The organism is Zobellella sp. An-6, from assembly GCF_052487945.1.
Window position 1 is genome coordinate 4,009,217 of sequence record NZ_CP199259.1, and the last position, 55,048, is coordinate 4,064,264.

General features: G+C 65.4%; 56 protein-coding genes (2 of these 56 cut by a window edge). 24 read left to right on the forward strand and 32 right to left on the reverse strand.

Annotated elements, in window-relative coordinates; genetic code table 11:
• Positions 1-691: the 3' portion of a ribose-phosphate diphosphokinase gene (locus ACT7DK_RS18795; RefSeq protein ID WP_445401838.1), read on the forward strand. 200 nt of this gene lie to the left of the window's left edge; only the last 691 of its 891 coding nucleotides appear in the window; its start codon lies off the left edge, out of view; the stop codon is at positions 689-691.
• On the opposite strand, the gene ACT7DK_RS18800 is transcribed toward ACT7DK_RS18795, so the two are convergent.
• Positions 688-2,043, reverse strand: coding sequence for an MBL fold metallo-hydrolase (locus ACT7DK_RS18800; RefSeq protein WP_445401840.1), 1,356 nt, complete (start codon positions 2,041-2,043; stop codon positions 688-690). The genes ACT7DK_RS18795 and ACT7DK_RS18800 overlap by 4 nt on opposite strands.
• Before the next feature lie 312 nt (positions 2,044-2,355).
• Here ACT7DK_RS18800 and ACT7DK_RS18805 point away from each other — a divergent pair, with 312 nt between their 5' ends.
• From ACT7DK_RS18805 to ACT7DK_RS18835, 7 genes are all read left to right on the forward strand, one after another.
• Positions 2,356-2,703 carry a hypothetical protein gene (locus ACT7DK_RS18805; protein ID WP_445401842.1) on the forward strand — a complete coding sequence of 116 codons (348 nt, stop codon included), beginning with the start codon at positions 2,356-2,358 and terminating at the stop codon, positions 2,701-2,703.
• A gap of 110 nt (positions 2,704-2,813) precedes the next feature.
• Positions 2,814-3,605 (forward strand): universal stress protein, encoded by a 792-nt coding sequence (locus ACT7DK_RS18810; RefSeq protein WP_445401844.1) that lies wholly within the window; start codon positions 2,814-2,816, stop codon positions 3,603-3,605.
• Positions 3,606-3,742: 137 nt separating this feature from the next.
• Positions 3,743-4,333: an NADPH-dependent FMN reductase gene (locus tag ACT7DK_RS18815; protein ID WP_445401846.1), complete on the forward strand. Its 591-nt coding sequence runs from the start codon at positions 3,743-3,745 to the stop codon at positions 4,331-4,333.
• 79 nt (positions 4,334-4,412) lie between these two features.
• Positions 4,413-4,802 carry a VOC family protein gene (locus ACT7DK_RS18820; RefSeq protein WP_445401848.1) on the forward strand — a complete coding sequence of 130 codons (390 nt, stop codon included), beginning with the start codon at positions 4,413-4,415 and terminating at the stop codon, positions 4,800-4,802.
• Between the two features lie 107 nt (positions 4,803-4,909).
• Positions 4,910-5,629, forward strand: coding sequence for an META domain-containing protein (locus tag ACT7DK_RS18825; RefSeq protein ID WP_445401850.1), 720 nt, complete (start codon positions 4,910-4,912; stop codon positions 5,627-5,629).
• Between the two features lie 46 nt (positions 5,630-5,675).
• Positions 5,676-6,089: a nucleotidyltransferase substrate binding protein gene (locus tag ACT7DK_RS18830; RefSeq protein ID WP_445401852.1), complete on the forward strand. Its 414-nt coding sequence runs from the start codon at positions 5,676-5,678 to the stop codon at positions 6,087-6,089.
• Positions 6,082-6,330 carry a nucleotidyltransferase domain-containing protein gene (locus ACT7DK_RS18835; RefSeq protein WP_445401854.1) on the forward strand — a complete coding sequence of 83 codons (249 nt, stop codon included), beginning with the start codon at positions 6,082-6,084 and terminating at the stop codon, positions 6,328-6,330. The genes ACT7DK_RS18830 and ACT7DK_RS18835 overlap by 8 nt, the downstream gene beginning before the upstream one ends.
• A 129-nt stretch (positions 6,331-6,459) precedes the next feature.
• Here the strand turns inward: ACT7DK_RS18835 and ACT7DK_RS18840 are convergent, their stop codons facing one another.
• Together ACT7DK_RS18840 and ACT7DK_RS18845 are read right to left on the reverse strand one after the other, a co-directional pair.
• Positions 6,460-8,223: an ATP-binding response regulator gene (locus ACT7DK_RS18840; protein WP_445401856.1), complete on the reverse strand. Its 1,764-nt coding sequence runs from the start codon at positions 8,221-8,223 to the stop codon at positions 6,460-6,462.
• A 14-nt stretch (positions 8,224-8,237) separates the two neighbouring features.
• On the reverse strand, positions 8,238-8,840 hold the full coding sequence (locus tag ACT7DK_RS18845; protein WP_445401858.1) for a response regulator: 603 nt from the start codon (positions 8,838-8,840) through the stop codon (positions 8,238-8,240).
• A 245-nt stretch (positions 8,841-9,085) separates the two neighbouring features.
• On the opposite strand from ACT7DK_RS18845, the gene ACT7DK_RS18850 reads away from it, so the two are divergent.
• The 3 genes from ACT7DK_RS18850 (at position 9,086) to ACT7DK_RS18860 (ending at position 13,018) form a co-directional block, all read left to right on the forward strand.
• Complete coding sequence (locus ACT7DK_RS18850; RefSeq protein ID WP_445401860.1) at positions 9,086-9,475, forward strand: hypothetical protein; 390 nt, start codon at positions 9,086-9,088, stop codon at positions 9,473-9,475.
• A gap of 27 nt (positions 9,476-9,502) precedes the next feature.
• Positions 9,503-11,356 (forward strand): ankyrin repeat domain-containing protein, encoded by a 1,854-nt coding sequence (locus ACT7DK_RS18855; protein ID WP_445401862.1) that lies wholly within the window; start codon positions 9,503-9,505, stop codon positions 11,354-11,356.
• Positions 11,357-11,434: 78 nt separating this feature from the next.
• Positions 11,435-13,018: an ankyrin repeat domain-containing protein gene (locus tag ACT7DK_RS18860; RefSeq protein ID WP_445401864.1), complete on the forward strand. Its 1,584-nt coding sequence runs from the start codon at positions 11,435-11,437 to the stop codon at positions 13,016-13,018.
• Positions 13,019-13,203: 185 nt separating this feature from the next.
• Here the strand turns inward: ACT7DK_RS18860 and ACT7DK_RS18865 are convergent, their stop codons facing one another.
• From ACT7DK_RS18865 to ACT7DK_RS18875, 3 genes are all read right to left on the reverse strand, one after another.
• Positions 13,204-13,830 carry a LysE family translocator gene (locus tag ACT7DK_RS18865; protein WP_445401866.1) on the reverse strand — a complete coding sequence of 209 codons (627 nt, stop codon included), beginning with the start codon at positions 13,828-13,830 and terminating at the stop codon, positions 13,204-13,206.
• Positions 13,830-14,438, reverse strand: coding sequence for a LysE family translocator (locus tag ACT7DK_RS18870; protein WP_445401868.1), 609 nt, complete (start codon positions 14,436-14,438; stop codon positions 13,830-13,832). Before ACT7DK_RS18870 ends, ACT7DK_RS18865 begins: the two co-directional genes overlap by 1 nt.
• 97 nt (positions 14,439-14,535) lie before the next feature.
• Positions 14,536-15,462, reverse strand: coding sequence for a LysR family transcriptional regulator (locus tag ACT7DK_RS18875; protein ID WP_445401870.1), 927 nt, complete (start codon positions 15,460-15,462; stop codon positions 14,536-14,538).
• A gap of 195 nt (positions 15,463-15,657) precedes the next feature.
• Here ACT7DK_RS18875 and yjjG point away from each other — a divergent pair, with 195 nt between their 5' ends.
• Positions 15,658-16,332 (forward strand): pyrimidine 5'-nucleotidase, encoded by a 675-nt coding sequence (yjjG, locus tag ACT7DK_RS18880; protein WP_445401872.1) that lies wholly within the window; start codon positions 15,658-15,660, stop codon positions 16,330-16,332.
• 494 nt (positions 16,333-16,826) lie between these two features.
• On the opposite strand, the gene ACT7DK_RS18885 is transcribed toward yjjG, so the two are convergent.
• Positions 16,827-17,678, reverse strand: coding sequence for a bifunctional allantoicase/(S)-ureidoglycine aminohydrolase (locus ACT7DK_RS18885; protein WP_445401874.1), 852 nt, complete (start codon positions 17,676-17,678; stop codon positions 16,827-16,829).
• A gap of 172 nt (positions 17,679-17,850) precedes the next feature.
• Here ACT7DK_RS18885 and ACT7DK_RS18890 point away from each other — a divergent pair, with 172 nt between their 5' ends.
• Entirely contained in the window at positions 17,851-18,732 is an 882-nt protein-coding gene (locus ACT7DK_RS18890; protein ID WP_445401876.1) for a LysR substrate-binding domain-containing protein, read from the forward strand.
• A gap of 34 nt (positions 18,733-18,766) precedes the next feature.
• Here the strand turns inward: ACT7DK_RS18890 and ACT7DK_RS18895 are convergent, their stop codons facing one another.
• The 3 genes from ACT7DK_RS18895 to ACT7DK_RS18905 are packed head-to-tail and all read right to left on the reverse strand — an operon-like array spanning position 18,767 to position 24,554.
• Positions 18,767-20,146 (reverse strand): efflux transporter outer membrane subunit, encoded by a 1,380-nt coding sequence (locus tag ACT7DK_RS18895; RefSeq protein WP_445401878.1) that lies wholly within the window; start codon positions 20,144-20,146, stop codon positions 18,767-18,769.
• The gene (locus tag ACT7DK_RS18900; RefSeq protein ID WP_445401880.1) at positions 20,139-23,306 is read right to left on the reverse strand and encodes an efflux RND transporter permease subunit; all 3,168 of its coding nucleotides are present in this window, start codon (positions 23,304-23,306) and stop codon (positions 20,139-20,141) included. Before ACT7DK_RS18900 ends, ACT7DK_RS18895 begins: the two co-directional genes overlap by 8 nt.
• 12 nt (positions 23,307-23,318) lie before the next feature.
• A complete protein-coding gene (locus ACT7DK_RS18905; RefSeq protein WP_445401882.1) occupies positions 23,319-24,554 on the reverse strand; it encodes an efflux RND transporter periplasmic adaptor subunit in 1,236 nt (411 codons plus the stop codon).
• A 296-nt stretch (positions 24,555-24,850) separates the two neighbouring features.
• Between ACT7DK_RS18905 and ACT7DK_RS18910 the strand changes: the two genes are divergently transcribed.
• Positions 24,851-25,411 carry a TetR/AcrR family transcriptional regulator gene (locus tag ACT7DK_RS18910; RefSeq protein ID WP_445401884.1) on the forward strand — a complete coding sequence of 187 codons (561 nt, stop codon included), beginning with the start codon at positions 24,851-24,853 and terminating at the stop codon, positions 25,409-25,411.
• A gap of 215 nt (positions 25,412-25,626) precedes the next feature.
• Here the strand turns inward: ACT7DK_RS18910 and ACT7DK_RS18915 are convergent, their stop codons facing one another.
• From ACT7DK_RS18915 to ACT7DK_RS18970, 12 genes are all read right to left on the reverse strand, one after another.
• Positions 25,627-26,466 carry a MurR/RpiR family transcriptional regulator gene (locus tag ACT7DK_RS18915; RefSeq protein ID WP_445401886.1) on the reverse strand — a complete coding sequence of 280 codons (840 nt, stop codon included), beginning with the start codon at positions 26,464-26,466 and terminating at the stop codon, positions 25,627-25,629.
• A gap of 30 nt (positions 26,467-26,496) precedes the next feature.
• The gene (locus ACT7DK_RS18920) at positions 26,497-27,225 is read right to left on the reverse strand and encodes an amino acid ABC transporter ATP-binding protein (RefSeq protein WP_445401888.1); all 729 of its coding nucleotides are present in this window, start codon (positions 27,223-27,225) and stop codon (positions 26,497-26,499) included.
• Positions 27,212-27,862 carry an amino acid ABC transporter permease gene (locus ACT7DK_RS18925; protein WP_445401890.1) on the reverse strand — a complete coding sequence of 217 codons (651 nt, stop codon included), beginning with the start codon at positions 27,860-27,862 and terminating at the stop codon, positions 27,212-27,214. Before ACT7DK_RS18925 ends, ACT7DK_RS18920 begins: the two co-directional genes overlap by 14 nt.
• Positions 27,859-28,524, reverse strand: a complete 666-nt coding sequence (locus ACT7DK_RS18930) for an amino acid ABC transporter permease (RefSeq protein ID WP_445401892.1) — start codon at positions 28,522-28,524, stop codon at positions 27,859-27,861. Before ACT7DK_RS18930 ends, ACT7DK_RS18925 begins: the two co-directional genes overlap by 4 nt.
• Positions 28,525-28,534: 10 nt before the next feature.
• The gene (locus ACT7DK_RS18935) at positions 28,535-29,344 is read right to left on the reverse strand and encodes a transporter substrate-binding domain-containing protein (RefSeq protein WP_445401894.1); all 810 of its coding nucleotides are present in this window, start codon (positions 29,342-29,344) and stop codon (positions 28,535-28,537) included.
• Between the two features lie 273 nt (positions 29,345-29,617).
• Positions 29,618-30,319 (reverse strand): GntR family transcriptional regulator, encoded by a 702-nt coding sequence (locus tag ACT7DK_RS18940; protein WP_445401896.1) that lies wholly within the window; start codon positions 30,317-30,319, stop codon positions 29,618-29,620.
• A gap of 205 nt (positions 30,320-30,524) precedes the next feature.
• On the reverse strand, positions 30,525-31,991 hold the full coding sequence (locus ACT7DK_RS18945; RefSeq protein WP_445401898.1) for an NCS1 family nucleobase:cation symporter-1: 1,467 nt from the start codon (positions 31,989-31,991) through the stop codon (positions 30,525-30,527).
• 57 nt (positions 31,992-32,048) lie between these two features.
• The gene (locus ACT7DK_RS18950) at positions 32,049-33,440 is read right to left on the reverse strand and encodes an NCS1 family transporter (protein WP_445401900.1); all 1,392 of its coding nucleotides are present in this window, start codon (positions 33,438-33,440) and stop codon (positions 32,049-32,051) included.
• A gap of 128 nt (positions 33,441-33,568) precedes the next feature.
• Positions 33,569-34,303 carry an aspartate/glutamate racemase family protein gene (locus ACT7DK_RS18955; protein WP_445401902.1) on the reverse strand — a complete coding sequence of 245 codons (735 nt, stop codon included), beginning with the start codon at positions 34,301-34,303 and terminating at the stop codon, positions 33,569-33,571.
• A 381-nt stretch (positions 34,304-34,684) separates the two neighbouring features.
• Positions 34,685-35,401, reverse strand: coding sequence for a YebC/PmpR family DNA-binding transcriptional regulator (locus ACT7DK_RS18960; protein ID WP_445401904.1), 717 nt, complete (start codon positions 35,399-35,401; stop codon positions 34,685-34,687).
• Between the two features lie 104 nt (positions 35,402-35,505).
• Complete coding sequence (locus tag ACT7DK_RS18965; RefSeq protein ID WP_445401906.1) at positions 35,506-36,228, reverse strand: ferredoxin--NADP reductase; 723 nt, start codon at positions 36,226-36,228, stop codon at positions 35,506-35,508.
• A 19-nt stretch (positions 36,229-36,247) separates the two neighbouring features.
• Positions 36,248-36,565, reverse strand: coding sequence for a hypothetical protein (locus ACT7DK_RS18970; protein ID WP_445401908.1), 318 nt, complete (start codon positions 36,563-36,565; stop codon positions 36,248-36,250).
• 125 nt (positions 36,566-36,690) lie between these two features.
• Here ACT7DK_RS18970 and ACT7DK_RS18975 point away from each other — a divergent pair, with 125 nt between their 5' ends.
• Positions 36,691-37,143, forward strand: coding sequence for a GFA family protein (locus ACT7DK_RS18975; protein WP_445401910.1), 453 nt, complete (start codon positions 36,691-36,693; stop codon positions 37,141-37,143).
• Positions 37,144-37,148: 5 nt separating this feature from the next.
• Here the strand turns inward: ACT7DK_RS18975 and bioH are convergent, their stop codons facing one another.
• Positions 37,149-37,928: a pimeloyl-ACP methyl ester esterase BioH gene (gene bioH, locus ACT7DK_RS18980; RefSeq protein ID WP_445401912.1), complete on the reverse strand. Its 780-nt coding sequence runs from the start codon at positions 37,926-37,928 to the stop codon at positions 37,149-37,151.
• 28 nt (positions 37,929-37,956) lie between these two features.
• Between bioH and ACT7DK_RS18985 the strand changes: the two genes are divergently transcribed.
• Both ACT7DK_RS18985 and nfuA read left to right on the forward strand, forming a co-directional pair.
• Positions 37,957-38,652, forward strand: coding sequence for a phosphoribosyltransferase family protein (locus tag ACT7DK_RS18985; protein ID WP_445401914.1), 696 nt, complete (start codon positions 37,957-37,959; stop codon positions 38,650-38,652).
• 71 nt (positions 38,653-38,723) lie between these two features.
• Entirely contained in the window at positions 38,724-39,302 is a 579-nt protein-coding gene (nfuA, locus tag ACT7DK_RS18990) for an NfuA family Fe-S biogenesis protein (RefSeq protein WP_445401916.1), read from the forward strand.
• A 244-nt stretch (positions 39,303-39,546) separates the two neighbouring features.
• Here the strand turns inward: nfuA and gpsA are convergent, their stop codons facing one another.
• The 3 genes from gpsA to ACT7DK_RS19005 are packed head-to-tail and all read right to left on the reverse strand — an operon-like array spanning position 39,547 to position 41,492.
• A complete protein-coding gene (gene gpsA, locus ACT7DK_RS18995) occupies positions 39,547-40,551 on the reverse strand; it encodes an NAD(P)H-dependent glycerol-3-phosphate dehydrogenase (protein ID WP_445401918.1) in 1,005 nt (334 codons plus the stop codon).
• Positions 40,551-41,030, reverse strand: coding sequence for a protein-export chaperone SecB (gene secB / locus ACT7DK_RS19000; protein WP_445401920.1), 480 nt, complete (start codon positions 41,028-41,030; stop codon positions 40,551-40,553). The genes gpsA and secB overlap by 1 nt, the downstream gene beginning before the upstream one ends.
• A gap of 33 nt (positions 41,031-41,063) precedes the next feature.
• On the reverse strand, positions 41,064-41,492 hold the full coding sequence (locus ACT7DK_RS19005) for a rhodanese-like domain-containing protein (RefSeq protein WP_445401922.1): 429 nt from the start codon (positions 41,490-41,492) through the stop codon (positions 41,064-41,066).
• Positions 41,493-41,720: 228 nt separating this feature from the next.
• Here ACT7DK_RS19005 and gpmM point away from each other — a divergent pair, with 228 nt between their 5' ends.
• The gene (gene gpmM / locus ACT7DK_RS19010; RefSeq protein WP_445401924.1) at positions 41,721-43,253 is read left to right on the forward strand and encodes a 2,3-bisphosphoglycerate-independent phosphoglycerate mutase; all 1,533 of its coding nucleotides are present in this window, start codon (positions 41,721-41,723) and stop codon (positions 43,251-43,253) included.
• A gap of 37 nt (positions 43,254-43,290) precedes the next feature.
• Positions 43,291-44,520 (forward strand): murein hydrolase activator EnvC, encoded by a 1,230-nt coding sequence (envC, locus tag ACT7DK_RS19015; RefSeq protein ID WP_445401926.1) that lies wholly within the window; start codon positions 43,291-43,293, stop codon positions 44,518-44,520.
• On the opposite strand, the gene ACT7DK_RS19020 is transcribed toward envC, so the two are convergent.
• Together ACT7DK_RS19020 and ACT7DK_RS19025 are read right to left on the reverse strand one after the other, a co-directional pair.
• On the reverse strand, positions 44,506-44,757 hold the full coding sequence (locus tag ACT7DK_RS19020) for a YkgJ family cysteine cluster protein (RefSeq protein ID WP_445401928.1): 252 nt from the start codon (positions 44,755-44,757) through the stop codon (positions 44,506-44,508). The two genes, envC and ACT7DK_RS19020, sit on opposite strands and share 15 nt — an antisense overlap.
• 51 nt (positions 44,758-44,808) lie before the next feature.
• Positions 44,809-45,372, reverse strand: coding sequence for a gamma-glutamylcyclotransferase (locus ACT7DK_RS19025; RefSeq protein ID WP_445401930.1), 564 nt, complete (start codon positions 45,370-45,372; stop codon positions 44,809-44,811).
• A 126-nt stretch (positions 45,373-45,498) separates the two neighbouring features.
• Between ACT7DK_RS19025 and ACT7DK_RS19030 the strand changes: the two genes are divergently transcribed.
• The gene (locus ACT7DK_RS19030; protein ID WP_445401932.1) at positions 45,499-45,876 is read left to right on the forward strand and encodes an acetyl-CoA sensor PanZ family protein; all 378 of its coding nucleotides are present in this window, start codon (positions 45,499-45,501) and stop codon (positions 45,874-45,876) included.
• Positions 45,877-46,208: 332 nt separating this feature from the next.
• Entirely contained in the window at positions 46,209-47,585 is a 1,377-nt protein-coding gene (locus ACT7DK_RS19035) for a class II fumarate hydratase (protein WP_445401934.1), read from the forward strand.
• Between the two features lie 66 nt (positions 47,586-47,651).
• Here ACT7DK_RS19035 and ACT7DK_RS19040 read toward each other — a convergent pair whose 3' ends face one another.
• The 4 genes from ACT7DK_RS19040 to phnW all read right to left on the reverse strand — a co-directional run bounded on the left by ACT7DK_RS19040 (position 47,652) and on the right by phnW (position 51,700).
• A complete protein-coding gene (locus tag ACT7DK_RS19040; RefSeq protein ID WP_445401936.1) occupies positions 47,652-48,662 on the reverse strand; it encodes a putative 2-aminoethylphosphonate ABC transporter substrate-binding protein in 1,011 nt (336 codons plus the stop codon).
• A gap of 178 nt (positions 48,663-48,840) precedes the next feature.
• On the reverse strand, positions 48,841-49,737 hold the full coding sequence (locus tag ACT7DK_RS19045) for a hypothetical protein (protein WP_445401938.1): 897 nt from the start codon (positions 49,735-49,737) through the stop codon (positions 48,841-48,843).
• Positions 49,737-50,567 (reverse strand): phosphonoacetaldehyde hydrolase, encoded by an 831-nt coding sequence (gene phnX / locus ACT7DK_RS19050; protein WP_445401940.1) that lies wholly within the window; start codon positions 50,565-50,567, stop codon positions 49,737-49,739. Before phnX ends, ACT7DK_RS19045 begins: the two co-directional genes overlap by 1 nt.
• Positions 50,568-50,581: 14 nt before the next feature.
• A complete protein-coding gene (gene phnW / locus ACT7DK_RS19055; protein WP_445402410.1) occupies positions 50,582-51,700 on the reverse strand; it encodes a 2-aminoethylphosphonate--pyruvate transaminase in 1,119 nt (372 codons plus the stop codon).
• 191 nt (positions 51,701-51,891) lie between these two features.
• On the opposite strand from phnW, the gene ACT7DK_RS19060 reads away from it, so the two are divergent.
• The 3 genes from ACT7DK_RS19060 to ACT7DK_RS19070 all read left to right on the forward strand — a co-directional run.
• A complete protein-coding gene (locus ACT7DK_RS19060; protein ID WP_106730321.1) occupies positions 51,892-52,593 on the forward strand; it encodes a UTRA domain-containing protein in 702 nt (233 codons plus the stop codon).
• A gap of 96 nt (positions 52,594-52,689) precedes the next feature.
• Positions 52,690-53,745 carry a putative 2-aminoethylphosphonate ABC transporter ATP-binding protein gene (locus ACT7DK_RS19065; protein WP_445401942.1) on the forward strand — a complete coding sequence of 352 codons (1,056 nt, stop codon included), beginning with the start codon at positions 52,690-52,692 and terminating at the stop codon, positions 53,743-53,745.
• On the forward strand, positions 53,742-55,048 hold the 5' portion of the coding sequence (locus ACT7DK_RS19070; RefSeq protein ID WP_445401944.1) for a putative 2-aminoethylphosphonate ABC transporter permease subunit. Its footprint extends 370 nt past the window's final position; only the first 1,307 of its 1,677 coding nucleotides appear in the window; its start codon is at positions 53,742-53,744; the stop codon falls past the right edge of the window. Before ACT7DK_RS19065 ends, ACT7DK_RS19070 begins: the two co-directional genes overlap by 4 nt.

Here is a 55,048-nt window from a genome sequence, read left to right on the forward strand (position 1 = left end):
CCTATGCTTTTTGTGCGACACCCTGCGGGAGCTGGGTGCCACCCGGGTCGGCCTGCTGGCCCCCTACCTCTGCTACCTGCGCCAGGACGCCCGCTTCCGGCCCGGCGAGGCGCTCAGCTCCCACAGCTTCGCCCGCCTGCTCTCCCCCCGTATCGACTGGCTGATCACCGTGGATCCGCACCTGCACCGCATCCACCGCCTGGACGACATCTATTCGGTGCCGAGCACAGTGGTGCACGCCGCCCCCCTGCTGGCGGACTGGCTGCGCGGCCGGCCGGAGCCGGTGCTGCTGGTGGGGCCGGACGCGGAAAGCGAACAATGGGTGGCGGCGCTGGCCGGGGCCTGCGGCCGGCCCCATGTGGTGGGCGAGAAGGTGCGCAGGGGCGACCGGGAGGTGGACGTGCGCCTGCCGGATCTGGGGGCTTACCGGAGCCATGCCGCCCTGATCCTGGACGACGTCATCGCCAGCGGCCGGACCGTGCTGAGCTGCCTGCGGGCCCTGCGCGCCCAGGGGATGGGGCCGGTGGACTGCGCCGCCGTGCACGGCCTGTTCGCCGACGACATAGAGGATGAGCTGGCCCGGGCCGGGCTGCGCCGGCTGCTCACCGGCAACGGCGTCGCCCATTCCAGCAATGCCATCGACCTCTCCCCGGCGCTGCTGCCCGCCATCCGCCGCTGGCTGGCGGGCTAGAAGGTCAGTATCCGCTGGTATTCCCCTATCTCCACCCGGTAGGGGCTGGTGCGGCGCAGGTGGTCGCGCATGGCCTCCAGGGCATCGGGCTCGCCGTGCACCAGCTGGATGCGGGTGTCGGCGGTCAGCGCCGAGGCCGCCAGCCACTGCCGCAGCTCCACGTAATCGGCGTGGCCCGACAGCCCGTGCAGCATCTCGATGCGGGCGCGGTTGGGCACCCAGTCGCCGTGAATGCGCACGCTCTCGGCTCCCTGCTGCAGCTTGGCACCCCGGCCGCCCCCCGCCTGGTAGCCGGTGAGCACCAGGGTGGTACGGTGATCCGGCAGCAACCGTTTCATATGGTGGAGGATGCGGCCGCCGGTCACCATGCCGCTGCCGGCGATGATGACATGGGGGTAGACCTCGTCGGCCAGCGCCTTGGAGTCCTCCACGCTGCGCACCAGGGTGATGGCACGGCTCATCCGCCGGCAGTCGGCCCGGCTCAGCTTGTGCTGGTCGGCAAAACGCTCGTAGATCTCGCCCACTTCGATGGCCATGGGGCTGTCGAGAAACACCTTGAGCCTGGGAATACGCCCCTGTTCCATCAGGGTCGTCAGCAAATACTGCACGGCCTGGGCGCGGCCCACGGCGAAACTGGGGATCAGCATGATGCCGCCGCCGGCCACCGTGGTGTTGACCAGCTCCTCCATCTGCTGGAAGGGATCCGTCGTTTCATGGCGGCGATCGCCGTAGGTGGACTCCAGCAACAGCAGATCCAGTTCCGGCAAGGGTTGGGGTGGATACATGAAGAGATCGTTCGGCCGGCCCACGTCGCCGGAAAAACCCACCCGCTTGCCTTCGGCCTCGAGGATCAGGCTGCCGGCCCCGAGGATGTGGCCGGCAGCCTGCAGGTGCAGGCGCATCCCGCCGAGCTCCAGCACCCGGCCAAATTCAAGCGGCTGGAACAGGGTCAGGCTCTGCTCCGCCGTAGCCCTGTCGTAAAGCGGCTCGGGCTCGGCATGCTTGCTCAGCTGGTGACGGGAGAAAAAACGGGCGTCCTCCTCCTGCAGGTGGCCGCTGTCCGCCAGCAGGATTTCACAGAGTGCGCGGGTGGCGGGATGGCAATACACCGGTCCCCGGTAACCCTGGCGGTACAGCACCGGCAGATAGCCCGAGTGATCCAGGTGGGCATGGGTGAGCACTATGGCATCGAGCCGGTCGATATCCAGCGGCAGCGGTTGCCAGTTGCGCTCCCGCAGCCACTTGTAGCCCTGGTAGAGGCCACAATCCACCAGGATCCGGGTGTCGCCGCTGTGTACCAGAAACTTGGAGCCCGTGACCGTCTGGGTGGCACCGAGAAACGTAATCTTCATCTTGGCTCTCCTGTGATCGATGGCCGGCGATGCGCCACTGTTATCAGTATCCGTCAGCCCGGCACCTTTTGCCGGGTCAATGACATGCCGTAGATCCGATGGAAGCTGACTATAGTTAACCCTGAGCCATAGCAAGGAGCACGGAGATAACGCATCACCTTGTCGTCGGGCTCAAGGATCATGTGGCGCCACGGGCAGTGGGCCGGGCGATGCGACCTCAACCGGGACCCAGGGGAGGGTCGGCACGCCATGAGTTGTGTACGGTGTTCCTGCCGTTGAGCGAGGCGACGGGGCGCCCGACAGGAGCCTTGTATGTCATGCTTTTCCCGCTTCCCCTGGCGTGCTCGTCTGCTGGGCCTGACCCTGGTATTGGCCACCGGCGTCCACGCCAACATCCCCCGCTGGTTCGAGCTAGCCCCCGGCGAGCCCGGCATGCATATTAGCGGCGTCATTCGCTACCTCAACCTGGAAGGGGGCCTCTATGTGATCCGCGATGCCCGCGGTACCCATTACCACCCGATCAACCTGCCTCCCGCCTTTGAGCAGGACGGCCTGCCGATAGAGGCCCTGGCGCGGCTGCGAGACACCGAGCTGTCCGCCGGCATGGTGGGCCCCCGCATAGAACTGCTGTACATCCGCCGGGCGAGCCGCTTCGAGTAGTGCCCGGGGGCGCTCAGGATCGGGATCAAAGGCGGCTCCCGGGGGGCTGGGCTATCCTTGAGTGAGGTGACAACTCATGTCAGGTCGGCCCCAAAGCCAGGAGGCGCCTTATGTTCAGGCATTGCGTTGCAGGTATCGATTTTTCGGCGGGCTGGGACAGGGTGCAGACCCGGTTCGGGCAGATGGCAGCCCTGCTCGGCATCCGGGAACTGACCCTGGTGTATGCGGACGAGCCCCACCGCCGGACCCACAAGGACACCACCGCCCGCACCAACCGCAAGCTCCACCTGGAGCAGGTGGCGGCGGACATGGGCCGTGAGCTGGCGATCACGGTGCACACCCAGTTCGTTTCGGGCTTTGCGGTGTCCTCCATCCTCGACAGCGCCAAGAGGAAACAGGCCGACCTGATAGTGGTGGCCAACCGCAGCCATTCCCGCAGCCGGGAATTCTTTATGGGCAACGTGGCGCTGAACCTGGCGCGCCTGAGCAGGTTGCCGCTGCTGATAGTGCCTTCGGATCTGGGCACCGTGGCGGACGACGCCCCCCTGCTGCTGGCCACCGACAACTCGCCGGCCTCGGCCAGGGCCAGGGCCTGTTTCACCGAGCTGCTGGGCGCCGAACGCCAGGGCATGGTGATGATAGTCCGCAGCCCCGAGCACCAGGTGGCCTTCGAGGAAGTGCAGGCCGGCGAGAGCTTTGCCACCGACAACCCCAACCTGGAGGTCCGCACCGTGGTCGGCGATCCGGTGGAGGAGATCTGCGAAGCCGCCAGCGAGGTCAACACGCCCCTGATCGTCCTCGGCAAGCGCGGCACCAACCCCATCGCCGAGCTGCCCCTCGGCAGCACCGCCGAAGGCATCTGCCGGCACGCCACCAACCCGGTGCTGCTGGTGCCCTCCTGATCCGCCGTGCGACCGGGCCGTCATTCCGGCCCGGTCCGCAACCACCGGGCAGGCGCCCGGCCGCTCTCCTTTCTATACTCGTATCCAGCCCCGGGCCCGGAGAAGCCCAATTGCCTTACCCACAGGAGAACACGCCCATGTCCATCAAGATAGTGACCCTCTGCGGCAGCGTACGCCCCGGCAACTACACCGCCATGGCCCTGGAACTGGTCCATGACGAATTCCGGCAGATGCCCGGGGTGGAGCTGATCCCCCTCCGCCTGGACGGCCTGGAGCTGCCCCTGCCGGGCTTGCCGGCAAAAAACCCGGACGCCATCGCCCGCTTTCAGGAAACGGTCGCTTCGGCCACCGGGGTGCTGCTGGCCTCGCCGGAATACCACGGCGGCATCAGCAGCCCGATGAAGCTGGCCATCGACAACCTGGGCTTTCCCAGCAAGCTGGCCGGCAAGCCCGTCTCCCTGCTGGGAGTGGCGGCGGGCACCATCGGCGCCATCAAGTCCACCGAGCAGTTGCGCGCCATCTGCGCCCATATCGGGGCGGTGCCGCTGCCCCTGGCGGTGTCGGTGGCCAATGTGCAGCAGGTGTTCGACGCCGAGGGCCACTGCCTCGATGCCGGCGCGGAAAAATACATCCGCCGGGCGGCACGCAATCTCATCGACTACATCAACGACGCGGTCTGCCCCAAGGTCAGCCTCGAGGCCATACTGCGCGGCCAGGCGGAGGACTGAGCCCGGCCGCCATCCCGGCCAGAGCCGACTATAGTTATTGCCTTGACCATAACGCTTGACCATAACAAGGAGCAGGGTGATGAACATGAATCCGGTCGTCTGGTTCGAGATCTATGTGGCGGACATGCCCCGGGCCAGGGCCTTTTACGAAGCCATGCTGGCGGTGCGGCTGGAGCCGCTGGCCGACCCCACCGCCGACGACGGCACCAACCTGGAGATGTGGGCCTTTCCGGGCCAGCCGGAGGGCGCCGGGGCCTGCGGCACCCTGGCGCGGATGGAGGGCTGCACCCCCGGCGGCAACGGTACCCTGGTGTATTTCGGCTGTGACGACTGCGCCGTGGAGGCCGCCCGGGCGGTGGCCAGCGGTGGACGCCTGGTGCGCGACAAGTTCGCCATCGGCCCCCACGGCTTTATCGCCCTGGTGGAGGACACCGAGGGCAATGTAGTCGGCCTGCACTCCATGAAATAACTGCCCTTTTGCCGGCCGCAACGCCATGGTCACGGCCGGCAAAAGGGCTCCCTTCCCTGTCCTTCTTCCGCTAAGCTTGCCCAGAATACGTTCCATGGGGGTCCGCCATGAAATCCTCGCTTTATTCCGCTCTGCTGCTGCCCCTGGCGTTGCTGCTGTCGGCCTGCTCCTCTCCCGGCCAGGGCGGCTGGCAGCGGCTGGCTCCGGGCGAGCCCGATTTGAGGTTCAGCGGCCTGGTGCATTACCTGGAGCTGGAAGGCGGCCTTTTTCTTATCCGCGACGCCGGCGGCACCAACTACAACCCGGTCAACCTGCCCGACGCCTTCCGCCGGGACGGCCTGGCGGTGGAGGTGGAGGCCCGGCGGCGGGACGACCTGCTGTCCATCGGCATGGTCGGCCCCATGGTGGAGCTTGTCCGCATCCGCCGGGCCGAGCCGGAGCCCGCCGAGCCCCTGCCGGGCAGCCGGTGGCGGCTGGAAGATCTGGGCGGCCGGGGCGTGCTGGACCGGGTGCCGGTTACCCTGGCCTTCCCCGAGCCGGGCCGGGTCGCCGGCTTCGCCTCCTGTAACGCATTCGGCGGTGACGCCGATATCGACGGCGAGCGGATCCGGATAGGCGGCCTCAACACCACGCAAAAAAGCTGCACCGAGGCGGTCGACCATCAGGAAACCCTGTACCTGACGGCGCTGGAAAACACCGCCCGCTTCACCACCCAGGGGCCCTTTCTCTATCTGTATGGCCCGAACCATACCCAACCGATGAAGTTTATCCGCATCGAGACAACGGATGCCGCCGAGGCCGATGGCGGTTCCCGCCCATGGCCGTAAAGAGGTAAGGTAGCCCCACCACCTTCACCTGATCGCGGGGGATCCCATGTCCGAGGATATCCGCTGGCAACGGCGCTTCCAGAACTACCAGCTGGCCTTGCAACAGCTCACCGATGCCGTCACGCTCGGCACTACCCGTCCCCTGTCGGACCTGGAGAAGCTGGGGCTGATCCAGGCCTTTGAATACACCCACGAGCTGGCCTGGAACTGCCTGAAGGACTTTCTGCGTTACCAGGGCACCCAGGACATCTTCGGCTCCCGCGATGCGACCCGCAAAGCCTTTGAAGTGGGCCTGATCGAACAGGGTGAACTGTGGATGGCGATGATCGCCAGCCGCAACCGCACTTCCCATACCTACAACAAGGCGACCGCCGAAGCCATTGTCGAGGCGGTCTGCACCCAGTACCTGCCGCTGTTCCAGCAGCTCAGGGCCAGGCTCTCGGGGCTGATGGATGACTGAGGCTTCGTACGGACTCGGCCATGAGGCCATAGGGCGCATCAGATCGGTGCTGGCGGGCTTCCCGCAGATAGAGCGCGCCATCCTGTGCGGCTCCCGCGCCATGGGCCGGGAGCGCCCCGGCTCCGATATCGACCTGACCCTGGTGGGCGAGGATATCGACCAGCGGCTGCTGGATAACCTGGGCAACCGGCTGGACGATCTGCTGCTGCCCTGGCAGTTCGACCTCAGCGCCTACCGGTAGATAGAGAATCCCGCCCTGCTGGACCATATCCGGCGGGCGGGCAAGGTGTTCTACCAGCGGCGCTGAGCCGCCTACAGCCGGTCAGCCCCGGCTCAGCGCGATGCGCGCGCCCAGGCCCAGCAGCAAACATTAACCGGCGGCCAGGGCCTGCTGCATGGCCTGGTAGAGTTTATCCGCCGCGACCGGCTTGTGCAGCAGCAGGGCACCGGTCGCCTGGGCCTCGCGCAGGCGATCCGGCGCGGTATCGCCGGTGATGATGATGGCCGGCGAGCCACCGCCGAATTTTTCCGCCAGGGCGGCGATCACCTGGCCACCGTTGCGCCCTTGCCGCAGCCGGTAATCGACGATCAGCAGCTGTGGCCGCTCGGTACCAAGGGCCAGCGCCTGTTGCTCGTCGCCGGCCAGCCGGCAGTCACAACCCCAGCCTTCGAGCAGCGCCGCCATCGCCAGGCGCACCGGAGCATCGTCGTCCACCACCAGCACCTTGAGGCCATCAAAGCTACGGCTCGGCAGCGGCACCGCCCCGGGTTCCTCGACAACGACCGTTTTCGCCAGGGGCAGGCTCAGGCGAAAACGGCTGCCAAAGCCCGGCCGGGAGTCCAGCAGCAGCTCGCAACCCAGGGTATGACACAGGCCCCGGACAATGGCGAGCCCCAGGCCCAGGCCCTTGCTGCGATCCCGCTCCGGATTGTTCAACTGGTAGAACTCGCGAAACACCTGTTGCTGCTCGGCCGGCGCTATGCCGATGCCGGTATCCCACACTTCCAGCCACAATCGCGATCCCCGCGGCCGCGCGGCCACCAGCACCCCGCCGCTTTGGGTATAACGAATGGCATTGGTGAGCAGGTTGCGCAGCACCTGCTCCACCAGGGCCGGATCGCTGAACAGGGCCCAGTGACAATCCCGGGTCCGATACACCAGCCCCTTGGCCTCCGCCAGGGGCGCCATCTCCACTTCCAGCTTGCACAGCAGGGGCTGCAGGCGGAAAGGCCGGGGGTGAACGCCCACCACACCCGCGTCCAGACGGGAGAATTCCAGCAGTGAATCGAGCATGTCCCGGGTGGAGCCGGCAACCGTGATGGCGTTGTCCAGCATATCCGCTTGCCGGCCGGCGAGCGGCATGCGGCTGAGCGCATCCAGGAACAGGCCCAGGGCGTGCAGGGGCTGGCGCAGGTCATGGCTGGCGGCGGCGAGGAAGCGGGACTTGTCCTGGTTGGCCTGTTCGGCCTCGGCCTTGGCCTGCTCCAGGCGCTGGGATTCGAGTCGCAACCGCTCGGCCAGGGCCTCGGACTCGAATCGCAGCAGCACCGCCTGGCGGGCCTGCTGCTGAGCCTGGGCCGCGAATACCGTCATGCACAGCAGGTAGACCACGCAGACCAGCCCCATGCTGAGAAAGAGGGGATCTTCCTGCAGGAAATAGAGGGTGACCAGGGGCAACATGGCCGGATACATGTAGCTGCAACTCAGTCCCATGCTGGAGGTGGTGAGGCCGAAGGTGCCGACGCAATGCACCGTGATGACGGTGGTGGCGAACAGCAGCGGGATGGGGGAGCTCCCGCCGGTGACGAACAGCGGCAGCAAGCCCCAGCCGATACCGGCGCTGGCGAAGACGGCCAGCAGCAGCCGGTGCTTGCCCAGGCTGTCCAGCCGCCAGCGGGGCTCCGCCAGCAGAGCCCAGTAGGTGAGCAGGTTGAGCAGCTGAATACCGAGCAGCCAGTAGAGGCTGGCGGTCAGATCGAACAGTAATGAGAGAGAGGCTACCGCCAGGCAGGCCACCAGGGCGGAGCTGAACACGCCGCTCTTCCTGAGGTTGTCCAACACCAGATTGGAGAGCTCCTCGAGGATGTGGGGGGCGGGCAGGCGAAAGGGCGCGAGCAGGGATGAGCGCGGCATGGTCGTGGCGTTCTTCAACGGATGATGCCCCGTGCCCGGGCCGCCACCACGGCCTCGGTTCGGCTGCTGACCCGCAGAACGGCGAGAATGGCGGAGACATGCACCCGCACCGTGTTTTCCGCCGCCCCCAGGATACGGGCGATGGCCTTGTTCGACTTGCCTTCACACAGCAGGCTCAACACCTCCAGCTGACGGGCGGTGAGGGTTGCACCTTCGAAGGGCGGAGCCGTTGGTTCGAGGCCGGGGAAATAGCGTTCACCACGGACCAGTGCGGAGATGGCCTGCACTATGGTTTCGGCATCGGCGGCCTTGCTGATAAAACCCCGGGCGCCCTTGTGCCTGGCGTGCTGCACATGAGCGGGGTCGTCACTGGCCGACAGCATCAGGATGGCGGCCCTGGGAAAGCGCTGTTGCAACAGGAGGATGCCGTCCAGACCGTTGATACCGGGCAGGCCGATATCGAGCAGGATCAGCTCCGCCTCATGCAGGGCCAGGGCTTCCTGGACAGAGCCGGCCTCGCTCAAGAGACCCAGGTCCGGATGGCTGCTCAGGATCAGCCCGAGGCCGGTACGAAACATGGCGTGATCATCGATCAGCAGTAGGGTGCGGGTTGGCATGTCTGGCTTCCGTGCACTGAGGAACCAACGTGGCCAAATTATAAGGGCTGAGTGAGCTGCTGTCGCCGTTTCTGTCGGGCGAAGTCACCCGGCCTAGTCCATTTGCGTTATGGGCAAGCACACCGCGTTGCTCTACCTTTGGCGATAGTGACCGGCTGGGTTCGAATGAACCACCACTCCCAGACGCTGCAGGCCCGCCGCGGATCATGAGCCGGGGTAACCCACGCATAAACAGGACAAGAACGATGAAAACAACACTGAAAAATCGACTTTCCCGTATGGCCCTGCTGGCGGGGCTGGCCGCCGCTGTGCCCGGCACCGCTTTGTCGGCTCTGGACTGGAACCTCATGGGGACCGCCGATGGGGTGGAATTCTATTCGGCCCGGGCCGGCAGCACGGTGCGCCTCGGCATGGTCAACACCAACGCCTACCCGGTCCATGTTGAGGTGGAGGAAGGCGTGGTCTGGTGTGGCTCCAACCACCCCGGAGCGGGTGACCGGCAGCGGGTTTATGTCGGTGAGAAGAAACTCAAGGCCGGCGGGCGTGCCGCCGATCCGGGCTGGAACCACTCCCAGTGCGACCGTAAGCAAACGTTCTACTACGAGCTGAACGGGATCAGCGTGACCCGCCAGTAAAGGGGCGCTCGGGCCCCGAGGCATTGCATGATTAATTTTGTGAAGGTACATATGGTGAAGTCGATGACCCATTTCCAGCGGCCGCTGCGCCACCTCGCCACCCCGGTCCGCCTGGCCGCAGCCATGTTCAGCCTGATGCTGCTGACCGCCTGCCAAGGGCTGTCTCCCGTCAACGTCGCCGTTCTCGACGGCGATCATGAGAAGATCCGCCAGCTGGTGGCGGGTGGGGAACCCGTCGACCCCATTGCTCCCGATGAGCCCAGCCCCCTCCTCTATGCCATCGATAAACGAGATGTCGAATCGGTCAAGCTGCTGGTAGAGCTTGGGGCACAAGTGGACAGGCGAACCACCCTGCCCAGGGAACTCTCTCCTCTCATGGGCGCCTTGAAGTTCAACCAGATCGAAATAGCCGACTACCTGATCGAGCAGGGAGCCGACATCGAACTGGCCACCACCCATGGCCAGGTGCCGTTGACCTACGCCGCCGAGTCGGGAAACCCCACCCTGGTTGCCAAGCTCTTGGCACTGGGCGCCAAGCCGGATCCGCAGGCCGTGCTGGAGCCGGGCGCTTACTCCCCCCTGACCATGGCGGCGGACAAGGGGAACGAGGAGATGGTTCGCAGCCTGCTCGCGGCGGGCGCGGATGTAAAACGCAAGGACGGCCGGGGTTGGGCCGCACTCTACACCGCTGTCTGTGGTCGCAGTGGCCAGGATAATCCCCGGTTGTTGCAGGCATTGCTGGACGCCGGTGCCGATGCCAACCAAGCTGCCGACAATGGATTTTCCCCCCTGTATTGCGCTGCCGAGAAAGGCCGCACCCAAATGGCGGCCAGGCTGTTATCGGCGGGGGCCAGGGTGGAGGAAAATAATAACGGCTGGCGCGCCCTCTATATCGCCGCGCACAACAACCATCTGGATATCGTCAGTATGTTGCTGGCGATGGGAGCCGATCCGAACAGTGCCAATGGTCCTAGTGGCTGGACACCACTGGCCATCTCCGCCGACAAAAACCACGAGGAAGTGGTCACCCTGCTGCTGCAGTTGGGGGCCGAGCCCGACCGCAAGACGGGGCATGGCTTCACCCCGCTTTACCAGGCGGTGGCTTCCGGCAAGGACACTCGTCCCATTATGAAACTGCTGGTGGCGGCGGGCGCCGATCCCAATACCCGGGTGAACAACCAGTACAAATGGACGCCCCTGCATCGGGCGGCCAACTCCGGCCATTACGACACAACCGAAGCCCTGCTGCAGCTCGGCGCGAACCCGGCGCTGGGTGATACCGACGGCGACACCGCGCTGGACCTGGCCATTGACCGGGGCTATGAAAAAACCTCGGCCACCCTGCGCCGCTATCGCGCGCCCACCAACCGCGGCGGCGCCGGTTCGTCCGGCGACGGCGCCCTGCTCGGCAAGCTGATCGCCTCCGCCGGCCTGGTGGCCGTGGGCCTGCAGGCGGACCTGCCCGTCGAGCAGACCCTGCAGGTAGCCACCGCCGCCACCAGGGACATCTGGCTGGAGGACGGCCAGGGCAGCAACCTGGCCCAACTGCAGCAACAGACCCTGGCGGCCTCGGTGCAAGGCGCGATGACGGGTGGCGGCACCGGCGCTGCAGACGCGGGCAACCCCAGCCATGGCCCGAAAAAACCGCTGCGCAACCAGGGGGTGTGCAGTGTCTATACCATCGACAACTTCCGCTCGGCCGACCTTGTCGGCGAGCCGCAGATCGACACCCAGTGCGCCACCGGCATAGTGCACTACCGCACCTACCTGAAGAACCACGGCCGCCCGGACGCCGAGGCCGGCGAGCTGGAGAAGGTCTACCGACTCCACATGCTGGCCATGGAAAACGCCGACAAGCTGGACAAGGCAACCCGGATGTAGGTGGAAACGCGCTGGTGCGAGAGCTTATGGTTTCCCGCCGGCGTCCCGTTTTATCGATGCAAGAAGGAGTGTTTCACCATGGACATGATGATACGTTGCCGGCAATGGCTCGTACCTGTGGCGATAACCCTGTTGCTGTCGGCCTGTGCCCAGCAGCGCCCCCTGGGCCCCATGGCAGCGGCGGCGGCCGCCGGCGATGTAGCGGCCATGGAGCAGGCCCTGGCGGCAGGCCATGGCGTGGCTATCGATAAACAGGCCAACAGCTTTCCTTTGTACCAGGCGGTACAGTCGGCCAAGCCGGCCGCGGTACGCTGGCTGCTGGATCATGGTGCCATGCCCGAAATGTGGTCAATCAATGCTGCCGTGATGGCGGGCAGCTCCGAGCTGCTGGCCCTGCAGCTGGAGAAGCTCACCCCCGAGTCGCCATTGTTGATCGATGCCATGGAGAGTGCGATGGCAAAGGGGGAGAGCGGGATCTATCAACAGCTGAAAGCGTTCGGCGTCGTCCCCTTGGACCCGAAGCAGGCACATGACATCAGCCAACATGGGCACGCCCGGGCCGATGCCATGCAATGGGCCCTGCTCGGCGGCAATGAATCGATAGTTCGCGATCTGCTGGCCTCGGACACCGACTGGCGCCTGCACGAACCCAGGGCGTTTGGTGATTACGATGGTTTTGGAGCTGCAACACAGCCCGCTTCCATGAGCCTGCTTTGCATCATGGCCCAGGGCATTGTTATGCACCAAGGAACGAATGGGGGCTGGTTCATGACATGGCAGAAAAAGTCCCAAGGCGACGGCTTTATCGGGCCGGATACTCTGGCCCTGCTACTGAAGGACGGCCAGTTGAACCGGTCCTGTAGCGACAATGGCATGACGCCCTTGATGAAGGCAGTCGCGAGACCAAACGATGCTCTGCCGTTGGTGAAAATGCTGGTGGCGGCGGGAGCCAATCCCGGGGCCGTCAATGCGAATGGCAGCAATGCCCTGCATTATGTGGCCATGAAGGATAGCCCCGAGCTGGCAGGTTATTTGATCCAGACAGGAGTGAACCCCAATGTCAGGAACCAGAAGGGCCATACTCCACTCGATATCGCAGTCTACCGGGGATATGACAACACCGAACGGCTGCTGCGCCAATACACAAGAAAACAAACAAGCGGTGGTCATGACGGCGCCCTGCTCGGCAAACTGATCGCCTCCGCCGGCCTGGTGGCGGCGGGCCTGCAGGCGGACCTGCCCCTCGAGCAGACCATGCAGGTAACTACCGCCGCCACCAGGGATATCTGGCTGGAAGACGGCCAGGGCAGCAACCTGGCCCAACTGCAGCAACAGACCCTGGCGGCCTCGTCCCAAGGCACGACGGCGGACCGGGTGACGGCTGCCAACAGCGGCGGCGGCAACCCCAGCCATGGCCCGAAAAAGCCGTTGCGCAACCAGGGGGTGTGCAGCGTCTACACCATCGACAACTTCCGCTCGGCCGACCTTGTCGGCGAGCCGCAGATCGACACCCAGTGCGCCACCGGCATAGTGCACTACCGCACCTACCTGAAGAATCACGGCCGGCCCGACGCCGATGCCGGCGAGCTGGAGAAGGTCTATCGGCTGCATGAGCTGGCCATGGAAAACGCCGACAAAACAGACAAGGCAACGCAGATGTAACAAACAGCTGACCCGAGCAGGCCAGCCGGGCGACGGTCAGCCATCGGCCAAGACGGCGTTATCCCGCTGGCAGTCGATAGCGAAGGCAATACCATGGGCCGGCATTCCCTGTGCCAGATAGCCTTCCCTTGCCGCCGTCCGGCGGTAACGGAAAGACTCACCCAGAACCAATCGCCAGGCCTCGGCTAGTTTTTACTCAGCGCGATGCGCGCGCCCAGGCCCAGCAGCAGCACCCCGGAGCCGCCCTCCAGCGCCCGGGTATAGCGGGCGCCGGCCGGGTTGCCGAACACCAGGCCGCCCAGGCAGGCGTAGAGGCTGTTGCTCAGGGTCGCCAGCAGGCTGAACAGCAGGCCGAGCAGCACCAGCTCGGCGGCGGGATTGGCCGAGTTGACGCTCACGAACTGGGGCAGGAAGGACAAAAAGAAGATGGCCACCTTGGGGTTGAGCACGCTCACCACCACCCCCTGGCGGAACACGCCCCGCGCCGGCGCGGCGCCGGCCTGCGGCCGCAGGGGCGAGGTGCCGCGCCAGCAGTTGCGCAGCGCCATGGCACCGAGGTAGAGCAGGTAGCAGGCGCCCAGGTACTTCACCAGGCCGAACAGGAAGGCGGAGCTCAAAATCAGCGCCGACAGCCCCAGCACGGCGGCGGCGGTGTGCACCAGGTAGCCCAGGCCCAGCCCCAGGGCGGCCTTGAGCCCGGTGCGCAGCCGGCCGCGCATGGTGCTGGACACCACATAGACAACGTCCGGCCCCGGGATCAGGTTGAGCGACAGGGTGGCGATCACGAACATCAGCAGGGTATGGGCTTCCATCAGATCACCACCTTCAGCGCCAGTCCCAGCAGCACCAGGCCGCTGAGCTTGTCGATCGCCCCCGACTTGGCCTGGAGCCACACCAGCACGGGCCCGCGCGACAGCGCCAGGGCCACCAGCACATACCAGAGGGCGTCGATGCCGCCGGCGGTGAGCATCATGATGCCGCCCTGCTGCCAGCCGGTGTCGGCGCGCACGAACTGGCTGAACAGGGCCAGGAAGAAGATGGCCAGCTGCGGATTGAGGAAGGCCACCATAAAGCCCTCGAAGGCGCCCCGCCGGCCGCGCACGCTATGGCTGCCCTGCCGGTCCCCTTCGCCGCCGGGCCGGGCCAGCAGCGCCTTCAGCCCCAGCCAGGCGAGGAAGGCGGCGCCGCCGTAGCGGATGATGTCGAACAGCAGCGGGGTTTTGGTGATCAGCAGCGCCAGCCCCAGGGCGGTGATCAGGGCGTAGAGCCCCACTCCCAGGCCGTGGCCCAGGGCGGTGGCCACCCCGTGTCCCTGGCCGCCCCGTACCGTGTTGCGGATCACCACCGCCAGGCTGGGCCCGGGGCTGATGGCCCCCATCACGCAAATCGCCGCCAATGCCAGCCAACTGGTCAGTTCCATCCTCTTCCTCTCGTCTCACCGGGGTTCTGGGTCTCAGCTTAATACCGCCCTCATCATGCCCATAATGAAAGTTAGGAATAGACTTCATAACCACAGGCTATAGTTTAGTGCGACTCTCCCGCACCGTGCGCTGCAGGTGATCCCGCAGGAAGGGGAAGCACAGCTCCCGGAACCAGCGGTGGGCCGGATCCTGGTGGTGGCGCTGGTGCCACATCAGGTGGTATTGCTGGCTCTGGGTGGCGAACGGCAGGGCGGTGTAGGCCAGGGGGTGGCCCTGGGACAGCTGCCAGGCGATATGGGCCGGGGTGGTCAGCAGGCAGTGGGTACGGCACAGCACCTCCACCGCCGCCTGGAAGAAGGGCACCCGGGCAAACCAGCGCCGGGCCAGCCCCAGGGGTGCCAGCACCCGCTCCACCGGGCTGTCCTTGTCGCCGCCGCCGCTCACCTGCAGGTGGGGCCAGGCCAGGTAGTCGTCCAGGCCGAGCGGCCGGCCCGCCAGCGGGTGCTGCCGGCCCATCAGCACCACCAGGCCGTCCTCCCCCTGGCGCAGGCCGCGGATAAGATCCGGCACCTGGTCGGTGATGGTGGACACCAGATCGAGCGGCGACTCCCACAGCAGCGGCAACTGGCGCTTGTCCCACAGCTCGTATTCCAGCGCCGCCCCCGGCGCCTGGCGGGCCAGCTCGGCGCAGATCTCCGGCAAGATGTACTGGGCCACATAGTCGGACGAAGCCAGGCGGAACACCCGCTCGCAGCGGGCCGGCTCGAAGCCGGGCGCCGCGTAGAGCCGCTCCAGGCCGCCGAGCGCATCGGCCAGCTCCCGGGCCAGCTGCTCGGCCCGGGGCGTGAGCAGCCAGCGCTGGCCCTCGCGCACCAGCAGCTCGTCGTTGAAGTCCCGGCGCAGCTGGGCCAGCTGCTTGCTCACCGAGGGCTGGCTCAGGTGCAGCCGCTCGGCCGCCAGGCTGAGGTTGCGGGTATCGAGCAGCACCCTGAGGGTGGGCAGCAGGTTGTAGTTGAGTTGCACCTTGGGTCTTCCTGAGCGGGGCCGGGCCCCTATCTTAGGTCAGCCCGGACGAGGGGGAAAGGAAAGGCCCGCATGACAGGACATGTTCGAGTCTTGAAAGGCTATCCTGTGCTTTTTCGGCCAAAAAGCATACAATCCACACCTTCTTGCAGAAAGCCCCCACAAAAGCGCGAAAGACGCTGGAGAAGATAACAAATGCACTATAAATGGATACTGTTCGACGCCGACGACACCCTTTTCCACTTCGACGCCTACCAGGGGCTCAGGCGCATGTTCGCCGGCTTCGGGGTGGACTTCGGTGAGCAGGACTTTGCCCACTACCAGACCCTCAACCAGCCGCTGTGGGTGGACTACCAGGACGGCCACATCACCGCCGAGCAATTGCAGCACCGGCGCTTCGCCGGCTGGGCGGAGCGGCTGGCGGTCAGTGCCCGCGAGCTGAACAGCGCCTTTCTCCACGCCATGGCGGACATCTGCGCTCCCCTGCCCGGCGCAAGGGAGCTGATCGACGCCCTGTCCGGCCAGGCACAACTCGGCATCATCACCAACGGCTTTACCGAGCTGCAGCAGGTACGGCTGGAGCGCACCGGCTTCGGGGACGCCTTCTCCACCCTGGTGATCTCCGAGCAGGTGGGCCTGGCCAAGCCGGATCCGGGCATCTTCGAGCACGCCCTGGACCTGATGGGCCGGCCGCCCAGGGAGCAGGTACTGATGGTGGGCGACAACCCCCACTCCGACATTCTCGGTGGCCTCAACGCCGGCCTGCACACCTGCTGGCTGAACCCCGCCGGCAAGCCCGCGCCCGAGGGCATCCGCCCCCACTACCAGGTGAGTTCGCTGCACGAACTGCACCGGCTGCTGCTGTGTTAGAACCTGTTTACGATCTGGTGTATGCGGCCAAAGTGCACTACTCCGCCGACTCGCCGTAGGACCTGATATTCGCCATTTCGGCCTGCTGCGAACATTCACTGGATGTTCGGTCAGGCCGAAACGGCTCGTCACGGCGAGCAAGCTCACCCCCTGGGGGCTCGACGGCGCCATCCCTGGCGCCAACGGCCGGCGGAGCAGCACTCTTTGTCCTCTCCAAAGCTCGGTGTCGCCTGTTGGTTAGACCCGCAGCCCACTGCGAAGCTTGGAAGAGGTAACAGGGATTACCTCCACCGACCGTCACATGCCAGGGATGGCATGTGCCGAGCGTCACAGGGATGTGCTTGAAGCGTGTCGGTGGAGGTGGCCCTGTTGACTCTTTGCTCAATGGTTACAGACAAGCTTCGCAAAGATTTAAAACAGGCTCTTACGATTTACCCCTCACGGCCATACGCAAAAGGGCGGCCCAAAGGCCGCCCTTTTGCTGGCATGGCTGCTTAGCGCCGGTTGCCGCGGTAGGCGGGCGAGGCGTTCAGCACCATATGACGGTTGATGTCCTTGTACAGCAGGTAGCGGAAGCGGGTCGGGCCGCTGGCGTAGCAGGCCTGCGGGCAGAAGGCGCGCAGCCACATGTAGTCGCCGGCTTCCACTTCCACCCAGTCCTGGTTCAGGTGGTACACCGCCTTGCCTTCCAGCACATAGAGGCCGTGCTCCATGACGTGGGTTTCGTCGAAGGGGATGACGCCGCCGGGCTGGAAGGTCACGATGTTGACCTGCATGTCGTGGCGCATGTCGGCGGAGTCCACGAAGCGGGTGGTGGCCCAGGCGTCGTTGGTGTCCGGCATCGGGGTCGGTGCTATGTCGTTCTCGTTGGTCACGAAGGCTTCCGGCACCTCGATGCCGTCCACGAATTCGTAGGCCTTGCGGATCCAGTGGAAGCGCACCGGCGCGTCGCCGTTGTTCTTCAGGCTCCAGTTGGTGCCTGGCGGCAGGAAGGCGTAGCCGCCGGTCTGCATCTGGTGCACTTTACCTTCCAGGGTCAGGGTCATTTCCCCTTCCACCACGAACAGCACGCCTTCGGCGCCGGAGTCCAGCTCGGGCCTGTCGCTGCCGCCCTGGGGGGAGACTTCCATGATGTAGTGGGAGAAGGTCTCGGCGAAGCCGCTCATCGGCCGGGCGATGACCCACAGCCGGGTGTTGTCCCAGAACGGCAGAAAGCTGGTCACGATGTCGCTCATCACGCCCTTGGGGATGATGGCGTAGGCTTCGGTGAAGACGGCGCGATCGTTGATCAGCTGCGTCTGGGGCGGCAGACCGCCGGTGGGGGCATAATAAGAATTACGGGCCATGACATCTGTCCTTTATTTATGCAAAGTGGTTGGTCTGCGCCAACGGATCAGCAGTGGTCTTGACGAGGCTGCTGTTTAAATGCTGAACACCCCTGATTGTAGAGTAAGGCCGTTTGATTTATAAATTAAATAACTGAATGGCAACTAGTGGCTTTGCCACTGGATGGAAGGCATGAACCTGAACACCACCCTGGATCCCGTGCTGCTGCGCAGCTTTGTCGCCGTGGTCGACACCGGCAGCTTTACCCGCGCCGCCGACAGCACCCACCTCACCCAGTCCACCGTCAGCCAGCAGGTGCGCAAGCTCGAATCCCTGCTCGGCTGCGAGCTGCTGCACCGCAAGGGGCGCTACGTCACCGCCACCCTGGAAGGAGAGCGGGTGCTGAGCTACGCCCGCCGCATCCTGCAGCTGATGAACGAGGCGCTGGCCCAGACCAGCCTGAGCGCCGAGCAGCAGAAGATCCGCCTGGGGGTGCCGGAAGATTTCGCCACCCACGCCATCATGCCCACCCTGTCGGCCTTCGCCAGCGAGTACCCCGGCATCCGCCTGGAGGTGAAGAGCGGCCTGTGCAGCGACATCTGGCGCGAGTTCCAGCGCAGCGACCTGGACCTGGCCCTGGTCAAGCAGCGCCAGGGCAGCGCCCCCGGCCTGGCCAGCTGGCCCGAGCCGCTGTGCTGGATCGACAGCCTGGACGGCAACAACCTGGACAACCACCCCATTCCCCTGGTCACCTTTCCCATCGGCGGCCTCTACCGCAGCGAGATGGCGCACACCTTCGACAGCCTGGGCCGCAGCTGGCGGCTGGCCTATGTGAGCACCAGCCTGTCCGGGGTGTGCTGCGCGGTGGAAGCCGGCCTCGGCATCTCGCTGCTGCCCCGCCGCCTGGTCACCGAACGCCACCGTATCCTCGACCAGCGCGACGGCCTGCCGCCGGTGCCGGACCTGGAGCTGACCCTGCACGCCCAGGCCCAGCTCTCGGCCCACAGCCGGCTGCTGGCGGAGCGGCTGATCGGCGCCTGCAACCAGACCTTCGATAACCGCCTCCCCGCCTGATGCGCACCGCCGCAAACAGCAGCATGCCGAGCCCCTACAGCGGCTCGATGCCGCCACCAAAGCTGCGATAAACGGCGACCAGCCGGCTGAAGCTGTCCTGCTCCTGTTGCGCCATCCGATCGCGGCTGCGCAGTTGCTCCCGCTCCGCGTCCAGCAGTTCTAGGAAGTCGCCGCTGCCGGCCTGGTAGCGGGCCCGGGCAATAGCCACCGCCTTGTTGCTGGCCTGCCACTGCTGCTCCAGTCCGAGTTGCCGCTCCCGGCCGAGGTTGTAGCCGTGCAGTGCCAGCTGCATTTCGCCCAGGGCATCGATGACCTTTTGTTCAAACTCGGCCAGCGCCATTTGCCGACCGGCGCCGGCGGCCCGGATGCGTGCCCTGACCGACCCCAGATCCGCCGCCTGCCAGCTCAGCCCGGGGGCGATGGACCAGCTGCGCTGGTCGGCGCCGAGGGCCCAGCCGGGACCGGACACGAATCCGAGGAAACCGCTGAACGACAGGCTGGGGTACAGATCGGCGGTGGCCACGCCGATATCGGCGGTGCGCGCGGCCAGCGACCGCTCGGCTCCGGCCACGTCGGCGCGATAGCGCAGATAGTTGGTGCCGTCGGCAATGGCCACCGGCTGCGCCAGCCGCGGCAATTCGGCCCGTTCTCCCAGTTGCAGCGGGCCCGGCTTGCTGCCCACCAGCGCCGCCAGGGTCGTTTCCGCGGTCAGCAGTGCCAGTTGGAGATCCGGGAGACCGGCCGCCACCTCCAGCAACTGGGCATCGATGCGCACCAGCTCCAGTTCGGAGGCCAGGCCGGCATCGAAACGGGCCTGGATAATGTCCCTGGTCTGCCGCAGGTTGTCCAGGTTCTGCCGGGCAACCTCCAGCCGCAGCTGGGCGCCCCGGTATTCTCCGTAGCTGGTCGCCACCTGGCTGACCAGCCGCAGCTGGGCGTCGTGCCAGAGGATCCTGGCCTGCTCGGCTTCGGCCCGGGCCGCCTGGCTGGCTCGGCGAAGCTTGCCGAACAAGTCCGGATCCCAGCTCAGGCCGAGACCGCTGCGGTAACCGCGCGCGATAACGCCATCGTCGTCGCTCGCCACGGTGCCGTTTTCGCCGGCCTGATAGCCGGCATCAAGACTGCCCTGGGGCCAGCGGTTGTTGTCCACGTCGTGGAACACCGCATAGGCCCGCTCAACATTGGCGCTGGCCTGCTCCAGCTCACGGTTGTTAGCGAGCGTCAGCTCAATCAGCCGGTCAAGGTGCGGATCCTCGAACACCTGCCACCAGCTCAGGGCCCGCTCGGCCCGGCTATAAGGACTGCTGAAGTCGATGTCCGCCACCTGTCGCGGAGCCTGATAATCGGGGCCCACCGTGGTGCAGGCGCTCAGCAGCAGGGCGGCAACCATGGATGCAATGGTGTTGTTACGCATGCTGCAGCTCCTCGGCCGTTGGCTGTGCGGCGGCCCGGCGCTCGCCGCGCCGGGCCAGCAGGTAATAGAACAGCGGTGTCAGTATCAGCCCGAATACGGTGACCCCGATCATGCCGGAGAACACGGCCACGCCCATGGCCTGGCGCATTTCGGCCCCGGCCCCCGAGGAGAACACCATGGGCACCACCCCCATGATAAAGGCAATGGAGGTCATCAGGATCGGCCGCAACCGCAACCGCGCCGCCTCCAGTATCGCCTGCAGGGTGGTCATGCCCTGATCCTGCAGTTCCTTGGCGAACTCGACGATCAGGATGGCGTTCTTGGTCGCCAGCCCCACCAGCACGATCAGGCCTATCTGGGTAAAGATGTTGTTGTCTCCACCGTAGAGCAACACGCCGCTGAGCGCCGACAACAGCGTCATCGGGATGATCAGGATGATGGCCAGCGGCAGGCTCAGGCTCTCGTACTGGGCCGCCAGCACCATAAACACCAGCAGGATCACCAGCGGATAGACCAGCAGGCCACTGTTGCCGGCCAGGATCTGCTGGTAGGTCAGCTCGGTCCACTCGTAGCTCATGCCATGCGGCAGGGTCTCCGCCAGGATCTGCTCCATCGCCGCCTGCGCCTCGCCGCTGCTGAACCCGGAGGCCGGCCCGCCGTTGATCTCGGCGGTGGTGAAACCGTTATAGCGCATCACCCGATCCGGTCCGGCAACCTGGTTGACAGTGATAAAGGAACCCAGCGGCACCATGTCTCCGCTCAGGTTGCGCACCTTCAGCTGGCGGATTTGCTCCGGATCCTGACGAAAGGCCTCGTCGGCCTGCACATTCACCTGATAGGTGCGGCCGAACCGGTTGAAGTCGTTGACGTAGGTCGACCCCATATAGCCCTGCAGGGTCTGGAACACCTCATCCAGCGATACCCCCTGCTGTTTGGCCTTGGTGCGATCGACGTCCAGTTCCAGCTGCGGCACGTTCACCTGATAACTGGAGAAGATCCCCGCCAGCTCGGGGGCGGCCCAGGCCCGCTGCATGACCTGCATGTTCACCCGGTACAGTTCCTCGTAGCCCAGGTTGGCCCTGTCCTGGATTTGCAGGCGGAAACCACCGATGGTGCCCAGGCCCATGACCGGCGGCGGCGGGAAAATGGCGACGAATGCGTCCTGGATGCCCCCGAACGCCTGGTTCAGCTCGCCGGCAATGGCACTGGCCGACTGCCCGGCGCCCTGACGCTCGGCGAAGTCGCTCAGGGTCACGAACACGATGCCGCTGTTCGGGCTGTTGGTAAAGCCGTTGATGCTCAGGCCGGGAAAGGCCACCGCGTGCTCGACGCTGGGATGCGCCAGCGCGATGCGCGACATCTCCTTGATCACCGCATCGGTGCGCTCCAGCGAGGCGGCGTCCGGCAACTGGGCAAAGGCCACCAGGTACTGCTTGTCCTGCCCCGGCACATAACCGGTGGGCGTGGTGGCAAACTGCAATCCGGTCAGGCCCACCAGCGCGAGGTAGAGCACGCCGACGATGCCGCCGAAGCGGATCACTTTTCTGACCAGCCAGCCGTAGCCCTCGGACAGGCGCGCGAAGAAGCGGTTAAAGGGAGCAAACAGCCAGCCGCCCAGCAACCGGTCCATGGCCCGGGTCAGCGCGTCCTTGTTCTCACCATGGCCTTTCAGCAGCAATGCCGACAGCGCCGGGCTCAGGGTCAGCGAATTGAGCGCGGAAATAAAGGTAGAAATGGTGATGGTCAGGGCAAACTGCTTGTAGAACTGTCCGGTCAGGCCCGACATGAAGGCGGTGGGAATAAACACCGCCGCCAGCACCAGGGTGGTGGCCACGATGGGGCCGGTGACTTCCTTCATCGCCTTCTGGGTCGCCGCCACCGGCGAAAGCCCGTCGGCAATGTTGCGCTCCACGTTTTCCACCACCACGATGGCGTCATCCACCACTATGCCGATGGCCAGCACCAAGCCGAACAGGGACAGGGCATTGAGGGAGAAACCCAGCAGATGCATGAAGGCAAAGGTACCGACCAGCGACACCGGCACCGCCACCAGCGGAATAATGGAGGCGCGCCAGGTCTGCAGAAACAGCACCACCACCAGCACCACCAGCAGCACGGCCTCGAACAGGGTCTTCACCACAGCCTCAATCGAGCCGCGCACAAAGACCGTCGGGTCGTACACGATGGCGTAGTCCACCCCGGCCGGGAAGGACTCCGCCAGCTCGGCCATCCTGGCCCTGACGTCGTTGGAGATCTGGATGGCATTGGAGCCGGAGGCCTGGAAGATCGGAATGGCGACCGCTTCCCGGTTATCCAGCAGGGAACGCAACGCGTAGTTGTCGGCTCCCAGTTCAACCCGGGCCACATCCTTCAGTCGGCTGATCTCCCCGTCGGGGCCAACCTTGATGATGATGTCCTCAAACTCTTCCACCGTGCTCAGCCGGCCCTTGACGTTGATCAGCAGCTGGAACTCGGACTCCCGGCTGGGCTGGGCCCCCAGGCTGCCGGCGGCGGCCTGCTGGTTCTGCTCGCCGATGGCGTCGATGATCTGCCGGGGCGACAGGCCCAGGGCCGCCACCCGGTGCGGATCCAGCCACACCCGCAGGCTGTATTCCCCGGCACCGAACAACCGCACGCTGCCGACGCCCTTGATCCGCGCCAGTTCGTCCTTCACGTTCAGCGCCGCATAGTTCGACAGGTACAGCATGTCGTGACTGTCATCGGGCGAGGTCAGGTGCACCACCATGGTCAGGTCCGGCGACGACTTCTCGGTGACCACCCCCAGCCGCTGCACTTCCTGCGGCAGCCGCGGCATGGCCCGGTCGACCCGGCTCTGCACCTGGGTCTGCGCCCGGTCGACATCGGTGCCGATGGCAAAGGTGATGGTCAGCGTCATCCGGCCATCGGACGTCGCCTGGGAAGACATGTACAGCATCTGCTCCACGCCGTTGATTTCCTGCTCCAGCGGCGAGGCGACGGTCTCGGCGATCACCTTGGGATTGGCGCCCGGATAGTTGGCGGTGACCACCACGGTCGGCGGCACCACGTCCGGGTATTCGGTAATGGGCAGTTGCCATACCGCTATGGCGCCGGTGAGCACGAAAATCATCGAGATCACCGCGGCGAAGATCGGTCTTTTGATGAAGAATTGCGAAAACATGGCTCCAGCTCCTTAACCGCGATCGCGAACCGGCTCGGCCCGGGCCGTCAGCCCGGCTCCGGCCTTGTCCAGCAATGCCTGACTCGCCCGCAGGTCGTTCAGCTGCCCGGCCTCGGCCATGTCCACCGGGGTCGGCGTGACCGTCATCTCGGGCCTGACCCGCTGCAGACCATTGACCACTATCCGCTCATGCGGGCTTAGCCCGGCCTTGATGATGCGCAGGCCGCCAACCCTTCCTCCCAGGGTAACGCCGCGGTATTCCAGCCGATCCTGGTCGTCGACCACCAGCACGAATTTATGGTTCAGATCGGTGCCTATCGCCTTGTCATCGATCAGCACGCCCCGGTAGCTGCCGCTGCCGGCCAGCCTGATCCGGGCAAACAGGCCCGGCAGCAGGCTGCCGTCCTGGTTGGCGAAGCGGGCCCGCAGGCGGATGGTGCCGGTGTGCTGATCGACCGCGTTGTCCACGAAGTCGATGCGGCCGATGCGGTCGAAGTCGCCGTCACCGGACAGGGCCATAAACACGGGGTTGTCGTCCTCCCGGGCATCGGCCCGTCGCCCCTCGCGGCTCAGGGTGGCGTATTTGAGGTAGCTCTGTTCGTCCACATCGAAGTAGGCATGCATTTCCTCGGTGGAAACGATACGCGTCAGCGGGGTCTGGCCGGCGCTGACGTAGTTGCCGGCGGTGACCTGGGCGTAGGACACCCGGCCAGCGATAGGCGCCGTCACCCGGGTATACGCCAGATCCAGCTCGGCCCGCTGCAGGGCGGCCGACACCGAGGCGACCGCCGCCGCCGTCTGATGCTTGCGCGCCAGCCTGGCATCCAGCACCTCTTCGGCGATGGCGCGTCCGGCCCGCAGCGCATTGGCCCGCCGGTAGTCGCTGTCGGCCAGCCTGAGCGCCGTCTGCGCGCCCTGCAGTTCGGCCTGCAGGCGCGTCACCTCCGCCTGAAAGGGAGCCGGGTCGAGCTGGAACAGCACCTCGCCGGGCTCGACCAGGCTCCCTTCCCTGAAATGCACCTGCTGTACGTAGCCCGAAACCCTGGGCATCAGCACCACCGTCTCCGGCGCCTGCAGCCGGCCGGTGAACTCATCCCACTCGGTAATGCGTTCATGGATCACGGTGGCGACCTGCACCTCGGGCGCGGCGGGCGCTCCCGCCGCCGCTTGCGGACGCTCACACCCGGCCAGCAGCACGCTGGCCAGGCTTGCGAAAATAATGTTTCTGATGACGCCATTCCTGTTCACAACGATATCCTCAAGGCGGTTGACGGTAGCCCGCGCCGACGTGCGGGCAGCCATTTAATTTTGTACCGATGAGTAAATATATAGGGTGGGGAATGACAGTCAATTAATTTTATACTTATGAGTACAAAATATTTTCATCGGCCCGCGCGCCGCCGCCATTTGCTTACCGGTCGGTAAATAAGCCTGCTGGACAGAGGGTTTTACCATGTTTAAGATATAAACAGTTTTTATGTAGGAGCTTGTTTATGTCTACGGGAACCTGCCCCCCCAGTGTTGGCCGCCCACGTGCCTTCGACATGGAGAAAGCCCTGGAGAAAGCCCTGGACGTGTTCTGGAGGAAAGGATACGACGGGGCATCGCTGTCCGATCTGACCGAAGCCATGGGCATCAACAAGCCCAGCCTGTACTCCGCTTTCGGCAACAAGGAACAGCTGTTTCTGAAAGCGATCGAACTCTACGAAAACCGCCCCTGCGCCTTCTTCTACCCGGCCCTGCAGCAACCGACCGCCTACCAGGTGGCGGAACATATGCTGTTCGGCGCGGCTACCAGCATGGCCGATACCAGCCACCCCCATGGCTGCGTGGTGGTACAGGGCGCCCTGTCCTGCAGTGAGGCGGCCGAGACCGTCAAGGCCGCGCTGATCGCCCGCCGCCGCAACGGCGAACTGGCCTTGCGGGAACGCCTGGAACAGGCCAGGGAGCAGGGCGACCTGCCGGCCGAGGTCGATACCGCGGTGCTGGCCCGTTACCTGGGCACAGTGCTCCAGGGCATGGCCATCCAGGCCACCAACGGCGCCACACCGGAAGAATTGAAACAGGTGGCCCAACTGACCCTGGACAACTTCCCCCGCCGCTGAACCACCATCCGGGCGGGCCGGCGGTTGGTGTAGAACACCACCAGCGGCGGCGCCCGCCGTTCGTGCCTGGCCTGCAGCAGCAGGCTCCTGACCGGGGTGACGCCGATGCCACCGGATCAGCACCGCGTGGTCATGAGGCAGGATAAAGGAGGGGCCCTTGAGCACCAGTTCGGTTCCCGGGGCCAGCCCGGCCAGCACCCGTTTGAAGGCGTGTTTCAGCCTAACCCCGCATCCAGCTCCTCCGTCTGCCGGTAGAGTTCGTTGATGCGGCCGATGCGCTCCCGCCCCTGCTCCAGTTGCCGGTGCAGCAGCAGATTGCAGATCAGGCTGACGGTGCACATGGCGGCGCTGTAGCTGTCGAAGGCGGACACCGAATCGAGCGGCAGCTCCAGCAGCCAGTCAGGGGCGTCGGGCAGTTCGGCCTGGGTCTCCACCATCAGCGCCAGCGGCACCCCGCTCCGGCGCAGGCTGGCCAGCAGCTTGGGAAACAGCGCCGGCCGGCGATGAAAGGCCACCAGGATGATCAGGTCGTCGGCGCCGTAATCGACCAGCTCCTCCGCCAGGGTCTGGCCCGGCTGGGGCAGCAGCTGCACCCCGGCACGCACCTGCACCAGTTGCTGGCGCAGGTGCAGGGCCACCGGATAGCTGTTGCGAAAGCCGATGATGCCCACCCGCCGCGCCCCGGCCAGGCGGTCGATCAGGACGTCGAGGCTGCCGTCGCCGAGCAGGGTCAGCAACTGGGCAATCTTGTCCTGCTCGCACTTGAGCTGGCGCTCGACCAGGCCCGCCGGGCTGTCGCCGAGGGCCGCCGGTATGGGTACCCCGGACTGGCGCAGGCGGCGGTTTTCATCGCGCATCTCCCGGAAACTGTCGTAGCCGAGGCGGCGGAACAGCCGGCTGACGGTGGACTTGGACACCCCACAGCAGCGGCTGAGTTCCACCGAGTTGTAAGTGGCCAGGTCGTCCATATGATCGAGGATAAAGCTGGCCACCCGCCGCTCCTGGGGGCCGAGTTGCGAAAACTGTGCGCGGATCTGTTCGCCAAGCTGGCTCATGCGGGTCTTTCCTGGTCGACAAGGGTCCCGCTACAGTACCGCATTGATAAAGCTCTGCAACTCGGCGGTCCGGGGACGGGCGAACACCGCTTCGGCCGGGCCGCTTTCCCACACCTTGCCCTGGTGCATGAACACCACCCTGTCGCCCACGTCCCGGGCGAAGTTCATCTCGTGGGTCACCAGGATCAGGGTGATGCCCTCCGCCGCCAGCGCCTCCAGCACCTTGAGCACCTCCCCCACCAGTTCGGGGTCGAGCGCCGAGGTGATCTCGTCGCACAGCAGCACCTTGGGCGACATGGCCAGGGCGCGGGCGATGGCCACCCGCTGCTGCTGGCCGCCGGACAGGCGGTCCGGGTACTGGTCGAACTTGTCGGCCAGGCCGACCTTGCCGAGCATCTCCCGCGCCAGCTCCCGCGCTTCCTCCCTGGCCTGCTTCAGCACCAGCCTGGGCGCCAGCATCAGGTTCTCCCCTACCGTCAGGTGCGGAAACAGGTTGAAGCTCTGGAACACCATGCCCACGCTGCGCGCCAGCCGGCGCACCTGCACCTCGTCGCTGGTCACTTCCTTGCCGTCGACCACGATGGCGCCCTGCTGGTAGTCTTCCAGGCCGTTGATGCAGCGCAGCAGGGTGCTCTTGCCGGAGCCGCTGCGGCCGATGATGGACACCACCTCGCCCGCCTTGATCCTGAGATCGATGCCCTTGAGCACGTGCAGATCCCCGTAGTACTTGTGAACTTGTTCGATATTAACGAGCGCCATTGAATTTTTTCTCCAGGTACTGGCTGGCCAGGGACAGCGGATAGCAGAGCGCGAAGTAGAGCAGCGCCACCAGGGCGAACACCTTGAACGGCTCGAAGGTGGCGTTGTTGAGCATGGTGCCGGCCTTGGTCAGCTCCACGAAGCCGATGATCGAGGCCAGGGCGGTGCCCTTGACCACCTGCACCGAAAAGCCGACGGTGGGCGCCAGCGCCACCCGCACCGCCTGGGGCAGGATCACCCGGCTCAGGGTCTGGCCGAACCCCAGTCCCAGGCAGCGGGCGGCTTCCCACTGGCCCCTGGGCAAGGTGTCGATGCAGCCGCGCCAGATCTCGGTGAGAAAGGCGCTGGTGAACAGGGTCAGCGCCAGGGCCGCGGCGGCCCAGGCGGAGATGTCCAGCCCCAGCATGGCCAGGCCGAAGAAGGCCAGGAACAGCTGCATCAGCAGCGGCGTGCCCTGGAACAGCTCCACGTAAATCCGCACCAGCCACTGCAGCGGCCGGCGCCGGCTCAGGCGCAGGGCGGTGAGCAGCAGCCCGACCAGGGCGCCGCCGGCGAAGGCGACCAGCGACAATGCCACCGTCCAGCGCGCCGCCAGCAGCAGGTTGCGGAAAATATCCCAGTTGGTGAACTCCATCATGCCTTGACCCTCCGGTGGCGGAACAGGCGGTGGCCCAGCAGCGCGAACAGCTGCCGCATCAGTATCGCCAGCCCCAGGTAACACGCCGCCGCCACCAGGTAGGCCTCGAAGCTGCGGAAGTTGCGGGACTGGATCAGGTTGGCGGCGTAGGTCAGGTCGGCCACCGAAATCTGCGATACCACCGCCGAGCCCAGCATGACGATGATGCACTGGCTGGTCAGCGCCGGATAAATCTTCTCGAACGCCGGGATCAGCACCACCCGGAAGAAACTCTGCCGGGGGCTGAGCCCCAGCACCCGGGCCGCCTCTATCTGCCCTCTGGGGGTGGCCGCCAGGCCGGCGCGGATGATCTCGGCGCTGTAGGCGCCCAGGTTGATCAGCATGGCCAGCAGGCCGGCCTCCCAGGCGCTCACCTTGATCCCGAGGCCGGGCAGCCCGAAGAAGACGAAGAACAGCTGGACGATAAAGGGGGTGTTGCGAATCAGTTCCACATAGGCCCCCACCAGCGCCCGCAGGGGCCGGCCGCCGTAGTGACGGGCGGCGGCACAGGCGGTGCCGATGGCCACGCCTCCCAGCGTGGCGTAGCACGTCAGTTCCACCGTGACCCACAAGCCCTGGAGGATCAGCTCCTGGTAGGGCCACAGCTCGCTAAAGTTCAGCATGGCGCGTCTCTCAACTGCCGAAGCCGGCCGGCAGCGGGGCTTTCAGCCAGGTTTGGGAGATGCCGTCGAGGGTACCGTCGGCCAGGGCCTGGGCGATCAGCGCGTTGACCTTGTCGCGCAGCTCGGTTTCTCCCTTCTTCAGGCCGATATAGCAGGGGGAGTCCTTCAGCATGAACTTGGCGACCGGCGCCTGGTCCGCGTGGCGTTCGGCGATCTCGGCGGCCACCAGGTTGCCGGTGGCGATCAGCTGTACCTGGCCGGACAGATAGGCGGAGATGGTGGTGTTGTTATCCTCGAAGCGCTGGATGCCGGCCGAGTCGGGCAGCACCTTCTCCAGCTCCATGTCTTCCACCGCGCCCCGGGTCACTCCGACCACCCGGCCGTCCAGATCCCCGGCCGTCGCCACCGGCAGTTCGGCGTTGCCGAACACGCCGAGGAAGAAGGGGGCGTAGGCCTCGGTAAAATCGATGGCCCGCTCCCGCTCCTCGTTCTTGCCCAGGCTGGAGATCACCAGGTCGGCCTTGCCGGTCTGCAGGTAGGGGATGCGGTTGGCGCTGGTCACCGGGATCAGCTCCAGTTTGAGGCCCATCTGCTCCGCCAGGTAGGCGGCCATGTCCACGTCGTAGCCCCTGGGTTTGAGATCCGGGCCGACCGAGCCGAAGGGCGGAAAGTCCTGGGGCACCGCCACCCGCAGCACCCCGCGTTGTTCGATGTCCGCCAACTGGCTGGCCTGGGCGGTGCTGGCCGCCGCCAGCAGGCCGAGGGCCGCCAGGCCGCGCACCATCATCTGTTTCACGCTATGCAGTTTAACGAGTTCCATTACTCACCTCTGTGGGTTCCATGTATCGGGCAAGCCTGAAACTTTCGATTCAGGCAGAACGTTAATTGCAACGATAGTGCCAAAGCTGCCGCCACCGTGACCGATGGCCGTGGTGGGGAAAATAAGTGGTGGAAGATCAGTCACTAACCGGGCGGGCCCGGCGGCTGGAAAGAGAACACCCGGAAGGGACGGCGGTGCGGGATCTGCACCCAAAAGAGGCCCCACTACCCTTTTTGGGGCAGGGCATGGGGCAGATGGCCGTCCTATGGGTACTCAGAGGTCGGCGAAGATTTCCTTGAGGTTGACGTCTTCGTCGTGAGTCGGCTCCAGCTGCAGCTGGGCTTCGATTTCATTGAGGTGGTCGATCATCAGCTGCACCGCCTTGTCCACCTGGTGGGCGGCAATGGCCTCCAGCAGGCCGGTGTGTTCGCTGCAGGACACCCCGGAATGGCGCGCCTTGCCCTTGAGCGGCCCGGGGCCCTGGTAGAGGGCGATGATCAGGGAAGAACGGGGGATGATCTCGTGCAGGAAGGAGGTCAGCACCGGCTTGGCGGCCAGCTTGCCGATCAGCAGGTGGAACTCGCCGGACAGCCGGATGCGCAGGCTCTGCTGCCCCTGGGCGAAGGCCTGGTGCTCCCGCTCCACGTGCTCCTGCAGCAGCTGCTTTTCCCGGGCGGTACACTTGCTCGCCAGCTCCCGCACCAGCTCGGCCTCGATCAGGCGGCGGGCCTGGAAGATTTCCCGCGCCTCTTCCGGCGAGGGCTCGGCCACGAAGGCGCCGCTGTTGGGCACCAGGTTGACCAGCTTGTGGTGGGACAGCTGCAGCAGCAGCTTGCGCACGAAGCCCCGGCTGAGGCCGAATGTTTCGCTCAGATCTTCCTCTTTCAGGCGGGTGCCCGGCAACAGCTTGTGGGCGACGATGGCCTCCCAGATGCGTTGATAGACGCTGTCGAGATCGTTGGTTTTATTCTGCATGGCGCTACCTTGGATGCATGGCAGGCCCCCTGGTGAGGTGCTCTTATTTCCTGCCGTCTTGAGTCGGCCACCAGGGGCGCGATCACTCTGTTGGTGGAACGGATAACGCGCACAGATTAGCACAGGGCTTATATTGTCAACAATAAATGTAATATTTTGTTAAGGAAAGAAGGGGCCGGGCCCCCTCTTCGTTCGGTGGGTTTTATCAGCCGGCCTTGCTGACCTTGGGACTGGCCTGGGGCACCGAGCGGCGCATCAGCATCCGGTAGAAAACCCCGCCCAGGGCGGCGCCGATCAGCCAGCCGTAGCCGTTGAGATCGGCCAGCGCCGGTACCAGCACGGTGGAGATGGAAAACAGCGCCGCCAGGGCGAAGGCCATCAGCGCCTTGGCGTTCCAGCCGTTCTGGTAATAGTAGGCGCCCTTGGGATCGGTGGAGAACAGCTGCTCCATGTCCAGCGTCTGCTTTTTCACCAGGTAGTAGTCCACCACTATGATGCCGTAGAAGGGGGCGACGATGGCGCCCAGGGCATTGACGAAGCCGGGGATGCCGATTTGGCTGATCACCGACACCCAGAGCGCGCCCACGAAGAAGGCGACGACGGCGGTGATCAGCCCGCCGATGCGGAAGCTGATCGCCTTGGGGAACAGGTTGGCCAGGTCATAGGCCGGCGGAATGAAGTTGGCCACCAGGTTGATGCCGACGGTGGCGGCGAAGAAGGTCAGCGCCGCCACTATGGTCAGGGGCAGGGAATCCACCCGCTCCACGATATCGGCCGGGTTGGTCAGCGCCTCGCCGAACAGTACCAGGGTGCCGGCGGTGATGATCAACGCGATGAAGGAGAAGAAGGCCACGTTGAGCGGCAGCCCCACCAGGTTGCCGATCTTCATCTCCCGCTCGCTGCGCACGAAGCGGGTGAAGTCGCCGAAGTTGATCACCACGGCGGCGAAATAGGCCACCATGGTGCCGACGATGGCGGTAAAGGCCGCGATGCTGCCGCCCTCGTAGCTGCCGCCACCGCTGAAGATGGTGCCCACCGCCGGGATCAGCTGGTCGCCGGCCTGGACCCAGACGATCGCCATCAGCGCCAGCATCACCACATAGACCAGGGGACCGGCCCAGTTGAGGAAGGTCTTGATCTTGTCGATGCCCTGCCAGAACAGCAGGATCTGGAACAGCCAGACGATGAGGAACGACAGCCAGGCGGTGCCGGACAACCCGAGGAAGCTGCTGCCGTTGCCCACGCCCCAGAGCGCGGTGAGCAGCAGGGTCACGGCGGTGGAGGCGAAGTAGGTCTGCACCCCGTACCAGAAGATGCCGATGATGGCGCGCAGCAGGGCCGGGAAGTTGGCCCCGCGCACCCCCATGCTGGCGCGGATCATCACCGGAAAGGGAATACCGTACTTGACGCTGGGCTTGCCGGTCAGGTTGACCAGCACCATGACGATAAAGCCGGCCAGGATGATGGCGGCCATCACCGCCCAGCCGTTCAGGCCGTAGGTCAGGAACAGGGAGGCGGCCAGGGTGTAGCCGAACAGGCTCTGGATGTCGTTCGACCAGACGTTGAAGATTTCGAACCAGCCCCAGCTGCGGTCCTTGTGCTTGATGGGGGCCAGATCCTGGTTATACAGCAGGGGATCCCGCCCCTTTACCTCGAGTTGGAGATCGTCCATATCGGTATTCCTCATCTGAAGGTCGGAATCGGGGGCCCGTCCCGGCCCCCGGCGTGATTACTGACGGAACCGCTGGCAGGGCTGCCAGTGCCGCATCAGCAGGTAGTAGATGGCACCGGCGGGCAGCAGGCTGGCGTACCAGGACACGGAGGAGAAGATCAGGGCCACGGCGGCGCCGGCCAGGGCGGCGATCACCGCGCCGTAGTTGACACCGCGGTAGGGGCCGTTCTCGTCATAGAGCTTGTCCAGATCCAGCTGGCGGCGGCGCAGGATGAAGTAGTCCACCACCATCACCGCGAAGATGGGGCCGAGGAAGGCGGAGTAGGTCTGCACGAACAGCTGCAGGCCGGCGGAGGATTCATCCTTCACCAGTTCCCAGGGGAAGGTACAGAACGCCAGCAGGCCCACCAGTATGGTGGAGGTGCGGAACTTCAGCTTGAACACGTCCATCAGGATATAGGTGGGCGGCACCACGTTGTTGAGTACGTTGGTGGTGACCTGGGCGAAGGCGATGAACAGCAGGGTGATGATCAGCAACAGGGTGTTGTCGACCGCGCTGGAGAACACCTGGATGGGGTCGGACACCCCGGTGGCGCCGGACACCATCAGCCCGATCAGTCCCATGAACAGGGTGCAGGGCAGGATGGACATGGCGTAGATGGTGGTGAGCAGGCCCGCCTTGGTGCCTTCCTTCAGCTCGCGGGAATAGTCGCTGACGTTGAGCATCATGGTGCTGTAGATGCCGAGGAACAGCATGGTCGCCCCCCAGAACGGCAGTCCCCAGGTGCCTTCCACATTCACCAGGTTGGTGGTGATCTCGTCGCCGTAGCGGTTGATCACGCTGTAGAACATGTACACCAGCGCCAGCAGAATGAAACCGCTGCCCACGTTTTCCAGCCACTTGATGCCCTGGAAGCCGAAGATGGACAGCCCTATCTGCAGGAACTGGAACAGGATGAAGTAGAGCACCAGGTTGTCGAAGCCGAACAGGGTGGCCGACACCGCATTGAGGGCACCGGCGCCGATCCAGCTCTGGAAGCCGTACCAGACGATGGCCGGCACCGCCCGCACCAGCCCCGGGAAGCGGGTACCGGTAAAACCGAAGGCGGCGCGCGCCTGCACCATGAAGGGGATACCGTACTTGTAGCCGGCGGCACCGTTCAGGGCCAGGGCGATGCCGATCACGAAGCAGCCGATGGCGATGGCCAGGGTCGCCTGCAACAGGTTGAGGGTGCCCACTATGCTGGAGCCCATGGTAAAGGTGCCGATGGAGACACAGCCGCCGAACCAGGCCAGCAGGTAGGAGACCCGGCCCATGATGCGGTGTTTCTGGGGAGCCAGGGATTCATCGCCCGCCTTCTTGTCCTTCACCTCCCCGGCGGCGACCGGCTTGGCGTCGGCCTGGGCCATGGGAATCGCGGTTTCGCTGTTCACTTGTTGGATTGCCATTGGTTTGTCCTCGGTATTCCATCACTGGGTGGCGTTGCCACCACCCTTTCCTCTGCCGGCCGCCTTGAGCCGTGCATCCTGTGCCGGCAACCGGGTATCCCCGCCTGCCGCCATTGAGCCGTCCCGCCTCAGGCGATGCGCAGGCCGCGCCCGGGGTTGGCCAGCTCGGGGCGGGGCCAGTTGAAGGTCAGCACCTTGCTGGTTCCCAGTTTCATGTCCACCATGGCCTCACAGAGTTTGACCGCGGCGACGGTGCCATCGATCACCGGGATGCCGATTTCCTGCTCGATCTGGGCGCGATACTGGGACATGCCGGCGCAGCCCAGCACGATGGCCTCGGCCTTGTCCTCCTCCCGCGCCCGCAGGCACTCGGCGATCACCTTGGCGATGGCGGCCTCCGGCGAGCGCGCCAGGTCCAGCACCTGGATGGGGGTGGTGCGCACCTTCTTGCACTGCTCGCCGAAGCCGTAACGGCTGACCAGGTGCTCGGTCATGAAGCGGACCCGGGGCGCCGTGGTCACCACGCTGAAGCAGGCGCTGGCCATGGCCGCCAGGTGGAAGGCCGCCTCGGCGATGCCCAGCACCGGTTTGTCGGTCAGCTCGCGGGCGGCGTAGAGGCCGGGGTCGCCGAAGCAGGCCAGCACATAGGCGTCGATATCCTGCTCCCGGTCGCCCTTGGCGATCTCGTCCAGTACGCCGGGCACCGCCAGGGCCTCGTCGTAGAAGCTCTCGATGGCGCTGGGACCGCTGGCGGGGCTGACCGCCAGTATCTCGGTACCGGGCCGGGCCACCGCATCGGCCAGCCGCTGCAAGGCATCGGTAAACGACTGGGTGGTGTTGGGATTGATGATCTTGATCCTCACGGCTGACTCCTTGTTCACACAAATGCTGATTTATTGTTAACGATTTAATACTAGATCAACATTTAACAACCTGTAAACATGTTCACGAAATAAATTTTAATCGTAAAAAATAAAGGCAACTATCGTGCCACCAGTGACAAAAAGCTCACCAGTGATAGCGTAATCCATTGAATATAAAGAGTTCTCGTCCATGGTTGGAACAAAGGCCGCGGCCCGCTGCTGCGTCCATCGGGCCGGAAAGAGGAAAAAATGCGGATTTTTGGTGCACCATGATGATAAGGATTGTTAGCGATTCATCGTTCCGGTGCAGCCGGACAGAGATAAAAAACCCTCCGTGGGGAGGGTCTGTCGACACAGGGGCCACATGCCGGCCCCCTGGGATCAGTACTCGGCGTTGTGGTAGACGTTCTGCACGTCGTCCACGTCGTTGAGCATGTCGAGGAAACGCTCGAGCTGGGCCACGTCGTCGCCGCTGACCGGGGTCGTGGTCTGGGGCACGAACTGGATGGCGTCCACCTCGAAGTCGATGCCCTCGAAGGCCTCGGTCAGCGCCTGCTTGGCCTTGAAGTACTCGGTATGGGGCGCGAACACGGTGATGCGGCCGTCTTCATTCTCGATGTCGGTCACGTCCACATCGGCCTCCATCAGGGCCTCCAGCACGGCTTCCTCGTCGTCGCCCGCAAAGGCCAGGATGGCGCAGTGATCGAACATGTGGCTGACGGTGCCGGAGGTACCCAGCTTGGCCTTGACCCGGTTGAAGCACTGGCGCACATCGCCGATGGTCCTGTTGGGGTTGTCGGTCAGGCAGTCGACGATCACCATGCAGTTGCCCGGGCCGAAGCCCTCGTAACGGGCGGGAGAAAAGTCCTCGCCGGCACCGCTGGTGGCCTTTTGCAGGGCCTTTTCAATCACGTGGCTCGGCACCTGATCTTTCTTGGCGCGCTCGATCAGGCCGCGCAGGGACAGGTTGCCGTCAGGGTCTGCCCCACCTGACTTGGCGGTAACGTAGATCTCGCGGCCGTATTTGCTGTAGACCTTGCTCTTGGCGTTCGCCGTTTTGGCGATGGATTCCTTGCGGTTTTGATAGGCTCTGCCCATGGGATCGTCTCAATTGCTCATCGGAAGAGCGCGAATTTTACACACAGAGCAGCGGCAGATCTATTTTCCTGGCACTTCGTAACAGATTTTCGCGGCCCGGGCCGCTAATAACCGGCGAATTCCTCGGTGCGCACCCGCTCTTCGGCCACCCCGAGCCGGCCCAGCATGGCCTTCATCGCCGCCACCAGGGCCGGCGGGCCGTCCACAAAATAGAGCGGCGCCTGCACCTCATCCAGGTAGCGCGCCAGCATGGCCTCGTCCACGTGGCCCCGCTCGCCCTGCCAGCCGGTTGCCGCGGGCTCCGCCCGGGTCATGGTCGCCACCAGGGTGCAGCGGGCGTCGTCCGCGCAGGCCTGCTGCAGCTCCTCGAGGAAAGGGGCGTCCTGCGGCTGGCGGTTGGCGTAGAACAGCACCAGGCGCCGTTCCTCCTGCTCCGCCAGGGCCTGCAGCAGCATGCTGCGCACCGGGGTGATACCGATGCCGCCGGTAATGAACACCACGGGCGTGCGGGGATCAGACGGCAGCACGAAGTCGCCGTAGGGGCCTTTCAGGGTCAGTTCGGTGCCGGGAGCCAAACCGCTCAGCACCCGCTTGAAGGCGCTGCCGCGGATCCGGGTGGCCACCATCAGCTCCGCCTCGGCGGGCGCCGACGCCAGGGACAGGATACGGCCGCTGCCCTCCCCGTCGGTTTCCGGCGGATCGATCAACACCAGCCGGATGCACTGCCCGGCCCGGAAGGCGAACTCCCCGGGCTTGTCGAAATAGAAGGCCAGGGTCCGATCGGCCACCTGCTGTTTGCGTTTGAGGATCACTGAGTAACTGGCCATGGCGACGACCTCCGGGAGATCAGACTTCGATATCCAGGGCGATACCGGCGCTTTCGCCCCGGCTGTGGTAACGCCGGCTGATCGCATCGAGCCGGCGGCTCATGGCGGGACTGGCGCCAATCCAGCAGACGCCCTGGTGCAGGCTCAGCCAGGCTTCGAAGGCCGCTTCCCGCCGGTGGCGATCCCTGTCCTTGTCCCGCTTGCGGATGGGTACGTAGGGCTGCACCGCCTTGATCACCGGGATCACCGGGCGGCGGACGTTGTCGGCCCGGGCCGCCTCCGTGGTGGGCTGGGCCAGATTGGGGGCCAGGTTGGGCAAAATCACCGGTATTGCCATCACTACCTCCATCGCCGCTGTCAGCCTTCTTATTATGGCCCCTGATGGTGGCCCTTGCCGCCCGATTTCATATCCAGGGGCGCCGGCGCCTACACTTAGCCACATCCATCACGGGGAGAAACGACATGTATACCGAACTGGAAGGCGGCTGCCTCTGCGGCGGCCTGCGTTACCGGATCACCCAGGCCCCCATCGATGCCGGCTATTGCCACTGCCGACTCTGCCAGCGCGCCAGCGGCGCGCCCGTCGTGGCCTGGTTGACGGTCGCGATCGCCGGTTTCGACTACCGCCGGGGGACGCCGGCGGCGTTCTACTCCAGCCCCCACAGTCAGCGGGAGTTTTGCCCCCGCTGCGGCACCCAGCTGGCCTTTCGCCGGCGCCAGGACGCCAGGACGGTGGACGTGACCCTGGCCAGCCTGGACCATCCCTACCGGCTCGCTCCCCAATACCATATCTGGCGGCAAAGCCGCATCGACTGGTTCGAGACCGCGGACAGCCTGCCCCGCTATGAGGACGCCGGCCCGGACAGCCACGAGCACAGTCTCACCGGGCCTGACAGCCCTGCCCCAAGCGGGTAGCGCCGTCAGACGCCTCGGTTCAGCTCGTGCAGGAAACGGCGGATCCGCTCGGCGGTGGCGTCGGGATGGGAAATAAAGGGCGCGTGGGAGGCCTTGGGCTCGATATGGCTCAGGCTGTCGGGCACCAGCTCGTCCACCAGGGCTGCGGCCTTTTTCGGCACCAGGCCGTCGAGCCGGCCGTAGAGCCGCAGCAGCGGCACCCGCAGCTCGGCCAGTCTCGACCGCAGATCCACCTCGGCCAGCAGGGCCAGGCCGGCAGCCAGGGCGCCGGCGTCGGGGGCCGGTTTTTGTCCCAGGCTGTCGCGCAGGCGGCGGATATCGTCCCGGGCGTGCTCGCTGCCCATGGCCTGCAGGGCCAGGAAGCGGTTCACCACCTGCAGGTGATCCTCCGCCAGTTGCCGCTCGAATTCCGCCAGCACCCCGGCCTTGATGCCGGGCCAGTCGTCCCCGGCCACAAAGCGGGGCGAACTGGCGAGGGTGATGAGGCCGCCGACCCGCTCGGGCTGCTGCAGGGCGGCATGGGTAGCGACCAGCCCCCCCAGGGACCAGCCCAGCCAGGCCGCCCGGGCCGGTGCCGCGCCGAGCACGGCCCCGGTCCAGTCGTCCAGCCCCGCCGAAGCCGGCAGCGCCGGGCTGTGGCCGAATCCCGGCAGGTCCACCAGATGCAGCCGGAAGTCGCCCTCCAGCAGCTCGGCCAGCCCTTGCCAGACGGCGCCGTTCATGCCCCAGCCGTGCAGCAGCACCAGATCCGGTCCTCGCCCCCGTCGTTCTACATATACACTCATCACAGACACCCGTTATCGATAGCGCCCCATGATAAGACGTCTGACCGCCCGCGTACAATCCGGCCCGCTGTGGTGGGGGCAGTGCCTGCTGTGCCGGCAGAACTGCACCGGGCAGCCCCTGATCTGCCGCCAATGCCGCGACGAATTGCCCCGCCTGGAGCGTCCCTGCCCGCTCTGCGCCTTTCCGCTGGCGGTGGAGGACGCCCACTGCGGCCGTTGCCAGCGCCGGCCGCCGCCCTGGCAGCGACTACGGGTGCTGGCCGACTTCACCGCCCCCTACAGCCGATTGGTCCACGACCTCAAGTATCACCGCCGGGCGCTCAACGGTCGCCTGCTGGGCCAGTTGCTGGCCGACGCCACCGAGCCGCCCTGGCCCGAGGCGATATTGCCGGTGCCCCTGCACTGGTGGCGCCAGCTGCGCCGGGGCTACAACCAGGCGGAGGAAATCGCCCGAGGCCTGGCGGACAGGCTCGCCATCCCCGTCGACAACCGGGTCCTGCACCGGGTGCGCGCCACCACCTCCCAGACCCACCTCAATCGCCGCCAGCGCCGGCGCAACCTGCGCGGCGCCTTCAGCCTGTCCCCCCTCGCCTATCGCCATGTGGCACTGCTCGACGATGTCATCACCACGGGCACCACCATGGCGGAGCTGACCCGGCTGCTGCACGCCGCCGGGGTGGAGCGGGTCGAGGTGTGGGCGCCATGCCGCACTCTCGAGCACTGACGGCTATTCAAGCGCCAACAACAAGGGTATGATAAAAGTTGAGTTGTTTAGTCAGGTTTACGAGGATAGCGATGATTACGATTTCCGAGACCGCCCAGGGCCACTTCCGCAAACTGCTGTCGCAACAGCCGGAAGGCACCAATATCCGGGTGTTTGTGGTCAACCCGGGCACCCCCAATGCCGAGTGCGGTGTCTCCTATTGCCCGCCCGACGCCGTGGATCCGGACGATATGCACCTGCCGTTCGAGGGCTTCGACGCCATCGTTGATCAACAAAGCGCGCCCTTCCTGGACGCGGCCGAAATCGACTTCGTCAGCGACCAGATGGGTTCCCAGCTGACCCTGAAGGCGCCCAACGCCAAGATGGCCAAGGTGCCGGAAGACGCTCCCCTGGCCGATAGGGTCGAGTACGTGCTGCAGTCCCAGATCAACCCCGGCCTGGCCAGCCACGGCGGCAAGGTGGTGCTGACCGAAATCACCCCGGACGGCCTGGCCATACTGCAGTTCGGCGGCGGCTGCAACGGCTGTTCCATGGTCGACGTCACCCTGAAGGAAGGCATAGAGAAGCAGCTGCTCGAGCTGTTCCCGGGCGAACTGACCGGGGTACGCGACGCCACCGAACACGAGCGCGGCGAGCATTCCTACTACTGAGCCGCCGGCCGCAATCAATTCAAAGGGGAGCCTCGATGGCTCCCCTTTTATTTGTCGATAAGGCCTGATGATCTCGGCAAGACCGGCCAAAGGGCCAACTCCGCCGACACGCCGCAAGTACATCCATGTAGGCTCGCACATGCCGTCCATGGCATGTGACGGTCGGCGGAGTCGTTCCCTTTGCCCACCTGTCTTGGCATCGACGTCGCCCGTGGGAAGCAGTCAGCTTCCTGCTCAAGCGGCGTTATTCCACCTTGCGATCCCGGCTCAGCAGGGCCAGGGCCGCTTCCTTGGCGTTCTTGCCTTCATAGAGCACCTGGTAGACCTGCTCGCAGATGGGCATTTCCACCCCGTGGCGGGCGGCCAGCTGGTGCACCTCGGCGGCGTTGCGGTAGCCTTCCACCACCTGGCCGATGTCGGCCATGGCGGTGTCCACGCTCTTGCCCTGGCCCAGGGCCAGGCCGAAGCGGCGGTTGCGGGACTGGTTGTCGGTGCAGGTGAGCACCAGATCCCCCAGCCCCGCCATCCCCATGAAGGTCTCCTGCTCGGCACCCAGGGCCACCCCCAGGCGCTGCAGCTCCACCAGGCCGCGGGTGATGAGCGCGGTACGGGCGTTGGCGCCGAAGCCCAGGCCGTCGGCCAGGCCGGCGCCGATGGCGATGACGTTCTTGACCGCCCCGCCCAGCTGCAGTCCCACCATGTCGTCGTTGAGATAGACCCGGAAGGAGCGGCCGCAGTGCAGCAGGTCCGCCAGCTCTCTGGCGAAGCCGGCGTCGGTGGAACCGAGGGAGATGGCGGTGGGCAGGCCCATGGCCAGCTCCTTGGCGAAGGTGGGGCCGGACAGCACCGCCAGCGGTATCCCCTCTCCCAGTATCTCCCGCGCCACCTGCTGCAACAGGTTGCCGCTGGCCGGATCCAGGCCCTTGGTGGCCCAGGCGATGCGGCTGTCGGGCCGCAGGAAGGGTTTGACCTGCCGGAGCAGATCCGCGAACACATGGCTCGGCACCACGATCAGCAGGTCGCGGCTGGCCCGCACCGCCCGCTCCAGGCTGGCTTCGGGCTCCAGGCTGGCGGGAAAGGGGGCATCGGGCAGGAACACCTTGTTGCAGCGATCGGCGGCCAGGGTCGCCGCCTGCTCGGGCCTGTGGCTCCACAGCAGGGTACGATGGCCGTTACGGGCCAGGGCGATGGCCAGTGCCGTACCATAGGAGCCGGCACCCAGAACCGAGATGGCGGCGTCCTGGGTCATCAGGCATCCGCCTGCTGTTGCTGCTGGGCACGCTGCACATGGGCGGCGAACAGGGCATCGAAGTTCACCGGCGCCAGGTTCAGCTGCGGGAAAGAGCCCTTGTTCACCAGGCTGGCCACGGTTTCACGGGCGTAGGGGAACAGGATATTGGGGCAGAAGGAACCCAGGCAGTGGGCCAGTTGCGGCTCGGCCATGTTGCCGATGGTGAAGACGCCGGCCTGCTGGATTTCGCACAGGTAGACGGTGTCCTCTTCCATCTTGCAGGTGACGGTCAGGGTCAGCACCACCTCAAACACGTTATCACCCAGGCGGGCGCTCTTGGTGTCCAGGTCCAGCTTGACCTCGGGCTTCCATTCCTTCTGGAACACCAGGGGGGTGCCCGGGGCCTCGAACGACATGTCTTTCAGATAGATGCGCTGGATCTGGAATTCAACCTGTTGCTGGGCCTGATTGGTGGCACCATTTGCTGCTTCAGCCATGAAGATATCCTTATAGTATGCTGTGTGAAGAAATTAACGTTTGGTCACCGGCAGGTTCTGGCTGCGCCAGTCCGCCATGCCGCCGCGCAGGGCGTACACCTGCTTGAAACCGGCCTTGGTCAGCACACGGCCGACGCCACTGGTGGTCATGCCGGTTTCGCACACCAGTACCAGGGGCTTGTCCTTGAACTTTTCGATCAGGTTCAGGTTGTTGGCCTTGAGCTGGCTGGCGGGCACGTTGATGGCGCCGGCGATATGGCCCTTGCGGAATTCCTCGGCGGCGCGGACGTCGACCACGGCGGCGTCCTGCTTGTTGATAAGCAGCACCGCCTGCTGGGAGGCCACCACCTGCACCTTGCTCAGCCTGGAGGCGACGGTCATGTATACCACCGCCGACGCCAGACCCAGCCAGGCCATGGTCAGCAAGGGATGATTGGCGGCAAAATCGAGATACTCTTGCATGCTGTTACTTCTTTCGGGTCAAAATGCGGAAAAGCCCGAGTATACATGGGGTATCAACAAATAACAGCAGCCCGGTCCCGATAGCGGCCATCGATAGGCGAGGCCTGCGCCGCTCATCGGAAATACCCCTGGCCTGCACCTGGTGACTAAATCGGCAATTGTAGTAATATGACAGACAGTTTCAGCTTTCTTAACTTTTACTTCCAAATAACAACATAGGGTTACACTATGAACTCGACCAAAAAGCCCCTGGTTTTGATCATCCTCGACGGCTGGGGTTACAGCGAAAAGACCGAACACAACGCCATCCACAGCGCCCGCACCCCGGTGATGGACGACCTGATGAAAAACCGTCCCTCGGTGCTGATCTCCACCTCCGGGCACGACGTCGGCCTGCCCGACGGCCAGATGGGCAACTCCGAAGTGGGCCACGTCAACATCGGCGCCGGCCGCATCGTCTACCAGGATCTGACCCGTATCGACAAGGCCATCGCCGACGGCGACTTCTTCACCAACCCGGTGCTGACCCAGGCGGTGGACGCTGCCAAGGCCAAAGGCCGGGCGGTGCACATCATGGGCCTGCTGTCACCGGGCGGCGTACACAGCCACGAAGACCAGATCGCGGCCATGATCAAGCTGGCCGCCGAACGCGGGGCCGATGAAATTTACTTACACGGCTTCCTCGACGGCCGCGACGTGGCTCCCCGCTCCGCGCAAGGCTCCATCGAACGCTTCGAGGCCCTCTTCGCCGAACTGGGCAAGGGCCGCCTGGCCTCCCTCGTCGGCCGCTACTTCGCCATGGACCGCGACAACCGCTGGGATCGGGTGCAGAGCGCCTACGACCTGCTGACCCAGGGCAAGGCCGAGTTCCAGTATGCTTCCGGCGTGGACGCCCTGCAGGCCGCCTATGCCCGGGAAGAGAACGACGAGTTCGTCAAGGCCACCGTGGTGGGCGAGCCGGTCGCCATGCAGGACGGCGACGCCGTCATCTTCATGAACTTCCGCGCCGACCGTGCCCGTGAAATCACCCGCGCCTTCGTGGATGAGGACTTCACCGGCTTCGAGCGCGACGCCCGCCCCGCCCTGAGCGACTTCGTGATGCTCACCGAGTACGCCGCCGACATCCGCACCAGCTGCGCCTACCCGCCCGAGCAACTGGTCAACACCCTGGGCGAGTGGCTGGCCAAGCACGACAAGACCCAGCTGCGTATTTCCGAAACCGAGAAATACGCCCACGTTACCTTCTTCTTCAACGGCGGCATCGAAGACTGCTTCCCGGGCGAGAAGCGCACGCTTATCCCGAGCCCCAAGGTCGCCACCTACGACCTGCAGCCGGAGATGAACTCCGAGCAGCTCACCGACAAGCTGGTCGAAGCCATCGAAAGCCGGGAGTTCGACGTCATCATCTGTAACTACCCCAACGGCGACATGGTCGGCCACACCGGGGTGTTCGAGGCGGCGGTCAAGGCCTGCGAAGCGGTGGACAGCTCCATCGGCCGGGTGGTCACCGCCCTGGAGAAGGTGGGGGGCGAATGCCTGATCACCGCCGACCACGGTAACGCCGAGCAGATGGTCAACCCCGAGACCGGCGAGATCCACACCGCCCACACCAACCTGCCGGTGCCGCTGATCTACGTCGGTCGCGACGCCACCCCGGTGGAAGGCGGCAAGCTGTCGGATCTGGCCCCCACCATGCTGACCCTGATGGGCATGCAAATCCCCGAGCAAATGACTGGCAAGCCTCTGATGGTTCTGAAATAATCAGGGCCCTATGGGCTTGCACAGACTGATTGTTTCAATGTTGCTTAGCACCGGCCTGATGGCCGGTGCTTTCGCTTGGGCGGACGACGGCGCCGAACTCAAGAAGGTGCAGGGGCAGATCGCCAGCCAGCGGCAGGATGTCCGGCAGCAGCAAAAACAGCTGAAGGAGCTGCAGCAGCAGCTCGCCAGGGACGAAAAGGCCATCTCCGCCATGGCGCGGGAGCTGAACCAGACCCGCAACCGGCTGACCGAACTCGAGGTCACGCTGGCCCGCCTGGACCGGGAGCACGGGGAGCTCAACCGGCAGTCCGAACGCCAGCAACGGCTGCTGGCGGAGCAGCTCAGGGCCGCCTACCAGAACGGCCGTCACGATTACCTCAAGTTGCTGCTGAACGGCCAGGACAGCACCGACATCGATCGGCTGCTGCATTACTACGCCCATCTCAACCTGGTCCGGGCCGATGCCCTCAAGGAGCTGGCCCACACCCGGGAGCAGCTGGCCGACAACCGCCGCCAGGCGGAGCAGAGCCGCAACCAGCTCAACCAGCTGCTGACCCGGCAGCAGGGCGAGCAGCAGAAACTCGAGGCGCAGCAGGCCAAGCGCAACGACACCGCCCAAAAGCTCAACGCCAACCTGGCGCAGGGCAACCAGCGTCTGACCAGCCTGCAGCAGGCCGCCAATCAGCTGGAGCAGCAGATCAAGGCCGCCCAGGAAAGGGCGGCCCGCGAACAGGCCGCCCGGGAAAAGGCGGAACGGGAGCGGCTGGAACGTGAACGTCTGGCCCGGGAGCGGGCCGAGCGGGAACAGGCGGCGGGGCGGCAGAGTGGCGGCTCGGGGCGTACGCCAGTGGTGGCGCCCGCCACCGGCAGCTTCGGCGGCCTGGCCAAGGGCAGTCTGCCCTGGCCGCTGCAGGGCCAGTTGCTGCACCGCTTCGGTTCACGCCGCACCGGCGAGCTGACCTGGAAGGGCCTGTTGATCGGGGGCCGGCCGGGGCAGGAAGTCAGGGCGGTGGCCAACGGCCAGGTGGTGTACGCCGACTGGCTCAACGGCTTCGGCATGGTGATGGTGATCGACCACGGCAAGGGCTACCTGAGCCTCTACGGTCACAACCAGTCCCTGCTCAGGGGGCCGGGCGACAAGGTCAGCGCCGGCCAGGCCATCGCCCTCAGCGGCGAAAGCGGTGGCCAGAGCCAGCCCGGGCTCTATTTCGAGATCCGCTACCAGGGCCAGGCCATAGACCCCCAGTCCTGGCTAGCGCGTCGCTGATTCCAGCTCGGCCAGCAGCCACAGCGCCTGCTCGCGGCTGTTGCCGCACACGTCCTCGGCGGCCTGGAAGCGATCGCACACCGGCGGTCGCTCCGGCTTGCCGAACAGGCCGCAGCGCCTGTCTCCCAGCAGGTGGATGCAGGCCTCGCCGGCGGCCTTGCCCTTCGGCATGCCCGGTATGGGCCCGCTGATACTGGGAGCGATGCAACAGGCACCGCAACCGCTTCGACATTCCATAGCACACCTCGCCAGTTAAGACGGCCAGTATAACCTGTTCCCGTCGCCGGTTCAGGCCAATTCGGGCAGGGCCGCCGCCAGCGCATCGATATGGGGATCGACCACGCCCAGCTCTTCCAGGGCCCGGGCCAGGTTGAGCAGGTAGTCCCGGTTGCTGCCGCTCGGCCCGCGGGCCCTGGCGATCTGGTCGGCCATGACCGCGAGCGGCGCCTCGCCCAGAAAGGCGGCATTGTCGGCGGCAGCCAGGTAGATCAGCCCCTCCACCACCCCATCCCCGGCCAGGTGCAACTCGAGCCGCTCCCGCAGGTAGCCGTTCTTTTCGCGCAGATCCAGGGCACCCAGGGTGTCGGGCCGGATGCGGTAGGCCATGCCGTGGCAGATCGCCCCCGGCTCCCGCACCAGGGTCGCCACCCGCCCGGGCGCCTCGGGCGTGCCCCGGTGATCGTGGGAGCCCTGCCAAAACCGGCGGGCCCAGCCGGTGATCCAGGCCGGTCGTCGTTCCAGGAAGGGAAAATCCGCCTTCCAGATCAACGAGCCGTAGCCGAACAACCAGAAACTGTGGTGCCGGTCGAAGTGGGTCATGGTGCGGTTCAGGGCCGTGGTGTCGATACTCATGGGACGGCGGGGCCTCGCTCAAATTGCCTGCCGATATGATGCAGCGCCGCGCGGACGTTGTCGATGCTCGCCATGACCACCGGAGCCCGTGATAAACTGCCGCTTTTAAGCATAAGGAGGCCAGCCATGCGCCTGACCGTACACCGTCTTTCCCGGCTCCCCGAACAACACCGCCAGCACGTCGAGCTGATCCTGCAGGGAACGCCGCTGCCCGCACAGGCGGAGTTCTACCTCGCCACCTTCAACGACCGGGCGGTGGCCCTGGCCTGGCGCCGGGACGAGCGGCTCGATTTTTTTGCGGTGCGCGACCTGACCCGTCGCCGGGGCATAGGCCGGGAGTTGCTGCGCCAGATAACCATGGATGCCAGGGCGGCGGGCCTGACCCGGCTCGACTGCGATCCGGCACAGGCGCCGGCCGGGGAACGGGACGGCCTTGCCGCCTTTTTGCAGGACCAGGGCTTCCGGCCCCGGGAGGCGGTGCTAAGCTGTTGTCTGTATGAATAAAGGCTGGGACAGGCTGCCAAAAAGTCGTCAGTCAATATTGAGCAGGCGACTCCCGTGCAAAACAGGCGGACAAAGGGAACGGCTCCGTCGACCGGCACATGCCAGGGAAGGCATGTGCCGAGCGTCACAGGGATGTGCTTGAAGCGTGTCGACGGAGTTGGCCCTTTGGCCGACGGATAAGATGATAACAGACGGCTTTGCCAACAAACCGGGGAAGGCACCTGTCCCACTTCAGCCAGACCGAAAAAGGAAACTCCCCAGCCCAAAGGGAAATCAAAGAATAGCAGCACCTTGTTTTCGCAGCCCCAGGCCAACAACAGAAGGAAAGGGTAATGAAGATGAGAACCGAACGGGACTCCATGGGCGACATCCAGGTGCCCGCCGATGCCCTCTACGGCGCCCAGACCCAGCGCGCCATCAACAACTTCCCCATCTCCGGCCAGCCCATGCCCAGGGCCTTTATCCGGGCCGTCGCCAAGATCAAGGCGGCCTGCGCCCATGCCAACGGCCAGCTGAAGCGGCTGGAGCAGGACAAGGCCGACGCCATCATCCAGGCCGCCGAAGAGATCATCGCCGGCCGCCACGCCGATGCCTTTCCCATCGACGTCTACCAGACCGGCTCCGGCACCAGCACCAACATGAACGTCAACGAGGTACTGGCTCACCTGGCCACCGCCCGCCTGGGCCGGGATGTGGACGCCAACGACGACGTCAACATGGGGCAGAGCTCCAACGACGTCATCCCCTCCGCCATCCACGTCAGCGCCGCCCTCGCCCTCAGCCGCGAGCTGTTGCCCGGCCTGCACCAACTGGAGCAGGCCATCCTCACCAAGGCCGAACAGTTGCAGGATCAGGTGAAGACCGGCCGCACCCATCTGATGGACGCCATGCCGCTGCGCTTCGACCAGGAGCTGGGCGGCTGGGCCACCCAGGTGCGTCACGGCCGGGAGCGGCTGGAAGGACTGCAGAGCCGGCTGCAGCAACTGGCCCTGGGCGGCACCGCCATCGGCACCGGCATCAACGCCGATCCGCGCCAGGCCGAACTGGCCTGCGACTACCTCAACCACCATACCGGCCTCGACTTCTGTCCGGCGGACGACTACTTCTACAGCCTGAGCAGCCAGGACACGGCGGTGGAGCTGTCCGGCCAGCTCAAGACCCTGGCGGTGGCGCTGATGAAGATCGCCAACGACCTGCGTTGGATGAACTCGGGTCCGCTCACCGGCCTGGCCGAAATCCAGCTGCCGGCGCTGCAACCCGGCTCCTCCATCATGCCCGGCAAGGTCAACCCCGTGGTGCCCGAGGCGGTGGCCATGGTCGCAGCCCAGGTGATCGGGCTGGATGCCGCCATCACGGTGGCCGGCCAGTCCGGCAACTTCCAGCTCAACGTCATGCTGCCACTGGTGGCCAACAACCTGCTCACCATGACCCGGCTGCTGGCCAACAGCACCCCGCTGCTGGCCGACACCATCGCCGGCTTCACCGTCAACCAGACCCACATCGACCAGAGCCTGGCCAGGAACCCCATACTGGTGACCGCCCTGAATCCGGTGATCGGCTATGCCAGGGCCGCCGAGATCGCGAAAAAGGCCTACGCCGAAGGCAGGCCCATACTGGAGGTGGCGCTGGAGCACAGCGGCCTGCCGGAAGCGGAGCTGCGCCAACTGCTGGATCCGGCGGCGCTGACCAGGGGCAGCCGGCAGGACTAAAGGATCCAAACGGCCAGGGCCCGGCGAACACCGGGCCCTGGCGGGGTCATCTTGCGGAGAAGGCCTCTACCGGGCCTCGCTCTTGCCGTCGTAGCGCCGTTGCCACTCGGCCAGAATGGCGTCACGTTGCCCCGCCGCCCAGGCGAAGTCGTTTTCAATCATCACGTTAGCCGGCTCTTCCGGAAAATACTGCACCGGCCGGGCCACGCCCGGCAGGCCGATCACGGCAAAGCTTTGGTTATACAGCTCGTTGGCCTGGCGGCTGACGGCGAAGTCCATCAGCTTCTGGGCCGCTTCCTGCTGGTCGGTGCCCTTGACGATGGCCGCCGCTTCCATTTCCCAGCCCACACCCTCGGTGGGGAACACCAGCTCCAGGGGGGCGCCCTGCTGCTTGAGCTTGGCGCCGCGATAGGCCATGGAGATGCCGATGGCCGCCTCGCCCGCCGCCGCCTGCACGCAGGGCTTGGAGCCGGAGTGGGTGTAGTTGGCGATGTTCTGGTGCAGACCATCCATGTAGGCCCAGCCCTGTTCATCACCGAACTGCTGCAGCCAGGCCGACACATCGAGGAAACCGGTGCCGCTGGACGCCGGGTTCGGCATTACGATATGGCCCTGATATTCCGGTTTGGTCAGGTCCTGCCAGCTGGTGGGCTTGGACAGGCCGTGTTTCTCGGCTTCGATGGTGTTGTAGCAGATCACTCCCAGCCAGGCGTTCATGCCGACCCAGTGGGGCGTTTCACGAGCATCGCGGAATTCCGCAGACAACTGGTCCAGACCGACCGGCGCGTAGCCCGCCAGCATGTCCTGCTGGTCCATCAGCATCAGACTGGTGGCGGCCAGGCCCCAGACCGCATCGGCCTGGGGATTTTCCTTCTCCGCCAGCAGGCGGGCGGTGATGATGCCGGTGGAATCGCGTACCCAGCGAATGGCGATGTCCGGGTTCTTCTGTTCAAAGGCAACCTGATACGCCTTCAGCTGATCCAGCTCAAGGGCGGTGTAGACGGTCAGCTCGGTCTTGGCCTGGGCGCCGGCGGCGGCCAGGGTCAGCAGCACGGCCAGGGAGGTCTTCTTCGGCATGGTTCTCGCTCCAATTGGTATATACCAGAAAACAGACTTAGCTTAAAAGTGACGTATGACAGTCCGGTGACAGTTCCATGAAAAAACCGGGTCTTGACCCTCGGCTCGACCCCGGCCAAAAAGAAACGGCCGGGCAAGCCCGGCCGTATTCCATTTATTCCGTATTCACCATCCGGCCTCAGCCGGCCAGCGCCACCAGGGTCAGGCCCCCCAGGATCAGGGCCGCGCCGGGCAATTTGCCGCCCCGGTGCGACTCCCCCAGCCAGCAGATGCCGAGCAGCACCCCCAGGGGGATGCTGAGCTGACGCAAGGCCACCACATAGGACACCTGGCTGGCCAGGGCAAAAGCCCACAGCACCAGGCCGTAGGTCAGCCCCATCATGATGCCGGTGAGCATGGCCGGCCGTGCCGCACTGCGGGCGGTAGCCGCCAGGCCGGCGCGAAAGCGCGGCCACAGCAACAGCGGCAGCGAGGTGAACAGCACCGCCATCACCTGCAACCAGAGATAGTAGATAGCCAGGCTCTGCCGGCCGTGCAGCCCATCGAGCCCGTCCCGCAACAGGCCGATGGCGTGGGCGTCGATCAGGCTGTAGCCGCTGGTGCCAAGGGCCGCCAGCAGCGCCAGGGCGCAGCCCGGCGTCCAGTACAACCCCGGCCGCCAGTGACGCAGACTCAGCACCGGCAGCAGCAAACAGCCCGCCAGCACCAGTGCCATGCCGACCCCGGCCGCCGGCGAGATCACCTGGCCCAGGGCCAGGCCGCCCACCCCCACCAGCAGCATGGGCAGGGCCCGGGCCAGGGGATAGGCCAAACTCAGATCCCCCTGGCGGTAGGCCGCGGCCAGGGCCGCCATATACAGGTTCTGGCACAGACCACTGGCCAGCAACCAGCCCCAGAACGCCAGCCCCTGCTCCCGGCCCAGCATCCAGAGGCCAAAGGGCAACAGCAGCAGGCACTGGGTCAGGTTGGCCAGCCAGAAAAAGCCGTAGCCGGGGCTGACCCTCTTGCCGAGCAGGTTCCACAGCGCGTGCAGCGCCGCCGAGCTCAGTACCAGCAACAGGGCCAGCGGCGACATCAGGGACGCTCGCCCCGCGCCAGCCGGGCGTTGATGTCGTCGATCACCGCCGGCAGCTCGGCGATGGTGTCGATCACGTAATGGGCGCCGATGGCGGCGAGACGGCCATGGGCCCGCTCACGCAGCACCTGCTGCTGCGTCGGGCTTTGCGCCTGCCAGTCCGCCAGGGACAGGCCCACCTCGTTGCCCGACACCGCCAGCGCCACCGTCCACATGCCGGCGTTCAGGCCTTCCTCTATGCCCACACCGGTGTCGTCCACCTTGACGCAGGCCTGCACGGCGCTCGCTTCCAGGGCACAGGCCGCTCGCAGGCTCATCTCCGGCCAGGGCCGGCCGCGGCGCACGTCGCTGGCGGTGATCACCACCTCGGGGGTATAGCCCTGCTCGGCGGCGCGCTGCACCAGCTCGGTGATCATGTCACGGCTGTAGCCGGTGTTGGCACCCAGCCGAATGCCGCGACCGGTCAGCTCGCGGGCCACCTCGGCCATGCCCGGGATCAGCTCGGCGCTGTCGCGAATGGATTCAATCTGGATCTGCACAAAATCCTGGTAGAGGCGGTCGATGTCGGCCTCGCTGGCGGCGGCGCCGTGAACCTGGGTCCAGGCATCGGCGATGCGGGTCATGGCCAGCATCTGGCGAATGTGCTCCCGCTTTTCGCTGCCCATGGGGGCGCGGCACTCGGCCAGGGTCACCTCAATACCCTCGCCGGCGAACAGCCGCTGAAAGGCGCGGATCGGCGCCATGGAGCCGAAATCCACTGTGGTGCCGGCCCAATCCATGATCACCGCCTGCACTGAGCCGGTGTAACGACGTTCGAAACGATAGTTCATTGTGTAGTCCTCGATTACCAGTAAATGACGTTTTCGATGGCCGCCAGCAGGCCGGCCACATCCGCTTGGTACACTTCGCCTATGGTGCCGATGCGGAAACAGTCCACCGCCGACACCTTGCCCGGGTAAATCACGTAACCCTGCTCCTTGAGCCCGGTATAGAAACGCTTGAAGTCGTAGTCCGGGCTGGTGGGCGCCGCGAACACGGTGATGATGGGAGACTGCCAGTCCCGCGCCACCAGGGGCTCAAAACCCAGCCGTGCCATGCCGTCCACCAGGGTGCTCTGGTTGTCCGCGTAGCGGCGATGGCGGGCGGCCACACCCCCTTCCTGCTCCAGCTCGGTCAGCGCCTGGGCAAAGGCGCGCACCACGTGGGTCGGCGAGGTAAAGCGCCACTTGCCGCCCTGTTGCTCCATGCACTGCCACTGATCGAACAAGTCCAGGCTGACCGAGCGGGCCCGCCCCTCGCACTGCTCCATGGACGCTTCCCGCGCAATGATGAAGCAGAAGCCGGGCACGCCCTGAATGCATTTATTGGCGCTGGAGATCAGAAAGTCGATGGCCAGATCGCCCACGTCCATGGGCACGCCGCCGAAGGAACTCATGGCGTCCACGATCAGGGTCTTGCCCGCCGTCTTGGCCGCCTGGCACAGCTCGGCCAGGGGGTTGAGAATGCCGGTGGTGGTTTCACAGTGCACAAAGGCGACGTGGCTGATGGCGGGATCCGCCGCCAATGCCCGGGTCAGCAGCTCGGCGGACAGCGGCTCGGTATCGGCCACGTCCACGGTCGCCAGGCTCAGGCCCAGACAGCGGGCGATGTCGCCCATGCGGCGACCGTAGGCGCCGTTGCTCAGCACCAGCAGCTTGCCCTCGGCGGGAATCGCCGAGCCCAGTACCGACTCCACGCCGGCGGTGCCGCTGCCCTGCATCAGCACACTGGTATAGCCCGGCTGGGCGGTGGCCAGCCGGACCAGCTGGTGGCGGATGGGCTGCACCACGCCCTGGTTGTAGCTGTCGTCCCAGGTGCACCAGTCCTTCATCATGGCTTCCCGCACCGTGGCGGAGGTGGAGAGGGGACCCGGGGTCAGCAGCAGGTAAGGATTGTTCACGTTCACTCCTGGTATATACCAAATTTGGCAACACGATAGTCGGAGCCTGGCAACGGAGCAAGATACCTCCCCGCACTGCAACAAAAAATTCATCTGCCTCAGCCCTGTGCATCGCCTCGTGTAGGGGAGATAATGGCGCCAGATTTCAACGCTTTGAGAGTGGCCACCCCAGCGGCAACAAGTCCAACAGCTGGTGTAGGCCATAATGGAAGACCATGACCAAACCTCACTACCAGCAGATCAGCGACAGCATAGAGGCCCAGATCCGCAGCGGCGCCCTGCTCGCCAACACCAAGCTGCCCTCCGAGCGCCAGCTCAGCGACGCCTTTGCCACCACCCGCGTGACCCTGCGCGAGGCCCTGTCCCGGCTCGAAGGCAAGGGCCTGATCTACCGCGCCAACCGCCGTGGCTGGTACATCACCCCAGGCCGCATCAACTACAACCCGACCCAGCGCCTGCCGTTCAACGAAGTGGTGTCCAGCCAGGGCCGCCAGCCCGACACTCAAGTGCTGGCCCGTCAGCTGGCGCCGGCCGAGCCGGCGGTACACAAGGCGCTGGGACTGGCGCCTTTGATTCCCTTGCACCGGGTGCGCCGGCTGCGCACCATAGACGGCCACGCCGTACTGCTGGAAGAGAACCACCTGAACCCGACCCGCTTTCCCGGGCTGGAACGGCACGATCTGAGCCGCTCCCTGACCCGGCTGTTCGAGCAGGAATACGGCGTCGTCATCACCACCATGGAGCTCAACATGTACCCGGTGGCGCTGGATGAGGAACGGGCCCAGGCCCTGGGCGTGGCCACCGGGGCCGCCGCCCTCTTCATCAGCCGCCTGTCCCGGGATGCCGCCGGCGAGGTGGTCGAGCTGGACTGGGAATACTGGCGCCACGACGCGCTTAATATTCAGCTGTCGGTCTGAGCCGGAAACATCACTTTTTAAACAAAGTGTCACACCATCGTCATGTTGGATTTGTAGATTGCCCGAAACTGGTCTAAACCAGATTGGGGAAATCTGATGACATATTTGACAATCGACACTGTGGTAAAAAGCTTCGGCGACTTTCGCGCGCTCAAGGGCGTCAGCCTGACCGTGGAAGAAGGCGAGTTCATCTGTTTTCTGGGCCCCAGCGGTTGCGGCAAGACCACGCTGCTGCGCGCCATCGCCGGCCTGGACCTGCCCACCGACGGCCGCATCGAACAGGCCGGGCGCGACATTACCCTGGCGCCCCCGGAGCAGCGGGACTTCGGCATCGTATTTCAGTCCTACGCCCTGTTTCCCAACCTCAGCGTTTACCAGAACATCGCCTTTGGCCTGGAGAACATGCGCCTGCCCAAGGCCGAGATCCAGGAGCGCGTACAGTCGCTGCTCGACACCATAGGCCTGCCCGACAGCGGCCACAAATATCCGGGCCAGCTCTCCGGCGGCCAGCAGCAGCGGGTCGCCCTGGCCCGGGCCATCGCCCTGTCGCCGGGCCTGCTGCTGCTGGACGAACCCCTGTCGGCGCTGGACGCCCGGGTGCGCATTCAGCTGCGCGCCGAGATCAAACGGCTGCAGAAGGAACTCGGCATCACCACCATCATGGTCACCCACGATCAGGAAGAAGCCCTGGCCATGGCCGACCGCATCGTGGTGATGAACCACGGCGAAATCGAACAGATCGGCACCCCCGAGCAGATCTACTACCAGCCCGCCACCCCCTTTGTGGCCCGCTTCATCGGCGCCATGAACTTCTACAGCGCCGTGGCCGACGAGCAGGGCCGGCTGCGCCTGGGCGAGCATGCCCTGCCCCGCCAGGTCGCCCCGGGCAGCCGCCACCTGCTGGCCTGGCGTCCCGAGCTGACCCGGCTGGCCGACGCCGGTCAGGGCCCCGCCCTGACCGGCCGCATTCGTGAGCTGTCCTTCCTCGGTGCCTTTGTGCGGGCCGAGGTGACGGTGGACAGCCACCCCGAGCCGATCCTGGCCGACCTGTCGCCCCGGGACTGCAACATGGAGCAACTGAAGCCCGGCCAGGAAATCAGCCTGGCGCTGCCGCTGGAACACACCCACCTGTTCTGCGGGGCCAACCCATGACCAGCCTGAGCCTGCCCCGACCGCTGAGCCGGGACGACAAGCTGCAGCGCGGCCTGCTGGCACTGATCTGCGTGCTGTTTCTGATTGCCCTGGTGCTGCCCCTCGGCCAGATCCTGATCACCGCCTTTACCGACGGCGAGGGCCGCTTCGCCGGCCTGGACAACATACGCCGCTACCTGACCACGGCGGCCCTGGGCCAGTCCCTGCTCAACACCCTGACCATGGGCCTGATGGTCACCCTGCTGGTGACCGGCCTGGCCTTTCTCTATGCCTATGGCCTGACCCGTGCCCGGCTGCCGGCCCGCCCCCTGTTCAAGGTGGTGGCCATGGTGCCGATTCTGGCGCCGTCCCTGCTGCCGGCCATCAGCCTGATCTACCTGTTCGGCAACCAGGGCGTGCTGCGCCATTGGCTGGGCGGCGAAAGCATCTATGGCCCCACCGGCATCGTGCTGGGACTGTCGTTCTGGGCCTTTCCCCATGCGGTCATGCTGCTCAGCACCGCCATGGGCGCCGCCGACGGTCGCCTGTTCGAAGCCTGCAGGGTGCTGCGCGGCGGCCCGGTGCGGGCGTTTTTCAAGGTCACCCTGCCCGGCATCAAGTACGCCCTGCTCAGCACCCTGATGGTGGTGTTCACCATGGTGATCACCGACTTCGGCGTGCCCAAGGTGATCGGCGGCCAGTATTCCATGCTGGCCACCGACATCTACAAGCAGGTGGTGGGTCAGCAGAACTTCACCATGGGTGCCCTGGTCAGCACCCTGCTGCTGCTGCCGGCCCTGCTCGCCTTTGCCGCCGACAGCTGGCTGCAAAAGCGCAATCCGCCGCTGATCGACAGCCGCTCCCAGCCGTTTCGACCCGAGCCCAAGCCCTGGCGCGACGGCTTCTTCCTGCTGTATTGCAGCCTGATAGCCCTGGCCCTGTTGGCGGTGGTCGCCATGGCCGGCTATGCCTCCCTGGTGCAGTTCTGGCCCTACAACCTGAGCCTGACCCTGGACCATTACGGCTTTGACCTGATCGACGGCTGGCAGGCCTATGGCAATTCGCTGCGCATGGCCGGCCTGACCGCCCTGTTCGGCACCCTGCTGATCTTCCTCGCCGCCTACCTGGTGGAAAAAGGCCAGCACCAGAGCGGCCTGCGCAAGCTGCTGCACGGCCTGGCCATGGTGCCGCTGGCGGTGCCGGGACTGGTACTGGGCCTGGCCTACATCTTTTTCTTCAACCAGCCCGGCAATCCGCTGAACGGCCTCTATGGCGGCATGACCCTGCTGGTGGTGTCGACCATAGTGCACTTCTACACGGTCGG

Bases quoted from the DNA above. Each gene is read 5' to 3' on its own strand.
- ACT7DK_RS18800 (WP_445401840.1), bottom strand. From the start codon at position 2,043: ATGAAGATTACGTTTCTCGGTGCCACCCAGACGGTCACGGGCTCCAAG.
- ACT7DK_RS18805 (WP_445401842.1), top strand. From the start codon at position 2,356: ATGTCATGCTTTTCCCGCTTCCCCTGGCGTGCTCGTCTGCTGGGCCTG.
- ACT7DK_RS18810 (WP_445401844.1), top strand. From the start codon at position 2,814: ATGTTCAGGCATTGCGTTGCAGGTATCGATTTTTCGGCGGGCTGGGAC.
- ACT7DK_RS18815 (WP_445401846.1), top strand. From the start codon at position 3,743: ATGTCCATCAAGATAGTGACCCTCTGCGGCAGCGTACGCCCCGGCAAC.
- ACT7DK_RS18820 (WP_445401848.1), top strand. From the start codon at position 4,413: ATGAACATGAATCCGGTCGTCTGGTTCGAGATCTATGTGGCGGACATG.
- ACT7DK_RS18825 (WP_445401850.1), top strand. From the start codon at position 4,910: ATGAAATCCTCGCTTTATTCCGCTCTGCTGCTGCCCCTGGCGTTGCTG.
- ACT7DK_RS18830 (WP_445401852.1), top strand. From the start codon at position 5,676: ATGTCCGAGGATATCCGCTGGCAACGGCGCTTCCAGAACTACCAGCTG.
- ACT7DK_RS18835 (WP_445401854.1), top strand. From the start codon at position 6,082: ATGACTGAGGCTTCGTACGGACTCGGCCATGAGGCCATAGGGCGCATC.
- ACT7DK_RS18840 (WP_445401856.1), bottom strand. From the start codon at position 8,223: ATGCCGCGCTCATCCCTGCTCGCGCCCTTTCGCCTGCCCGCCCCCCAC.
- ACT7DK_RS18845 (WP_445401858.1), bottom strand. From the start codon at position 8,840: ATGCCAACCCGCACCCTACTGCTGATCGATGATCACGCCATGTTTCGT.
- ACT7DK_RS18850 (WP_445401860.1), top strand. From the start codon at position 9,086: ATGAAAACAACACTGAAAAATCGACTTTCCCGTATGGCCCTGCTGGCG.
- ACT7DK_RS18855 (WP_445401862.1), top strand. From the start codon at position 9,503: ATGATTAATTTTGTGAAGGTACATATGGTGAAGTCGATGACCCATTTC.
- ACT7DK_RS18860 (WP_445401864.1), top strand. From the start codon at position 11,435: ATGGACATGATGATACGTTGCCGGCAATGGCTCGTACCTGTGGCGATA.
- ACT7DK_RS18865 (WP_445401866.1), bottom strand. From the start codon at position 13,830: ATGGAAGCCCATACCCTGCTGATGTTCGTGATCGCCACCCTGTCGCTC.
- ACT7DK_RS18870 (WP_445401868.1), bottom strand. From the start codon at position 14,438: ATGGAACTGACCAGTTGGCTGGCATTGGCGGCGATTTGCGTGATGGGG.
- yjjG (WP_445401872.1), top strand. From the start codon at position 15,658: ATGCACTATAAATGGATACTGTTCGACGCCGACGACACCCTTTTCCAC.
- ACT7DK_RS18885 (WP_445401874.1), bottom strand. From the start codon at position 17,678: ATGGCCCGTAATTCTTATTATGCCCCCACCGGCGGTCTGCCGCCCCAG.
- ACT7DK_RS18890 (WP_445401876.1), top strand. From the start codon at position 17,851: ATGAACCTGAACACCACCCTGGATCCCGTGCTGCTGCGCAGCTTTGTC.
- ACT7DK_RS18895 (WP_445401878.1), bottom strand. From the start codon at position 20,146: ATGCGTAACAACACCATTGCATCCATGGTTGCCGCCCTGCTGCTGAGC.
- ACT7DK_RS18900 (WP_445401880.1), bottom strand. From the start codon at position 23,306: ATGTTTTCGCAATTCTTCATCAAAAGACCGATCTTCGCCGCGGTGATC.
- ACT7DK_RS18910 (WP_445401884.1), top strand. From the start codon at position 24,851: ATGGAGAAAGCCCTGGAGAAAGCCCTGGACGTGTTCTGGAGGAAAGGA.
- ACT7DK_RS18915 (WP_445401886.1), bottom strand. From the start codon at position 26,466: ATGAGCCAGCTTGGCGAACAGATCCGCGCACAGTTTTCGCAACTCGGC.
- ACT7DK_RS18920 (WP_445401888.1), bottom strand. From the start codon at position 27,225: ATGGCGCTCGTTAATATCGAACAAGTTCACAAGTACTACGGGGATCTG.
- ACT7DK_RS18925 (WP_445401890.1), bottom strand. From the start codon at position 27,862: ATGATGGAGTTCACCAACTGGGATATTTTCCGCAACCTGCTGCTGGCG.
- ACT7DK_RS18930 (WP_445401892.1), bottom strand. From the start codon at position 28,524: ATGCTGAACTTTAGCGAGCTGTGGCCCTACCAGGAGCTGATCCTCCAG.
- ACT7DK_RS18935 (WP_445401894.1), bottom strand. From the start codon at position 29,344: ATGGAACTCGTTAAACTGCATAGCGTGAAACAGATGATGGTGCGCGGC.
- ACT7DK_RS18940 (WP_445401896.1), bottom strand. From the start codon at position 30,319: ATGCAGAATAAAACCAACGATCTCGACAGCGTCTATCAACGCATCTGG.
- ACT7DK_RS18945 (WP_445401898.1), bottom strand. From the start codon at position 31,991: ATGGACGATCTCCAACTCGAGGTAAAGGGGCGGGATCCCCTGCTGTAT.
- ACT7DK_RS18950 (WP_445401900.1), bottom strand. From the start codon at position 33,440: ATGGCAATCCAACAAGTGAACAGCGAAACCGCGATTCCCATGGCCCAG.
- ACT7DK_RS18960 (WP_445401904.1), bottom strand. From the start codon at position 35,401: ATGGGCAGAGCCTATCAAAACCGCAAGGAATCCATCGCCAAAACGGCG.
- ACT7DK_RS18965 (WP_445401906.1), bottom strand. From the start codon at position 36,228: ATGGCCAGTTACTCAGTGATCCTCAAACGCAAACAGCAGGTGGCCGAT.
- ACT7DK_RS18970 (WP_445401908.1), bottom strand. From the start codon at position 36,565: ATGGCAATACCGGTGATTTTGCCCAACCTGGCCCCCAATCTGGCCCAG.
- ACT7DK_RS18975 (WP_445401910.1), top strand. From the start codon at position 36,691: ATGTATACCGAACTGGAAGGCGGCTGCCTCTGCGGCGGCCTGCGTTAC.
- bioH (WP_445401912.1), bottom strand. From the start codon at position 37,928: ATGAGTGTATATGTAGAACGACGGGGGCGAGGACCGGATCTGGTGCTG.
- ACT7DK_RS18985 (WP_445401914.1), top strand. From the start codon at position 37,957: ATGATAAGACGTCTGACCGCCCGCGTACAATCCGGCCCGCTGTGGTGG.
- nfuA (WP_445401916.1), top strand. From the start codon at position 38,724: ATGATTACGATTTCCGAGACCGCCCAGGGCCACTTCCGCAAACTGCTG.
- gpsA (WP_445401918.1), bottom strand. From the start codon at position 40,551: ATGACCCAGGACGCCGCCATCTCGGTTCTGGGTGCCGGCTCCTATGGT.
- secB (WP_445401920.1), bottom strand. From the start codon at position 41,030: ATGGCTGAAGCAGCAAATGGTGCCACCAATCAGGCCCAGCAACAGGTT.
- ACT7DK_RS19005 (WP_445401922.1), bottom strand. From the start codon at position 41,492: ATGCAAGAGTATCTCGATTTTGCCGCCAATCATCCCTTGCTGACCATG.
- gpmM (WP_445401924.1), top strand. From the start codon at position 41,721: ATGAACTCGACCAAAAAGCCCCTGGTTTTGATCATCCTCGACGGCTGG.
- envC (WP_445401926.1), top strand. From the start codon at position 43,291: ATGTTGCTTAGCACCGGCCTGATGGCCGGTGCTTTCGCTTGGGCGGAC.
- ACT7DK_RS19020 (WP_445401928.1), bottom strand. From the start codon at position 44,757: ATGGAATGTCGAAGCGGTTGCGGTGCCTGTTGCATCGCTCCCAGTATC.
- ACT7DK_RS19025 (WP_445401930.1), bottom strand. From the start codon at position 45,372: ATGAGTATCGACACCACGGCCCTGAACCGCACCATGACCCACTTCGAC.
- ACT7DK_RS19030 (WP_445401932.1), top strand. From the start codon at position 45,499: ATGCGCCTGACCGTACACCGTCTTTCCCGGCTCCCCGAACAACACCGC.
- ACT7DK_RS19035 (WP_445401934.1), top strand. From the start codon at position 46,209: ATGAAGATGAGAACCGAACGGGACTCCATGGGCGACATCCAGGTGCCC.
- ACT7DK_RS19040 (WP_445401936.1), bottom strand. From the start codon at position 48,662: ATGCCGAAGAAGACCTCCCTGGCCGTGCTGCTGACCCTGGCCGCCGCC.
- ACT7DK_RS19045 (WP_445401938.1), bottom strand. From the start codon at position 49,737: ATGTCGCCGCTGGCCCTGTTGCTGGTACTGAGCTCGGCGGCGCTGCAC.
- phnX (WP_445401940.1), bottom strand. From the start codon at position 50,567: ATGAACTATCGTTTCGAACGTCGTTACACCGGCTCAGTGCAGGCGGTG.
- ACT7DK_RS19060 (WP_106730321.1), top strand. From the start codon at position 51,892: ATGACCAAACCTCACTACCAGCAGATCAGCGACAGCATAGAGGCCCAG.
- ACT7DK_RS19065 (WP_445401942.1), top strand. From the start codon at position 52,690: ATGACATATTTGACAATCGACACTGTGGTAAAAAGCTTCGGCGACTTT.